The following is a 50,835-nucleotide window of genomic DNA, read 5'->3' as shown; positions in this document are numbered from 1 at the left end:
GAGGTCGGAAAACGAAAGTAGGAGGAAAACTACTTCGTTTTCCTCCTACTCGATTGATATTGTTCGATTATTCGAAATAGAATGTAAGAGCTATCATCTTGCTATGTGCTGACTTAGCTGATAGTGTATATGGAAGTGTACTCTTGTCTTTTATATTTTTGATGTGATTTTTATCGTATGTATCTGTTATTCCATACATAAACTTCAGTTCTGGGCGAAGTTTGAAATAAGGCAGATAGAAATCACACCCCAATCCCAGTTCTAGGAACAGATCTGTTTTCTTCAGTTTGATATAATCTTCGTTCTTGCTGTTCAGATTCATCATCGGGTTGATTCCTGCCATGATGTATGGGCGGTGGTTGTTGAATCTCTGTGCTGCAAATATCAGGTCGAGGGCACTGGAAATGTAAGCCGTCTTCATCTCCTGTTTCTGTTGGATCGGATTACCGACTCCATCTTTTTCCAGCATGTTGTAGAAGGAGAGATGTCGGGTACCGAAATACATGGCTGGTGCTATGCGTAGCTGGAAGTGGGTGTTGAGGCGGAATTCTCCTAGTACACCTACTGTAAATCCAGTATCCCATCTGTCCTGGTCTACTGTTACACAGCTTTGCTGCTCAATGCCGTCAGCATCAAGATAAGTCACCGGTCCTGCATTCTGGAATTCTATATCCTGGAAGTGGGTGCCTACTAATACACCGAAGTGGAATGGGCGCAAATCGGTATAAGGACGGTTTTCTACCGTTCTTTCCTGTGCGCCAGCCTGGATTGTGATGGCAAGGCTTATGATGAATGTCAATAGTTTCTGTTTCATATATTTATAACGGAATATTCCTCTTCATATTGCTTTCCGTTTTATTTCGATTATGTATAAATTAATCTAATTCTTGAAAATTCTCATACCTAATTGTAGGTATTTCAGAAATTATTATTATCTTTGCACCATAATTATTAGGTAATATACCTGATGTTATGAAGTAAGACAAATTAAAAGCATATTATACAAAAACATTATAAACATTTAAACATTAATAATTATGGCATACGTAATTGGTGACGATTGTATCGCTTGCGGTACATGTATTGATGAGTGTCCATCAGGTGCAATCTCTGAGGGCGAGAAGTATTCTATCAACCCAGACGTCTGCACAGAGTGTGGTACTTGTGCTGATGTTTGCCCTAACGAGGCAATCAGTCTTCCTTAATCTATAAGGATAGATACTTTTAGTTACATAAAACATTGAGAGCGGTTCCCATGGGAATCGCTCTTTTCTTTTTCTATTGTTTAAAGATTTTGTTTTATCGTTATATCCTTTTATTTGCTTATTGTACAAATCATATAAACTAAAAGGGGATTGTATCAATATCTGATGCAATCCCCAATATGTTGTAGTTAATAATGTTATGCTTATTCGCCTGGCTTGAGACCTGCCTTCTCGTAAGCATCGTTAGCCAACTTGTTCTGTGGATCAAGCTTCAGAAGCTTATCCCAGTATGGCTTAGCTGTATTGAAGTCCTGCTTGTCGTAGGTATAGATGAAGCCCATATACTGGTAAGATGTCTTCAGGTAGCTGAGCTCATCTTCATCACACTGCTTTGCTTCCAGCTCATTGATTACTTCTGTATAAGCAGCAATAGCCTTGTCGTCCAACTCGTTCTGGAAAGCTGTATTACCCTCCTGAAGCTTAGCAAATGGCTTCAATGTAGGATACTTCTCTGCCAACTTAGCGTATACGCCGATAGCCTTGTCGATATTCTCAACCTTCTTGGCTGGATCTTTCTTAGCCTTGTTTATATAGATTTCAGCAAGCTTCATGAAGTCTGTAGGAGCAGCATTTGGATTCTTGTCCATGTACTGCTGGTTGTACTCCAAAGCCTTGTCTTCATCGCCCAACTCCTTGTAAGCCTCAGAGATATACTGCAATGGCTTAGGATCGTCAGCCTTCATCTCCAATGCCTTCTGGTACTGAGCAATAGCCTCATTATACTGCTTGTTGCCAGCCAAAGCCAAACCATAATAAGCAACGATACTAGCATTTTTCTTGATAGAATCTGTGTTCATTACGATGTTTGAATGCTTGAGAGCAGATTCAAAGTTCTTTACGTCAACAGCTGCGCGCATAGCCAAAACCTGCATAGCTGCATCCTTAGGGAACTTCTGGATACCACTTTCGCAAAGGCTCAAACTTTCTTCCTTCTTTCCAACGATATAAGCTGTGAAAGCATATTCGTACTGAGTATACTCTTCAAGTGTGTTTGGCTTAGCCTTTGAGAAATACTCATAAGCCTTCTCGTAGTTGCCGGCGCTGAAGAAGTTATGACCAGCTTCTGCCTCGATAGGGTAGTTAGGGTTGATTTCTCTCAGTTTGTTCAAAGCTTCAGCACTAGCCTGTGGGTCAATCTTACGGTAAACGTTAGAATAGCTGATGTATCCCTGAGGATTCTTAGGATCCATTGTCATACACTGACCATACCATGTAGCAGCCTCACCACCATTGTCCTGCATTGCATAGATGTCGCCTTTCAGAATGTAAGCGTCACCATAGTTCTTGAACTTAGCGATGACAGCATCAGCAACGGCATTAGCTTGATCATAGCTCTTGTTCATTGCAAGAAGGTTACCCAAAGCTACCAATGCCTTAGGATCCTTTTTGAACTCCTTCTGGTATTCCTTGATTTCCTTGGCAAAAGCCTTAGGGTCTGCATTACCAGCCTTCAATGTAGTCTCTATAGGTTTCAGCATGTCCTTATAGTTGACATCCTGTGCCATTGCAGGTGCTGCCAAACCCATGACGAGCAAACCTGCTACTAAATATTTAATTGCTTTCATAATTCTACTTTTTTATATGCGTCTCTTTCTCAGCGTTTTCTTTAGCGTTTTACATTAACGGTCTTTATAGTGATGTCACCTCTGTATGGAAGTAAACCGGTCTTGAACAGGATGAGCTGTCCTCTTGGACCTGAAATGTAGTTTGCGAAGCTCCAAGGCAATGCTTTGTGAGGGTCAACTACAATAGCATATAATGTTCTGACGAACGGATATCTTCCATCCAGCAAGTATGCCTGATATGGTTGCCAGCTGTTATATGGTGTTGCCACATCTTTGATAGATACTCGCATGACATGAATATTCTTCTTAAATGTAGTGTTGGTTGAATCACGGCGGTCGTTGAGCCAGTTAGATCCAATTACACCGATTGAGCCTGGGTTCTGATCCACATAGTCGATAACCTCTTTACTAGTTTTTGCGGCCATGATTTTTGCACCCATTTTAGCTCCGTGCAGCACAGAGTCTACTACATAATTGGTTGTTGCAGAGCGGGTATTATCGAAAATGACTTCGATGTCGCCTCTCTTTGAACCTTTTACAATATCACTCCATTTAGTTGCCTTACCTGTAAGGATACGTTTGATATCTTTTACCGTAATACAAGTATCATTGTTTTGCTTGTTTACAATAAAGGCCAATCCATCGTAACCGATAGGGAAAACAGAAGGAATTACATTGCTTTTAGACTTCAAGTAGGCTATTTCACTATCTTTCAAATTACGTGTAGTGAATAAAAGCGCTGTTTTGAAATCTTTAATCATCTGAAGTCCGGTGACTTCATCTGTATACTTCGGCTTGAGTTTAGCTTTCGGGAACTCATACTCAAACTGACTTCTTTCTTCGTCAATGATAGGACTCAAACTCTCGTCAGCCACAAATTCAATTGTGCCTGAAGTAGGAGTATCAGTTCTACCATCTTTGGCTTTCTTCTCGCCACATGACGAGAAGAAAGCCATTGATAGTACTGTTAATCCTATACCTAAAAAAATATAAGATGTTCTTTTCATTCTATTACTGCAATCTAAATACAACTGGTACAGTATATTTAACACGTACAGCAGAACCGTTTTGCTTACCTGGTTTCCACCTAGGCATGCTCTTAACGACACGCTGTGCTTCACGGTCAAGTGAAGGGTCAACTGAACGAGCTACCCTAACATCAGAGATAGAACCATCACGCTCTACCACGAATGAAACGATAACACGACCCTGTACACCATTCTCCTGTGCAACGACAGGATACTTGATGTTGCTTGCAAGGTAAGACATCAAAGCTCCATTTCCACCAGGGAATGAAGGCATCTCCTCTACAACATCGAAGACCTTAGTTGAAACTTCAGGTTTTGGTGCTGGTGGTGGAGGTGGAGCTACCGTTGCAATATCATTTCTCACAGCTTCCACTGTACGGTCCTTCACACCTTCCTTGTTTTCAGTACCGACTGCAACTTTGTCATCCAGTTTATCCATCTGCTTAACCTGGTTTTCCTCTTTTACGAGTTCATCCTTCTTAATGACAGGTGCGGTAAACTTCTGAGTTTCGCGAGCCACAGGTATCTCCTTCTTTGGTTCAATCTTTGGCTTCACTGGCTCTTTCTTCTTTTCTTCCTTCTTAGCCTGCTGCTGGAGTTTAGCCAACTCCATAGCTTCCATATATGCCTGCTGTTCTTCGGCCTGTTTCTGTTCGATGACTTTCCAAGCCAAGAATCCACCCACGAGAGCTGCAGCAATGACCAAGATCAGAAGAGCCTTGATGTTTCGGCCAGAAGTACCCTTACGGAGCTGGTATGCACCATACTCCTTGTTCTTTCCGGCGAAAACCATATCGACCCATTTAGGATCGTAAAGATCTATTTTTGCCATTTCTTTCTTGTTTAAAATTGTTTGTTACTCATCTTACATCTTAACGTTTCTAGACTTGAGAAGTTTCTCGTCGTCTGCGTTAATCTTATCGATGACGTAAGTACCAATGTTTGAAATCTGCATTTCGTCGAGAGCGTCAACCATATTCTTGTAAGAAGCGTTGTCGGTAGGTTTGATGACGATGGTAAGAGTAGGAATCTTTCCGTCCTTCAAGTTACCAGCCTTCAAATCGCTCAACTTCTTCTGATAGATGCTATCAGGATACTGCTTAGGATTCTTCTGACGGTCCATGTTCAACTCCTTGACAGCAAGTGCGATTCTTTCTACAGGGCGTGTGCCGTTTTCTGTAGCGTGTTCTCTCAAGACCTTACGGATGCCCTGACTGCCCCATGTAGTCTCCTTGATCCATGATGGGTCATCGTACTTAGGAATACCTGCACCATAATAAATCTTGTTGTCTGCTGTTACGTAGAGTGTCACAGTCTCAGAAGCCTTTGCTTCGTTCTTCTGATTTTCTTGAGTATTCTCATCATTACTTGGCATAGTCAGCTCCATAGTCTGAGGTTTGCTCAAAGATGTACACAGCATGAAGAACGTGATAAGCAGCATGAGCATATCCACCATAGGCGTAAAGTCTACGCGGACATTCATTTTCTTTTGTTTGCTTTCTTTCTTTGCCATTTATTCGTCCCCCTGTTTTTTTAACTGTGTAATCATATAGTAATGACTCTCGTCCATATCCTGGAGTTCGTTCATCACTCTCTTAACGGTCTTGTAAGGTGTAGAAGCATCTGCCTTGAGGGCAATCTTGATGTCTTCGTTTACGTTACGAGCTGCGTCAACCCACTGCTGGAACTCGCTCATACCGCCCTTAATACTGTCGAGAGGAATACCTTTAGTCTGGAGATACTGTGGACGCTTAGAAGCGTTCATTGTCAGATAAGTACTCAAGTCGTTCATTGGTACACCAAATGTACCTTCGCTCTTGAATGTCTCAATCTGCTTTGGATTCAATGACACGCCGAATGCTCCTGTCATTGTGCTCAGTGTAGCTCCCAACTGATCAGTATTATCAATACTCATAAATACTTGGCCCTCGCCGGTAGGATTACCAGCCTTGTCCTTTTCAGGACTTACCAAGATAGTCAAGACGCCGTTCTCTGGCACCTTAATCTCAGACACAGATCCTGGTGTGTTAACCTTTACAGGCTCATTCTTTACGAATGTAGAGGTGAGCATGAAGAAGGTAAGCAACAGGGTCATAACGTCTGACATAGGCGTCATATCGATCCAGACGTCACTCTTCTTAATTTTTACTTTACCCATAGCGATAAAATTTTAAAGGGTTAGCAAAAATTAAGCCTCTTCTGCGTGGTTAGCTTCGTATGTCTGAGCAATTGAGTAACCTACCTCGTCGAGTGCGTATGTCAACTTATCTACCTTGTTGGTGAATGTGTTGTAAGATACAACGGCACACCATGATGTCAAGATACCGAATGCGGTGTTGATCAACGCCTCAGAAATACCTACAGAAAGTGCTGCTGAGTCAGCGCCACCACCTTCACCCATGGCCTGGAATGACTTGATCATACCGGTTACAGTACCGAGAAGACCTGTCAAAGTACCAAGTGTTACGATTGTAGCGATGATAGGCAAGTTCATTGTCAAAGTTGGCATCTCCAACTGAGTTGCCTCTTCGTGAGCCTGCTGAATCTTAGCTACCTTCTGAGCCTTCTTCAAAGATGCGTTAGCACCAGACTCCATAGACTTGTAAGCGTTCAAAGAAGCCATAACAACGTTAGCTACTGTACCGCGCTGCTTGTTGCAGAGCTGCTCAGCCTTAGCGAAGTCATTTGCGTTCAAAGCTGCCTTGATGTTTGCAACGAACTTAGGAAGAGCACCTGTACCTGTAGCGGTCTTAAGAGCCAACCAACGCTCGATTGTCATAGCCAACACTGTGAGCAACAATGTGTGGATAACTGGTACGATTACACCACCTTTGTAGATAGTACCCCAAATGTCTGCTGGGTGATCCTGTACACCTGGATCCTGGAAGTGCATGTCATTACCGAACCATGTGAAGAACAATGTGAATGCGATGATAGCACATACCACGATGATCCAGAATGCGCCTCTTACTCCCTGAAAGCCCTCAGACTTCTTAGCTGGGGCTGCTTGTTTTGTAGTTGCCATAATTTTACTTTTTTTAAATTATTAGTTAATAAATTATTAATATTTTCTTTTTTTTCTTTCTCGCTTCGTAGACCTTGAATGTGTCGTTTGTCAATAAACACAGTTGGGTTATCTATTTTGCATTGGCAAAGATAATAAATTAAAGTTTACTATCAGCCTAATTAAGAAGTTTTAACGAGATATTGGCTTATTTTATACCAATATCTCGCTTTTTTCTTACATTTTGACCCTTGAAAATGGTCTTTGAGCCATTTTTATTTCAACTTACCCAAAGCTTCCTTGATGCGCTTGATAGCTTCAACGATGTTCTCGTCGCTTGTTGCATAGCTCATGCGGAAACAGTCTGGATCACCGAATGCGTCACCACCTACGGTGGCTACATGTGCTTCCTCGAGAAGGTACATGGCAAAGTCGGTTGAATTGTTGATGGTCTTCTCACCATTGCTCTTGCCAAAGTAGCTGTTGCACTTAGGGAAGAGATAGAAGGCACCCTGTGGCATGTTTACCTCAAGGCCTGGAACCTCTTTAGCCAACTTTACAATCAGGTTGCGTCGGCGCTCGAAAGCTACGCGCATTTCCTCTACTGCACTCTGGTCGAGTGTGTAGGCTGCTTCTGCTGCCTTCTGGCTGACAGAACATGTACCGCTGGTATACTGTCCCTGGAGTTTGTTGCAGCCCTTGATGATCCATTCCGGACCAGCCAGGAAACCGATTCTCCATCCTGTCATGGCGTAAGCCTTAGATACACCATTGGCAATGATAACCTGCTCCTTCATGCCCGGTTCCTGAGCAATGCTGTGGTGCTTGCCGATATAATTGATGTGCTCGTAGATTTCATCTGCCAACACAAATACTTCAGGATGCTTCTTGAGTACTTCTGCCAGTGCAGCCAGTTCTTCCTTAGAGTATACGCTACCGGTAGGGTTGCTTGGAGAACAGAGAATGAGCATCTTGGTCTTCTCTGTAATGGCATTCTCCAACTGCTCTGCTGTCATCTTAAAGTCCTGGTCGAAACCGGCATTTACAATGACCGGAGTACCCCCTGCCAATTTCACCATCTGTGGGTAGCTTACCCAATATGGTGCAGGAATGATAACCTCGTCGCCTGGATTTACGAGTGCCAATACAGCGTTGCAGACGCACTGCTTACCACCAGTACCAACGATTACTTCATTGGTAGTGTACTCCAAACCATTCTCGTTCTTTAATTTGGCTACAATTGCTTTTCGCAAGTCAGGATAACCTGGTACTGGTGAATAACGGGAGTAATTCTCGTCAATAGCCTTCTTTGCTGCCTGTTTGATATTGTCAGGAGTGTTGAAGTCTGGTTCACCTACGCTCATGTTGATTACATCAATACCTTGAGCTTTCATTTCACTACTCTTCTGTGACATCGCCAGCGTTGCTGAAGGTGCCAATCTGTTTAAACGATCAGATAATTGTGCCATAATTTTATTCTTATATTTGTTTATCGTGTGCAAAAGTAAGCAAATTATTTCTTTTTCGGAAGAAAATTGAGCATTATTTCATGTTTTGTATTGAAATAATAACATAATTTTATTATCCGAGGTGCAAAGTGTGCCCCATGCGGTCTCTCTTGGTCTTGAGATAACGCTCATTGTACTTGTTTGGTACAACTTCGATAGGTACATTTTCTACGATTTCCAAACCGTATGCTTCGAGACCTACGCGCTTTACCGGATTGTTGGTGAGCAGACGCATTTTGTGTACACCGAGATGACGGAGCATCTGTGCACCGCAACCATAGTCGCGCTCGTCTGGCTTGAAACCGAGATGGGTATTGGCGTCAACGGTATCGTAGCCTTCTTCCTGAAGCTTGTAGGCTGCAATCTTGTTCATCAGACCGATGCCGCGTCCTTCCTGCTGCATGTAGACAACAACTCCCTTTCCTGCCTCATCTATCATCTGCATGGCCTTGTGGAGCTGCTGACCGCAGTCACAACGCTTGCTGCCCAGAATGTCGCCAGTAGCGCAAGAAGAGTGAACACGGACCAGGATAGGTTCGTCTTCTTTCCATTCTCCCTTGATGAGTGCCATGTGTTCCAGACCATTGCTAGACTGGCGGAACGGAATGAGGCGGAAGTGGCCGTATTCTGTAGGCATGTCAACCTCTTCGCCCACTTCGATGAGTGATTCTTTCTTGAGTCGGTATTCTATCATGTCTTTAATAGAAATAACCTTGAGGTTCCATTCCTGTGCCATCTTCATCAGTTCTGGCAGACGTGCCATGGTGCCGTCTTCATTCATGATTTCCATAAGTGCGCCTGCTGGATAGAGGCCTGCCATTTTACAAAGATCGATGGCTGCTTCTGTGTGTCCGCTTCTTCTTAATACTCCGTTATCTTGTGCGTAGAGCGGATTGATGTGACCCGGTCTGCCGAAAGTCTGTGGGGTAGAATTCGGGTCGGCAAGTGCTTTGATGGTTTCGGCACGGTCGTGTGCAGAAACACCGGTAGAGCAGCCTTCCAGTTTATCTACGGTTATGGTGAATGGTGTTCCCAATACAGAGGTGTTCTCTGAAACCTGATGAGGCAAGTCGAGCTCATCGCAGCGGCTCAGGGTGATAGGGGCACAGAGTACACCTCTTGCGTGTTTCAGCATGAAGTTTACTTTTTCTGCGTCTATCTTCTCTGCGGCAATGATGAGGTCGCCTTCGTTTTCGCGGTCTTCGTCATCAACAACAATGACGAACTTTCCTTCCTTGAAGTCTTTTACTGCATCTTCGATGCTATTTAATTTGATTTCTGACATGTTTGATACCTTATTATATAGTTACATTTTTCTTTTTCTGTTCTCTAATCCGTTGGATGATGTCCGTATTGGTCTGACTGATGACCTTGAGGTCACGGAACAGTCGCAGTCGGAATCGCCACATTCTCAAGTACAACAGTGTGCCCACAGGGAAGATGATGGCTGCAATGATGTTGAGCCATTTCCGCTCGAATGGGCGTGTATGTGCCTTGACAGAAAGAACCGGATATTGGTTCATGTCGTGCAGGATATACTTGTTGGCGGTGTTGGTCAAATCTTCTATAACCTCTTCCAATTCTGCATTGATTCTTTCTATCTCATGATCAGGCTCGTATTTGAAGAATACATTGATGACGTTTGGAAGATGAACCAGTTTGTGTTCCTTATTATATAAGGTGATGTCTTGGTTTATTCTTTCCAGTTTCTCTGCATCCGTCTGATAATCCGGATCGGTGATGATAACTTCCTTGCCGAAGTAATGGCGTTTCTGTCGTAAACCGAGCAGTTTCATGAAGAACTCTTTGTAAACATCCATGTTGAATACGGAAGAGTCGTTGGTTGCCTTGTAGGTTACGAAGATAGCCAAAGGCGTCAATACTGCCGGTGCAAGACCTTTACCGAACCAGATGGCCCACATTCCGCTTCTCGACATTCTGTATCCTGTGTTGTCGAGGATAAAGAAAACGATGAATACAAGTACGGAGATGACGACAGGGAAACCCAGACCTCCCTTTCGGATGATGGCTCCTAATGGTGCTCCGATAAAGAAGAATATGAGACACGAAAGGGCTAGGGTGAACTTGTTGATAGCCTCAATCTTGTGCTGTCTTATCATGTAGTCTGCATCGCTCGTTGACATCGATTTGAAATCAAGGTCAGAAAGCTCCTGTTGTACGGTAGACTGTGCCTGGTTTACCGCCATGAGTTTCTTGTCCTGTGGCAACTTATTATATAAGGTGTCGAAATTGAGTTTTTCGCCCTTCTTGATTTCTTTGAGTGAATCATTTTTGTTGATGCGCTGTGCACTTCCATAGAATCTCGCATTGGCTTCGTTCAGGTAGATTCTTCCGATTGAATCATATAATTGGTTGAGCGAATCGATGTCGTGGTTGATTTTCTCCAGACTTTTACCCTTCGCATTTCCTGAAAGCGAAGCTGCATCGGTCATACTGAAGTCTCCATCAAAGTCGAGAATGATTTTTTTTGAAACGAAAGTCTCTCGTCTGTATGGTACGGCAGCAGTATTGGCAAGTGCACTGCTTTGCATGTTCTCAAACCATTCTCCGCTGTAGAGACTCAGAACAAGATGCTTCTTTTCTGCTGTACTCTGGAGCATGCCGGAATCTGCCAATATGATGGCGGCATCTTCATAGCTGTCGGTCATGCGGTAAATCATGATGCCGTAAAGTTTTCCGGTTTTCAAATCCTTCTTCTGCACATAAAGGTTGCAGTTTGGAATACCATCATAGAAGATTCCTTCAGGAATTTCCAGTTCCGGGCTTTTCTGTTTCATGGAAATCAGAAGTTGTGCCAGTTTCATGTTCGACTTAGGTCCCACATTGTTCTGGAAATAGAATGAGCCAAACATGATGATGACGGTGATGACGATAAGTGAGCGGAAAGCCTGCATCAGTGAAATGCCGGCAGCCTTGATGGCTGTAAGTTCCGAACTCTCGCCGAGATTACCGAACGTCATGAGTGAAGACAGGAGAATAGCCAATGGCAGAGCCTGCGGTACGAGCATCAGGCCCATGTACCAGAAGAATTGAGCCATCACATCCATCGTGAGTCCCTTACCGATGAGATCATCAATATATCTCCACAAGAACTGCATCATCAGCACAAACTGGCAGATGAAGAAAGTTCCCATGAAAAGGAGACCAAACTGCTTGGCAATAAATATGTCTAATTTCTTAATTCTAAGCATTTCAATATTCTGTTGTTTCAGACCTTTTCTTTATTTAAAATAATAGCAGGTCTGTTATTCAGCGTGCAAAGGTAATATAAAAAAATAAGAAAACCTTTATTTTTCGTTTTTTTTATATATATAATTAGGTGAAAGTGGGGCTGGAATGTGAGAAAAATGAGAAAATAAAACTTTTTTTGAAAATTTCTGCCGAAAAATTTGTTCAATTCAAATAAATGTATTACCTTTGCACCCGCAAATGAGAAATCAATTGCTTGGATGGCGGGATAGCTCAGCTGGTTAGAGCGTCGGATTCATAATCCGGAGGTCGAGGGATCGTGGCCCCCTCCCGCTACAAGATGAGAGACATCAACTTTTTAGTTGATGTCTTTTTTATGCTCTAAACTTTTCCACACTTATTCACTTCTCATAGATAAGTTATCCACATATGTGTTGATAACTATGTTATTTCGTTGGTTATCAGATGTTTTTCCTGTTGGTAACTGATGTGGAAAAGATAAATATGAAAGATTTTCCTATGTTTTTCTTGGTGTTTTCAGAATAAAATATTTGCAAAAAACTGACCAATGGGGCTAAAATACAAAAAAAAAGTTGTATATTTGCAGCGGTAAAGTTTTATTTTTAGGCATTTGTTGAATGCCTCTTCTTTATAAACATAGAAATTGTATAAGCTGTATGAAACGAAAATTACACCTTATTATATATGTAGCGATTATCGTGTTGATGACCGGTTGTGCTCAGCAGCCTAGGAAGTATGTCATTGGCGTATCCCAGTGTTCGGAAGATATCTGGCGCGATAAACTGAATGATGAACTGAAGATGGGCGAGTATCTCAACGATTCGCTTATCGTGAAACTGGCTTCTTCCAACGATGATAATGTGTTGCAGAATAAGCAGGTTAACCAGTTTATCGATGAGGGCGTAGATCTGCTTATCGTATCTCCTAATCAGCTGAGTGCTATATCCAAGTCGGTAGAGCGTGCTTACGATAAAGGTATTCCTGTGATTCTCTATGACAGGAAGACCAATTCTGATAAGTATACGGCATTTATCGGCTGCGATAACTATACGATAGGTAAATCGATGGGAACTTTTATCGCCCAGCAGCTTCAGGGAAAGGGCCGCATCGTTGAAATCAGAGGCTTAGAGGGGTCTTCGCCTGCTTTGGAGCGTCATCGTGGTTTTATGGATGCTATCAAGCCTTATCCTGGGTTACAGGTTGTAGCCTCTGAGGGAGGAAACTGGAAAGAAGAGGGTGGAATCCAGGCGATGAAACGCATATTGAAACAGACACAGGACTTTGATTATGTCTTTGCCCATAATGACTGTCTTGCCTGGGGAGCTTATGTGGCTGCCCGCCAGATGAGGGTAAAGCGTAACTATAAGTATACCGGAGTAGACGGCATGGCTACCGAAGGTGGTGGTTTGGAACTTGTGCGCGATGGTATTTTCGAAGCCTCTTATCTTTATCCTACCAAGGGTGACGAGGTCATAGCGCTTGCCATGAAGATATTGAAGCATCAGCCTTATGAACGCGACAATTATCTGAGCACTTCTATCATAACCCAGGCAAATGCTGCCCTTACATTGATGGAGGCTAGAGATGCCGAGCGCCAGGCGCACAATCTGAAGACTTTGCATAAGCAGGTAAATCAGTATCTGTCTGATTATAACTCACAGAAAGTCATGCTCATAGGTCTGTGTCTGTTCCTGCTAGTTTGCCTTGCAGCTGCGGCTTTAATTTTCAGAGGTTATCTGATAAAGGTGAAACTGAACGAAACATTGGCTAAGACAAATGGCGAACTGAAGCGACTGAATGTAGAATTGGGTGAAAAGAATGGAGAATTGAAACGATTGAATGAGGAGGTCTTGGAACTCACTCATTCCCGTCTGGTATTCTTTACCAATATCAGTCATGAACTTCGCACGCCTTTAACCCTGATAGCCGACCCGGTAGAGATGCTGCTCGAAGATACCGGCCTCAAGGGCAAGAGCCGCGAACTCTTGAAAATGGTGCAGCGTAATGCCCTTGCCCTCCAACAGTTGGTAAGTAACATTCTTGATTTCCGTAAGATTCAGAATGGCAAGATGGAACTGAAACTCTATCGCTTCGACATTGTGAAGACCTTGACGATGTGGGTGGGCGACTTCCAGCTTGCTGCCGAGCGCAAGCAGATCAGATTGCATCTGGATGTTGATGACTTGAAAGGCAGCCATGAAATGATTGCCGATCAGGAGAAGATTTCCCGTATCGTGTTCAATCTGTTGAGCAATGCCTTGAAATATACGCCTGCTGGTGGCGAAATCTTTGTTTCGCTGAAAGATGAAGGTGCCAATCTCCGTCTTGATGTGAAAGATACGGGCAAGGGTATCTCGCAGGATGAGGCTGATAAGATCTTTGAACGCTTCTTCCAGGCCAAGGGTGCTGCCAGCGGTACGGGTATCGGTCTGGCTCTGGTGAAATCATTTGTAGAGTTGCATCATGGTGAGGCTAGGGTAGAAAGTGAACTGGGAAAGGGCTCTGATTTTATCGTTGTCATTCCTCGTGAGCAGGAGGGTGATTCACAAGTTATCCACAATGATGTGGATATTGTGGATAACTCTGTAAATACTTCTGCGTCAACTGGTAAGAATATTGTAGATGAATCTGTTTTGCAATATATTGACGATGGAGACAGAAGTCGTGGAAAAGTTCAGCGGTTGGTAAGCGAGAATACCAATCGTCCTACTGTTCTGGTTATTGATGATAATACTGATATCCGTCAGTATGAGCGTACTCTTTTGCAGGATGAGTATATTGTTCTTGAGGCCGCCGATGGTAAAGAGGGTCTGGCTGTCGCCTTGAAAGAGGTGCCTGACCTGGTGATTTGCGATGTGATGATGCCTGTTATGGACGGATTGGAGTTGACAGAACAGCTGAAGACGAATACGGCTACCTCCCATATTCCTGTTATTATGCTTACGGCGAAGAACCTGGAGGAGCATCGCGCAGAGGGTTATGAGCATGGAGCTGATTCCTATATTACCAAACCATTCCACAGCAAGGTGCTTCTCGCCCGTATTGAGAATCTCTTGCGACAGCGTCAGCTCCTGAAGAATCTTTATCAAGGTTCTAAAGAGGCTGAGAAGGAGATTTCTGAGGCTCATCTGGAAGACCGTGACAGGCAGTTCCTCAAGCAGCTTCAAGCTATTATCCAGAAGAATCTTTCTGATAGCGAGTTTGGAGTTGAGGATATGGGACAGCAGATTGGCTTAAGCCGTGTGCAGCTCTATCGCAAGGTGAAGGCGATGACAGGCTCTTCTGTTGTTGACTTACTCCGTAAGGCTCGCCTTGCCAAAGCTAGGCGTTTGCTCGAAACCCGGAGCATGAGTGTCTCTGAAGTAGCCTATGAAGTGGGCTTCTCAGCGCCGTCTTACTTCACAAAATGTTTCAAGGAAGAGTATGGAATGTTACCTGGTGATGTCGGTAATGTGATGAAATAGAGAGAAATACGCTATACCTGAAGTGTAAAATCTGTGAATATATGGATAAAAATCGTTCATTTCCTAGCATAAAAGGTACATTGTATCATTTTTGTCACTATTTGAACGATAATTATACCTGAGTTTCGCCGAAACTTACTACCTTTGCACCAGAATTTAGAAGTTTATAAATTGTTTCATGCAGAAATAGTTGCATTTTCATAGGTTTAGGTTTTATGTTTTAAGGTTATAGGATTGAGTATTCATTAAGGTAAGTAGTTTTCTTTAAGGTAAAAAGTTTTGTTTTGGGAAATAAGTAGTAATGAGAGAAAGCAGCTGTATAGACGGGATGTCTGACAGCTGCTTTTCGCGTATTATCTGGTTTGTTACTTTTTAAGCGGGCATACTATAGCTTTTTAAAGGAGGCTTATTCCCAATCTTCGAATTCCAGTTCCAGTTCTTTGTATTCGGGTTTGAAACTGCTGTTCTCCTTATCTTGCTTCCTGGCTTCTTCTGATGAGGCGTTGCTTACGGACAGACCAAGCAGGCGGATGGGATGAGCAGAGGAGTAATCTATCAGTTTCAGTAGCCGTTTGGCAAGAGGTAGAATATCATCCTTCTTTTTCAGAACCTTTTCTTGTGAGATGCTTCGTGTTATCTGGGTGAAATCGGCAAACTTCACCTTCAGCGTCAGGGTTCTTCCTTCGAAACCGCTTTTGGCGATGCGCTCCAGCAGTTCGAGTACAGTATGGTACAGTTCGATAATCACAGCCGTTTTTAGATAGATATCTTCCAGAAAAGTCTGTTCGCAGCCTACCGATTTCCGTTCCCGGTAGGTGATGACAGGTCGTTCATCTATCCCCCTTGCGAAATCATAGAAGATGTGTCCGGCTTTTCCGAACACTTCTACCAGATGTTCTTCGGATACTTTCCTCAGGTCAGCTCCGTTGAAGATACCCATAAAATGCATCTTTTGCAGTGTTTTCTTGCCCACACCCCAAAAATCCTCTACAGGCAGCTGGGCAATGAAATCGAGCGCCTTGTCGGGATGAATGGTGCAGATGCCGTCGGGCTTGCGGTAATCAGAAGCCACTTTGGCGAGAAACTTGCAGTAGCTGATGCCAGCCGAGGCGGTGAGTCCGGTTGCCTCCTTGATACGGTTTTTGATTTCTTTGGCAATATCCACCGCCAGTTCTATCCCTTTCTTATTCTGCGTTACATCAAGAAAGGCTTCATCTATGGAGATGGGTTCGATGAGGTCGGTATATTCCTGGAATATCTGATGTATCTGATGGGATATTTTAGCGTAATAATCATGCCGGCAGGGCACGATGATGAGGTTAGGGCAGCGCTGCTTGGCTTGAGCGATGGATTGCGCCGAGTGAACGCCATACTTCCTAGCCTCGTAGCTGGCTGTAGAAACAACACCACGAGGTCCGTCGAAGCCAACCGCTACCGGTTTGCCCCGAAGTTCCGGATTGTCTCTTTGCTCTACCGCAGCAAAGAAGGCATCCATGTCGATATGTATGATCTTTCGCTCAGTCATTCCTGCCTTATTTTTCCCAAAAGTACAAAAAAGATGCGTTTCCACAAAATCTAAGCTGTTTTTTATTGTTCGTTAACGTTTTCGGGTATTAGCCTACATGGCCCATCGAAACAGGCTGCGTTGAGCATCTCAAGTACTTGCGTTAGCCAACTCAAGTACTTGCGTTAGTCAACGAAGCTATCTGCGTCTGCTTCCGGAGTCGTCTCCGATAGCTTACGGAACCACTTGGGTAAGCTGAACCAAACACTTGACCTCACTGATTCAAGCACTTGACCTCACTGATTCAAGCACTTGACCTCACTGATTCAAGCACTTGAACTTATTAACTCAAGTACATCATGACACGCTCTTAATAGTCTGTAGTGATCTATATGACTCCCTTTGTCTGAAATAGAAAAGAGTTAGTTAAGAAGTAGAAACTAGCAGAAAAGTGTGAAATTCCGTTCATGTAATAGCAATTATGTTACAATGAACGGAATTTTTTATTCGATGAAATGATTTTTTAAGCCGCTGTTCAGACCTTTATGTATTTTTGCAGCAGAAATCAAAACATTAACGCTAACAAATTAAACATTTAAAGTATGAACAACTTATTAAATGGAAAGAGCGCAGCTATGATGCTTGCACTTTCATTGGTAAATGTTACAGCAGCTTTTGCACAGGATGATAATTCAAGTGCTAAGGAAGAGGGTAATCGTAATGTGATGCTCAATGCAGCCAGTGCGAATGGTCCTCGTGAGATTCAGATAGGCTTGCCTTCTGCCGATGTCAACGTTTTGGAGAATGGTTTGCCTGTTACTTACGCTACCAATCCTCATTCTGTCAATACCATCTGGCGTGGTGATGCAAGTTTGAGCCATCAGGGATTGCTCAAGATTGCCGAGACTGCCATCACTACCGGTAATATCGGTTATGCCGTGAACTCTTTCACCCAGAAGGGACAGAAAGGATTCAATGGTACGCTGAACTATAAGAGCAATCATTTCGGATTGCAGGAATTCTCTCTGAATATGAATGGTGATTTGGGTAAGGACTGGTACTACAGCTTTAATATGTATCAGGATTTCGACCCGGGAACCTTCAAGATCAAGTCAACTCCTTATCAGGACCGTACTCAGATTTACAAGGCTCTCCTCACCAAGAAGTATAACGGCAACCGTGGTGAGTTCACTGCCATGTATAAGTATGCCAACAGCCACAACGTGTATAACTACGCTACCCAGAGTGCTCCATTCATCTATGTAGGCGATGGAAGCGTAAAGGAATATGGCGACTTCAAGCTCGGTACCACCTCTTATCTTCCTATCGATAACGAGATGACTTACCGCAATATGCGTACCGGTAAGGTGGAGCAGACTTCTCTCTACGATGCCTGTCTGAACAAGGCAAGCGAGGTAACTCTGATGAATAACTACCGTTTTGACAATGGCTTGAACTGGAAGGCTACCTTGAAGTACGACCATTCACGTGGTGCGATGGTCTACCAGACTCCAATGTCTATCATCGATTTGAAGAGCGCTGCTAATCAGGGCGTATATAATTATATGTATCGCGACATCGAAGGAAAGACCAAGGCTTACGATGGTCAGTACATTCAGACCCGTATGTCATGTCTCAATGCCGGTAAGATAGATGAGGCTCTCTTCACCACCGAGCTTAGCAAGAAATTCAGTACATCCACCTTCCGCCTCGGCGTGAATGAGTGGTTCTATCATATTGATTATTGCTCAAATACAACCATGTATGATCAGAGTGTACCTGCTGATGGAAGTTATGCCCTGCGAGTTTGGGATGCAAAACAGCGCGACAGCTACTTCTACGATTTCAACAAGAATGCCTCTGAGTATTACAAGGGAAGCGAAAACAAGCTGGCTCTCTACTTCACCCACGATTGGGACATCACCAAGAAGTTCAATCTCTACTATGGTGCCCGTCTGGAGTGGCAGAAGCTGAAGGGTGAAAACGCAGCAGTGAAGAATGCAAAGGGTGAATTCGTAGGCCGTTTTGCCGATTACCATCTCGGTGCTAAGGCAGCAGATGGAACCGTGATTGCTCCGGCAGACTTGAGTTACAACTGGTTGAACTACGATTTCTCTGTAGCAGCAACTTATAAGTTGACCGATAACTTCGGCTTCACTGGCGATTTCACTTACATCGTTCAGCATCCTAAGTTCGAGGCTTTTGCCCCAGCTACATTGCCAAATACGGATAAGATTTCTGTACCACTCGGTCGTGCAGGTATCTACTACAATAATTCATGGTTGAGTTTGACATCGTTGTTCTCTTACATCTCAAAGACCAACAACAATGCAACATTGAATCTTCAGCATGGCAGTGAGATCAAGGCTGCGCCAATGGCTTTCGATATTCAGACATGGGGTTGGACAACTGATGCAGTGGCTCATCCTTTCAAGGGATTCGATTTCCACTTTCTCTTCACTTATCAGAAGCCAACTTACAAGAAATATGAGACATCGGTTACCTTCAGTGATGGTACCCTTGGCAACATCAATGCCACTGGCAATATCGTAGCAGAGATTCCTCAGATTCTCATCGAGTTGGACCCAAGCTACATGATTACCAAGGACATCAAGCTCTGGACCAGCTTCCGTTACTTCAGTAAGACATACGCCAACATCAACGAGGCATATTACTTCAACGGTCACTGGGAGACTTTCGGAGGTTTGAACTGGCAGGCAACCAAGCGTCTGGCTCTCGGCTGCACCGTAGTCAACTTCCTCAACCAGACTGGTGCCAAGGGTAGTATCGCAGGTGCCGAGCTGATTACTAAGGATGAGGCTAAGGGAATCAAGAATCAGATTATGACGGGTAGCTATCTTCGTCCATTCACTGTAGAATTCACAGCTTCGCTGAAGTTCTAATTAGTTCAAACATAATAAGATAAGGCAGTACTATATGATAATGTATAGTGCTGCCTTTTTCTTGTTTGGGTTTTGAACTTTGGAGAAAACGCTGTTTTCCATAATAAAATAGGTGAAAAGAGTGTTTTTATCAGTCATGATTAATAAAATAGAGGAGTTTTAGTGTTTGTCTTCCTAAAAGCGTCCGCAAAAGAAAAGTTTTAGGAATCAATTCCTAAAACTTTCTAAATAATCGTACTTTTAGTATGTAGATTCCTAAAAAATATGTATATTTGCAGCATGACATGTAAAAATACAAAAATGAAGAGAATAGAACGACATAACTATCTGCAAAAGCTGATAGCTTTCAAGGATAAAAAGCTTATCAAGGTGATAACAGGCATCCGCCGTTGTGGTAAATCGACCATTATGGAGATTTATCGTGACTGGCTGATAGCTCATGGAGTAATGCAAGAGCAAATCATCTATCTCAATTTTGAGGACTATGACTATTTTGAATTGCGAGACCCAAGAAAACTGTATTCTTATGTCAAACCTTTGATACAGGAAGATAAGATGACTTACATCTTTTTTGATGAGATACAGCATGTCACGGATTTTCCGGATATCATCAATAGTCTTAATTTGAAGCCAACAGTTGATTTATATGTGACGGGTTCGAATGCCTACATGCTTTCTAGCGAGATAGCTACACTCTTGTCTGGCAGGTATGTAGAGATTGCGATGCTTCCGTTGTCTTTCAAGGAGTATGCGGAAGGTATCGGTGGTACGGATCATCTTCCGCAGACATATATAGAATATGTGAGCAAGAGCAGTTTCCCATATACATTGGAGTTGGATACGGCGAATGAGATTAGCGATTACTTGAATGCTGTTTACAATACGATAGTGGTAAAGGACATCATGAGTCGAAATAAACTTTCCGATGTAATGATGTTGGAGAGCGTGATACGTTTCACGGCAGATAATATCGGCAATATTCTCTCGACGAAACGTATTGCAGACTTGATGTCGGCTGATGGGCGAAAGATTGACCAAAAGACCGTGGAGAAATACCTGTCAACCCTTTGCGAGTCTTTCTTCTTGTATGAAGTGAAGCGATATAACATCAAGGGTAAGCAACTCCTCAAAACTTTGGGAAAATACTATCTGGTGGATATTGGTTTGCGACGTATGTTGCTTGGCTCTCGCTCTTTTGATGCAGGGCGTATTTTGGAAAATATCGTTTTTCTGGAACTCTTGCGTCGGCAGAAGAAAGTGTATATAGGCAAGATGGATAACTTGGAGGTTGATTTTGTTGCTATCGACGAGAATGACATCACCTATTATCAGGTAGCTGCAACGGTAAGGGATGAAAAGACCTTGAAGCGTGAACTCGCTTCGCTTCAACAAATCAAGGACCAATATCCCAAGTATATCTTGACGCTCGATGAAGACCCGACGGCAGATTATGATGGTATCAAGCGAATCAATGCGTTGAAATGGCTGATGGGGGAAGTATAGTCTTGTTGTCTCCAAGGAAGTGTGAGGAAAAGAATCGTTCATGCACTGCAAAAGATGTTGCATGAACGATTTTTTGTATCGGATGAAACGAGATTTATATGATAATTCCTGCTTTATTCTTATCTTTGCAGCAGATTTAAACAATAATGCTAACAATTTAAAAAAGAAACGATCATGAAATCCAATTCAATGATTACCAAGGCTGCCTGCCTCATGTTGATGGCATCAGCTACAACTTCTGCCTTTGCACAGAAGATGAACATCGAACACAAGGGTGATACTACTATCATCAAGGTGGAGAATCCTACCAAGTATCTTCTTCTCCCTATCCAGGAAGAGAAGGATGAGGCCCAGGTTTTGCTCGATACAGGTTCTAAGGATGATACCTGGATGGACGTTCGCCTGGCTCAGAATGGTTCTGATTACTTCGTGCCATTTGCATTGGGCAAGGGTAAGACCGCTACCGTCAAGATTCTCGGTTTGAAGAAGGATGCCTTGGCACTCAGCTTGCTCAAGCTCAGCGATACATTCGATACTACCAACACCGATTACTATCGCCCATCTTATCACTTCACTCCGCTCTACGGCTGGATGAACGACCCTAATGGTATGGTGTATAAGGATGGTGAGTATCATCTCTATTTCCAGTATAACCCATACGGAAGCAAGTGGGGCAATATGCACTGGGGTCATGCTGTAAGCAAGGACCTAGTTCATTGGGAGCATCTCGACCCGGCCATCGCCCGCGACCCAGTAGGTCATATCTTCTCAGGTAGTTCTGTGGTAGATAAGAAGAATACTGCCGGTTTTGGCAAGAATGCCATCATCGCCATCTATACCAACAACAGTGTAAATCACGATGAGGTACAGTGCATCGCCTACAGCAACGATAATGGTCGTACCTTTACCAAGTACGAGGGCAATCCAGTGTTGACTCCATTCGACGGTTTGAAGGACTTCCGCGACCCTAAGGTGTTCTGGTATGAGAAGGGAAAGTGCTGGTACATGATAGTTTCTGCCGATAAGGAGACCCGTTTCTATAAGTCAAAGAACTTGAAAAAGTGGACTTATGTAAGCGCTTTCGGCAAAGGATTGGGTCAGCAGCCATGCCAGTATGAGTGCCCAGACTTCTTCCAGTTGCCTGTAAATGGTGATAAGAAGAAGATGAAGTGGGTGATGACGATGAATATCAACCCAGGCTGCTGGTTTGGTGGCAGTGCTACCGAGTATTTCGTAGGCGATTTCGACGGCAAGAACTTCACCTGTCCTGATGCCCACGATGTGAAGTGGCTCGATTGGGGTAAGGATCATTACGCTACCGTTACCTTCTCCAACACAGGCGACCGAGTATTGGGAATCACCTGGATGAGCAACTGGCAGTATGCCAACCTCACTCCGTTTAAGCAGAATCGTGGTGCCAATGGTTTGCCAAGAGAGTTGAAGCTCTACGAGAAGAATGGCAAGTACTATATTTCAGAGGATGTAGCTCCTGAGGTATATGCCTTGAGAAAGGATACCAAGAATCTGGCAGATGCTTCTGTAGCCGATGCCAAGGATCTGAAGGGTGTTGCAGCCAATATGAATGGTGCCTTCGAGATCGAGGCTGATGTAACTCCAGATGCCAACGGTATTGCCGGTATTGAGATTTCAAACAACAAGCGTGAGCGCACCATGATCTACTTCGATATGAAGCAGGGCAAGGTAGTGATGGATAGAACAGAGAGCGGTCTCTCTGACTTTGGTAAGCAGTCAGTTCCTCACGATATCGAGCTGGCTTGGGACAAGCAGCGTGCAGCAGAAGGCAAGGAGCCTGCCCGCATCGCCAACTCCATCAACTACAAGAACGATTTTGCGCTGGCTACCTGGGCTCCATTGAGCCTTTGCGAGGATGGCAAGAAGACCTATCATGTTGATATTTTCGTAGATAAGTCATCTGTAGAGCTCTTCGTAGATGGCGGCCGTATCGCCATGACCAACCTCGTCTTCCCTGTAGCTCCATACGAGAATGTGAAGCTCTACACCCAGGATGGCAAGGCTGAATTCAAAAATCTGAAGGTTCATAAACTTGGTTTGTAATCACGTAGATATTGTATGGTCGAATTGTAGGTTTAAATGTAAATAGTAATGAGTCGCAACCTGATAATATTTTAGGTTGCGACTCTTTTTTTCGGCTCAGGGGAGATTGTCCGTGGATAAAACAACCTCTGTTTCTTATTTACCGGTTTGCTGTTTCATTCCCTCAAAAAACTTTTGTTGCAATTGTTTGGCCAGTTGATTATCAGGGTTGAGTTTGAGAGCTTTCTCGTAATCCTGCATCACTTCCAGATAATAGCGTTGACCGTTTTGCCCAGGATTCTGTACGATGCGTACCATATAGAGAAAACCGCGCAGGGTACAGATGTCAGACGGGTCAGCATGCTTTATATTCTCCATCTTGGCAATAGTTTCTTCTGTCTCTTTTAGAAGATTTTCTGTTTGTGGAGCATGCGGATTCATCACGGAATAATTGAGACTTTGCAAAGCTATCTGAAACTTGGGCTGGATGCTATCAGGAAACATATCATCAATACGCTTCATCTCTGCAATACAATTAAGTATGCTCTCTGATGTCGGTTGCTGAAGTTTAGCAAGCGACTGTCCGATAAGTCCCTGCATTGTGAATTGCTGGGCATAGATAACTACAGATGTTGTCATGAAGAAGACTGACATCAATACGAATCGTTTAAAAGTTTGAAATGTCATATGCTTTATTATTTTTAAGTGAAACAAATATGCCTATATATAAAAATCTGTCTCTAGATGGAACTATCGAACGTCCGTTAGTATTATATCCGAAAATGTTTGTACGGCCGAGGATGTTGTTCAGAGAAGAATAGATAATGACCTTGGGACTTAGCAGATAAGTAAGGTTTATATCTACGCTATTATAATGTGGTGTCTTGCCAATAAGAAAATGACGTCCGCTTGCATACGATTCAGTCAGCCCGATGATTGCTTTGCCGAATGAATATTTTGCTGTCAATCTCAGATTATGCCTTGAGGCGTAGTCAGGTATTCGCTCTTCTGTGTATTCGTGATAGAATCGCTTGGAATCGTTGTAGGAATATGAAAATGCTGTGGTCAGATGTTTGAAAAGCGAATGCTCTTCTACAAAAATGTCTATACCTTTACTCTTTCCATATCCTTTCGGTTGGTAAATACCCTTTTTCCATAAAGGCAATCGCTGATATTTTTTCCAGTAGGGTTCTATTCGTATGAGTGTACCAGGCGACTTATATTGTATGGATAGGATAGCATGATCTGCCGTACTTTGTCCAAGAGATTTCTTGTTTGTTGCAAGATAGTCATCTTCTGGAGTCTGGCTATATCGACCGGTAGCAAATGAAAGCTGAAAATTCTTGTTAGGAATATAACATAGTGTAGCCCTTGGCATAAACAGCCAGTTGGCATGAGCCATATATTCTGTCCTTGTCGAAATATTCAGGAACAAATGGGGCATCATCCTCCATTGGGCATCAATATGAGCAGCAAGAATATTATAATCCAACTTGTAGCAATCGTTTTCGTACTCCATGAGGCTGTTTCGCTGATAGTCCTCCATTCCTGCCGATATTTTTAGTGCATCCGAGCAAATTTTGCGTATTTCTGTTTTCAGATGTATCTCATTCCTGAAGTTGTAATATCGGTCACCAGCAATCTTCGCATCTTCTATATCGTTGAATACCGATGAGCTTGCCATACCGCAAAAGAGCGTGTAGCCAGCACCCCACTGTGCCTTATAGGTTGTGTTGGCATAGATATTATTCTCTTTGAGCGAAAGGTTTTGGTTGTCTATATGCTGTCCTACAGATGTATAATCATAGCCAACGTATGTTTTCAATATTCCGGCATTTCGGAACTCATTCTTGTATTGTGATTCGCCAGATAGTTTTAGATAAGGCTTGTTGAAATCAAGCCTTTCTGAAAATAACTGATTGTAGATTCCCAAACTTGTCAGTGCGGCATTAAAGGATAAGCTGCTGTGGGAATATGCCTTGGTGCCACCGATGTTCCAGTCAACCAATGATGCGCTGACTCCATATTTGTCACTAGTTGCAGCATCTGATGTTTCCATAGGGAGAACGGAGGAAAGTGCTTGTCCATATTCTCCGCTATATCCACCAAGAGAAAAGTTGATACCTTTAAATATAAAAGGAGAGAATCGTCCACGTACAGCAGTATTTTCTGTGTTTGTACTATATGGAACAAGGACGTGCATTCCGTTAATGAAAGTCTGGCATTCTTCGCTTTCTCCACCACGGACATAGAGCTTTCCGTTTTCTCCCACTTTTTGAGTGCCGGGTAAAGTTTGCAGGGCTGCAACAATGTCCCCGCATGAATTACCTGCCATCACAACATCTAAGGCATCCATAGTCTTGAAGTTGTCACTTTTCCCGAAACTGTAAGTGCTGGCAGATATTACAACTTCTTGGATTGCCGTAGCTTTTTCTTTCATTTGGATAGAAAGATTATGTAACTTGCAGGCATCTGTAGTCTGCATATATTCTTCAAAACCAATCATGGTAATCTTGATAGACGCTTCTCCGGTTTTTGATGTGGAAAAGGAAAACCTGCCCAGAGAATCTGTCAGGCATCCATCAATTGTGCCCATGATGAAAACATTGGCACCAGCAAGCGGTTCCTGACCGCTTTTTACCATGCCTGATATGATGGTCTGTGCAGCCAGGTTGCAGACTGAAGTCAGCAGCAATGCGATATGTATTATTCGATGTTTCATGCCGCAAAGATACTGCATGAAACTGGAGTTACCAAATTCTTAGGATATACAACTAAAACTTATGATAGAAAGCTAGTTAAGATGCCGAATAACTAAGTTGAAGGACAAATAACTATGTAAGATAAGTCTTTAACTTGGGCACAAATCTTCGGGAAACGGGTATGATGTTTGTGCAATTTCCGAGAGTCAGTTGATAACCATTTGAGTTGCCTCGTGCCGAAGTGATATTATTCACATTGACTGCAAAAGAACGGTGACATTGGAAAATGTTCTCAAACTCTTTCAACTCTTCAAGAGCATGGGTTAGTGTTGTATGGATATCAACAGCAACAACATTACCTTCTTTTAGAAAACAGACGGATACATTGTTTTTCTGTGCTTCCATATAAAGTAGATCGTTGATGGCAATCGACAGATTGTTTCCTCTTACGTTAGTATCATGGATGGTAATAGATACGTCTTCCTGTTCCTTTGTTGTATTGCGCAACAACTCTTCCATTCTCTCTCGTAATGTTCTGTTGTATTGCATTCCGATAGATAATGTCGTAAGAAATATGCCTATGATAATAGTCCAATTTAGAAACAAGAGAAACAGACTGAATGTAATCGTATAATGAAACAAGTATGAGAATAGAAGGAAATTACCGAAGGCAATGATGAAAATCAGTCCGAGTATAGCTACTCCTTCATGCCAGATACGCCAGGGCTTGATAGTTTGATGCAAATACTTCAATATCGTTGCAGCGTATGTTATGTGGCATCCAAAAGTTACCAGTCCGAATAATGTAGCAACAAAGCATTTGTTACCTTGATATAAGCAGAGTCCAAATGGCTGCAGAAAATATAAAATTACCCAAATGATGAAGCCAAAGATGCTACTATCTTTTAGCAAGTGTTTACTCTGTTTAAAAGGATATGTTCGAGTTAGAAACGACATGTTGAATCTGATTTATTTAATTAACGCAGCACTATCATTTATCTTCTTTATCAGGGTGTACCTAAGCTACTCTGTTGGTGCACCGGGATGCTTGCCATATCCAGACATTTTGTTTATTATCGTGCTGTAAAAATAAAACAAAGTTCTGAATGACACTGCAAAAGTACAAATAAAATTTGAGAAACGCACTTTTGGAGACGTTTATTTTGGTAATGAAGCATTTATCCTACTCTGTTCGACCTCTCGGGAAGAAAAGTCCTTGTGCCACAAAAAGGACACATTTATATTATGGGCAACAAGAAAGTCGTATGGTAGGAACGTGTGTTTCGGATAAAATATAATAAAAGCCGCAGTTTGTAAACGCAAACTGTGGCTTTTTCGTTTTTTTATGCTATCTTTGCACACAGATAGTGTTTTTAAGGATAGATCATGATGGAACAGCAAGTTAAACAAGTACCTTATGGGGTGGCAGATTTTGCTAAGGTAATAGAGCAGAATCTATATTATGTGGATAAGACGATGTTTATCCCGGAGCTGGAGAAGCAGCCTCGCAATCTCTTCTTCATCCGCCCTCGTCGTTTTGGTAAGAGCATATTCTTGAGTATGCTCTATTCTTACTATGACTGTACGCAGAGCCATAAGTTCCAGAGTCTTTTTGGAAATCTGTGGATAGGCCAGCATCCTACTCCTTTGCAGGGAAAGTATCAGGTGCTGTTCCTTGATTTCTCCCAGATTACGGGTAATATCGACAAGCTTGAGACGAAGTTTAATTCTTATCTCAGCATCAACCTCGATGCTTTTGTCCGTCAATACTCAGAATATTATCAGGCAGAGATGGAAGAAATCCTGGCGCAGGAAGATTTCGAGGAAAAGATGGAACTGATATTCAAGGCTGCCAAGGCGCACCAGTATCATCTGTATCTCATCATCGATGAGTATGACAACTTCACGAATGTCATACTCAACGAACGTGGTGAGAATGTGTATCATGCGATTACCCATGCCGACGGCTTTTATCGTGATGTCTTCAAAAAGTTCAAGGGTAATTTTGAGCGTATCTTCATGATGGGTGTGAGCCCTGTAACCCTGGATGATGTGACGAGTGGATTCAATATAGGTTGGAATATTTCTATCAAGCCGGAGTTTGATGAGATGCTGGGCTTCTCTACCACTGATGTGGTGGAGATGTTTACCTATTATAAAGAACATGGTAGTATTCCTGCCGATAGTGATATTGATGCCATCGTCAATGATATGAAGCCATGGTATGATAACTATTGCTTTGCTAAACAGGCATTGAAGAAGAAAACTCGTATGTTTAATTGTGATATGGTTCTTTATTACCTTCGCAATTATATGGATGCCGGATGTCCGCCTGAAGAGATGATTGACCCGAATACCCGTACCGATTACGGCAAGATGAAGAAACTCTTGCAGTTTGACAAGCTGGATGGAGAGCGTAAGGGCATTATCCGCAAGATAGCAGAAGAGGAGCTGATTGTTACGCAGCTTTATGAGTCGTTTTCTGCGTATCAGATTCCAAAGGCAGAGATATTCCCAAGTCTTCTGTTCTATTATGGCATGTTGACCATCAAGGGAACTCGTGGCTCCAAGCTCATTCTGGGCATTCCAAACAATAATGTCCGCAAGCAGTATTATGGTTATCTGGAAGAGGAGTATCAGGCAAAGGCTTATGTGGATGTCAACCAGCTCACCGATTACTATTATGATATGGCATATGATGGTAAGTGGGAAGAAGGATTGCGCTTTATGGCGGATGCCTATGCCAAGGTTTCTTCGGTGCGTGATGGCATTGAGGCTGAGCGAAACCTGCAGGGATTCTTTATGGCTTATCTGAATCTGAATGATTATTATATCACGGCTCCAGAGTTGGAGTTGAATCATGGCTATTGTGATTTCTTCCTTTTGCCAGACCTTACCCATTATGCCAGTCAGCATAGCTACATTCTGGAGTTGAAGGTTCTTTCGAAGAAAGATTTCTCTGCGATAGTTGAAGGTGAGTTCACGGAAGATGGCAAGCCTATGACCAAGGCAGAGAAACAGTGGCGTGAGGCTCTAGATCAGATTCATCGATATGCCGAGGCTCCAAGGGTTGAGGCTTTGCGCCAAGGTACAAAACTCCATCTCATCATCATGCAGTTTGAGGGGTGGGAACTTAAACGGATGGAAGAAGTATAATCCTATGATGTCTTAGGACTTTTTATTTTGATGATATCTATAACACTATTGTTTCTTAGCGTGTTACTGATGTAACAATGCAACATAAATGGTAGCCGATGAACGATATTTTATGATATATTGTATCGTTTATCGCTACCTTTGCACCAGCAAAATAGAAACAATAACGCTAACAATTATGAATAAATCATCAAAGTTATCAATCATCCCGGTGATGCTCTGTTTCTTCGCCATGGGATTTGTAGATTTGGTAGGTATTGCCTCCAACTACGTAAAGGAAGATCTCAACCTCAATGATGCAACAGCTAATCTGTTCCCATCGCTGGTATTCTTCTGGTTTCTCATCTTCTCGGTTCCTACGGGAATCCTGATGAATAAGATAGGTAGAAAGAAGACTGTACTTCTGTCTTTGCTCGTTACCGTTATCTCCCTCCTTTTGCCCATTTTCGGCGAAAACTTTGAGCTGATGCTCGTGTCGTTCTCATTGCTCGGCATCGGAAATGCCTTGATGCAGACCTCCCTGAACCCACTGGTTTCTGTGGTGACATCAGGTCAGAACCTTGCATCCACATTGACCTTCGGTCAGTTTGTCAAGGCGATAGCTTCCTTCCTGGCTCCATACATCGCTATGTGGGGCGCCATGGCAAGCATTCCTTCCTTCGGTTTGGGCTGGAGAGTTCTCTTCCCAATCTATATGGTTATCGGAATCGCAGCTACCTTCTTCTTGGCAGGTACACCTATTGAGGAGGAGAAGAACGAGGGTAAGGCGTCTGGTTTTGGTGAGTGCTTCAAGTTGCTCGGCAAACCTATCGTGCTGCTTTCCTTCATCGGTATCATGTGTCATGTAGGCATTGATGTGGGTACCAATACCACAGCTCCTAAAATTCTGATGGAGCGTCTGGGATGGACGCTGAACGAGGCTGCCTTCGCTACATCGCTCTACTTCATCTTCCGTACCATCGGATGCTTCACCGGTACCGTTTTCCTCCGCATGATGAAGACCCGCACTTTCTTCGTCATCAGCGTAGTGATGATGGCTCTGAGTATGATAGGCATGTGGGTAGGCGAGAGCAAGATGATGCTTTATATCGCCATCGCCCTGGTGGGATATGGCAACTCTAACGTGTTCTCCATGATTTTCTCTCAGGCACTTCTTGCTATGCCTGATAAGAAGAACGAGGTGAGTGGACTGATGATCATGGGTCTTTTCGGTGGTACCGTCTTCCCTTTGATTATGGGCTTTGCCAGCGATGCTATGGGTCAGGTGGGTGCTGTGGCTGTCATGGCTGTGGGAGTCGCTTATCTCTTCACTTATATCCGCAAGTTGTAATAAACAATCATATATTTAAGACGTAGTTATGGAAACAAAGAATTTGAATACAAAATATTGTGTAGGTTTGGGCGAAATCCTCTTTGACGTTCTCCCTAGTGGTTCTCAACTCGGCGGTGCTCCTGCCAACTTCGCTTATCATGCCGGTCAGCATGGTCTGCATTCTGTAGCCGTCAGTGCGATTGGTAAGGATGTCTTGGGCGAAACAGCCCTTCGCATTCTCGATGAGAAGAAGTTGAAGTATGTGATGCCAGTGGTAGATTATCCTACCGGTACCGTTCAGGTGCAGCTCGACAAGGAGGGTGTTCCTACATACGATATCAAGAAGGGTGTGGCTTGGGACAATATCCCATTCACCGATGATATCAAGGAGATTGCTGCCAATGCTGGAGCCGTATGCTGGGGCTCTCTGGCTCAGCGCAGTGAGGTTAGCCGCAAGAGCATCTATCAGTTCCTCGACCATACTCCAGAGGATTGTCTGAAGATTTTCGACATCAATCTCCGTCAGAATTTCTATACTCCTGAGGTGATTACCGAGAGTCTGAAGCGCTGCAATGTGTTGAAGATAAACGATGAGGAGTTGATTACCATCGGCCGTCTCTTTGGTTATCCAGGTTTGGATATCGAGAACAAGTGCTGGTTGATTCTCGGCAAGTACAATCTCGATATGCTCGTGCTGACCTGCGGTGTAAACGGCAGCTATGTCTTTGCTCCGGGTGTGAAGTCATTCCAGGAGACTCCAAAGGTTGAGGTGGCTGATACAGTAGGTGCAGGCGACAGCTTTACCGGTACATTCTGTGCCAGCATCCTGAAGGGCAAGAGCATTCAAGAGGCTCACGAACTTGCCGTAAAGGTAAGTGCCTACGTTTGTACCCAGAATGGAGCGATGCCTCAGATTCCTGAGGAATACATCCGTTAACCCCGCTTCCCCTATTGGTTATATAACAATATAAGATGATAGGTTTAAAGAATAGTTGATTTAAAGTTAATGTTAGTTAGTAAGCTGCATCCTGTTCGCGAAGAATGGGTGCAGCTTTTTCATTTTCAGAAATACAATCTCTCAATTAGAATAAAAGAACCCCCTAAAATGGTAAAATGATGCCCCAAAATGGCAGAAATGAATAAAAAGATAACGTTTTCATTAAAAATATTATAAAAGAGTTGCAGATTAATAGATTATTTTGTACTTTTGCATCTAAAATATTAGTAGAACATTAAAAATATAGATGTTATGAAAGACTTAGATTGGTCTAATTTGTCATTTGGCTATCGCCAGACTGACTACAATGTTCGCTGTTACTATCGCGACGGCAAATGGGGCGAAATAGAAGTTTGCTCTGATGAGTATTTGAAATTGCACATGGCTGCAACCTGTCTGCACTATGGTCAGGAGGCATTCGAGGGCTTGAAGGCTTATCGTTGCCCAGACGGTAAGGTGCGCGTGTTCCGTATGGACGAGAACGCTAAGCGCTTGCAGAGCACATGTCGCGGCATTCTGATGCCAGAGGTGCCTACAGAAATGTTCGAGGAAATGGTGAAGAAGGTGGTTCGCCTCAACCAAGAGTGGATTCCTACCTACGAGAGTGGTGCTACGCTCTATATCCGTCCGCTGCTCATCGGTACAAGTGCTCAGGTGGGTGTTCATCCTTCTAAGGAGTATTGCTTCCTTATCTTCGTAACTCCAGTAGGTCCATACTTCAAGGGTGGTTTCTCTACCAACCCATACGTCATCATCCGTGATTTCGACCGCTCTGCTCCTCTCGGAACAGGTATCTATAAGGTAGGTGGAAACTATGCTGCTTCTCTCAGAGCCAACAATATCGCTCACGAGAAGGGTTACGCCTGCGAGTTCTATCTCGATGCTAAGGAGAAGAAATACATGGATGAGTGTGGTGCTGCCAACTTCTTCGGAATCAAGAACAATACATACGTTACTCCTAAGAGTACATCTATCCTCCCATCTATCACCAACAAGAGTTTGATGCAGTTGGCTGAGGACCTCGGTATGAAGGTGGAGCGCCGTCAGATTCCTGAGGATGAGCTGGATACTTTCGAGGAGGCTGGTGCTTGCGGTACTGCTGCCGTAATCAGTCCTATCAGCTACATTGATGACTTGGATACAGGCAAGCGCTACAACTTCGGTGAGAAGCCAGGTCCTATCTCTAAGCACCTGTATGATACCCTCCGTGGAATCCAGTATGGTACCATCGAGGATAAGCATGGTTGGACAACCGTAGTTATTGAGTAATCAATGACTTCTTTATTGCGTAAAAACCAATATTAGAAATATAATTATGATCAGGGCACTTTGAGGAGTTCACGCTCCTTGGAGTGCTTTTTTTATGTCTTTTTATGCCTGGGGGTTAACAGAGTTAACAGTTAACAGCTGTTTTTTCGATACTCCCCCTCGCGCGTACCTTATTATAATATAATATATATATACTTATTTTTATATGTGTATGGGGGGAACCATGCATTTTTGGGGTGTTAACTGTTAACCTGTTAACCCCTCGCTCTTTTTTCCCGTTTATGTGCTTTGCGGGGCATAAGTCATAGAGTTGCAGGGGAAGAAGCTATGAGTTAGGATTCTTAACACATTTCAGCATCATAAAAGCCTCATGAAAAGCTACGTGAAAACCTCATGACAGCCCTCATTTAAGCCTCTGCCCCGGCATCATTTATGCCACAGCCCCGTCTTCATTTATGCCACAGCCCGGTCTTCATTTAAGCCTCAGCCCAGTCTTCATTTAAGCCTGAAAAACTGCAGAAAAGCCTCTTATTTTGCAACTGGGAATACGTAATATTCTCTGTCTACATCGTAATCCAGAACCCACTGGTCAATCATCACATTATCGTCTAAAGCCTTGATGGTTACGTTGTGACTGCCGCCAGGCAGCGTAACGTAGAAGCTCTTCAGCGTCTGTCCGCGCCACAGGTCAAACTTCCAGTCCTTAGAGTTGTAAACCTCCTTCAGCTGGCAGATTACCGGTTCGCCACGGTCTATGCTCACACTCACCCTCATGTTCTTTACAGCGTTGAGGAAGCAAGGAATAACGGCGATGGTGAAACGCGCATCACCGCTCTTGTCGCAGTAGAAATCATAGCTCAGACTGGCTCCCTTCGGCAATTTCACAGCCTTGCTGCTGTGGCCTAACAGCGGACGGACGGTAATCTTCTCGGCTCCTTTTACGGCAGCCTGGGCAAGCGGCGATTCGGTAGCCTTGCTCCATTCGTAGGCATTCTTGGCAATGATGTCGCCGGTAACTACAGAGAGCGGCTTGAGATCGTTGCTGCGGTCGAAGGCATCTGCTTTCAGCCGCTTGATGTCGGCAGCAGGCAGTGTGCCCGGAATCTGCGGAGCCTGCATTTCTGCACCGTTGGTAAGGATGAAATCCTTCCATTTGCCGTTTCTGATGCGACTGTAGTAGGCATTGAGCTGCTTCAGTTTGTTGTAAGCATCGATGCTCACAGCCGCTGCAGCCTTCGCCTCATCGTCTTTATTAAACAGTCCCGGACGGGCGATGTGTCTTGCTTCCTGTGCCTCCAGCTCCTTTTCAGCTACGAAGGCAGCCAGGAATATCGGATATTTCACTACCTCGAAGAAACCGTCTTTCTGGTTCTGAGGCAGCATGCGTTCGATGGATTCTGTCTTCGCCTTCAACAGGTCGTAGCGGTAGAGAAAACGCTCCAGTTCGTTGCCGAATTCGCCTGAATGAAACTCAGTATCGCCGTAAGGCATCGCCATATAAGCGGAATGGCGGATGCTGGTAAGACGGTAATATTCTTCCATCAGAGGCATGATTTTCTTGCCCGTAATGGCGCCAAAGAATGCGTTGAGAGTGTTCTGGATATACGTCTTGCAACCTGCTTTCAGGGCGTTTTTATTCCACGCCAGGTTCATCATCATGGCTAGCTGGAAGGTTGACTGCTTCGGATTGGTAATGTTGGCTATCCAGGCACAGTCTTCGTCGTTGTGAGCGGCAGAGCGGTGCGATTTGCCGTGCTGGGCATTCTTGCTCTCCAGATAATCCTTGCTGTTGAGCATTTCGAGCAGCAGGCCCGGCGAGAGATTGCTCATTTCCATCTGTGCATCCGAGCATACCAGCTTCACATTCTCGATGGTTTTGCGGTGTTTCTTCTTGTGCTTCTTGCCCACGAACTCCGTCACCTTGTAGTTTTCCGCCACGCAGATGTCGAAACTGTCTACCACAGCCTTGTTGTAAGCAGCCTCGTGCCTGCCGTCTACCTGCCACAGCGTATTGGCTCTCAGGCGCAGCATCAATCGGGCGATGCGGCTGTAGTTCTGCGGCTTCATCCACTGGCTGTTGTTCAGGGCAAGTCCTCTGAATTCTATTCTCGGAACCTCTATCCACTGCTGGTCTACGGGGGTATAGAGGCTCTTGCGCTGAGCAGGCTGTAGGTCGTTCCATGCCGCCAGAGGCGAAACGCCAGCCAGCTCAGAGAGTTTCATGATGGCGTAAGCCGTTCCGCGGGCGTTGCTTCCGATAACGATGAGTTTCCCTTTCCTCGTACCGATGTAGAAAGCATCCTTTGCGGTGATAATAAGATGCAGCGGCGCACCGAGTTTTTCTACTGCCGAAAACTCCTTGTTGGTGAGCTGGTCGAGCTGGTAAATCTGTATCGGAGCACCTGATTTTTCTTTCGCATCGAATCCGGTTACGGCTTTCATATCGCCCGCAAACTCCTTGAGGGCAATCTTCACTACAGGCGAAATGATAGAGTTGGTGGTATAAGATACTCTTCCGTAGCCGTCTGTCCAGTAAACGTTGGGTGCTGCGGTCTGAGTTTCCGTCTTCTTCACTTTGGTTTCGGTCAGCGCGTTGGCATTCAGGCTAGAGAAGCAGGCCAGAGCCAAGGCTACGCCTAATATAATCTTTTTATATTTCATTTTTCTTACGTTTTTGTCTGTTCAGTTGTAGATTCGCTTTTGCTGAAACTACACATTTCTGCAATTTGCAAAGATACATAAAAGTGTTTAATATCTGAAATTATTTAGTTTTTATTTGCTTATTACATTATTTATTGTTACTTTTGCACCAAATAAATAAAAAGAAATGATGACATTATATCCAAAATTGATTGAAGAGGCGCTTGCTACGGTGATTTATCCAGGCACCAAGAAGAACCTCATAGAGAGCGAGATGCTGGCAGATACGCCTAGCATCAATGGTATGAAGGTGAAGGTGGTTCTTCTCTTTCCTCGCGATACGGATCCTTTCCTCAAGAGTACGGTAAAGGCGGCTGAGGCTGCCATCCATTATCATATTTCGAAAGATGTAGAGGTGGAAATCGTTACTGAGTTCAAGTCGGCTCCTCGTCCTGAGGTGGGAAAGATGCTGCCACAGGTGAAGAACGTCATCGCTGTGAGCTCTGGTAAGGGTGGAGTAGGCAAGAGCACCGTTTCTGCCAATCTCGCTATCGCCCTGGCTAAGTTGGGCTACAAGGTGGGCTTGCTCGATACGGATATCTTCGGTCCTTCCATGCCTAAGATGTTCGGTGTGGAGGAGGAGCGTCCTTATTCTGTTCACAAGGACGGCAGAGACCTCATCGAACCTGTCGAGAAATATGGCGTGAAGCTCCTGAGTATCGGTTTCTTCGTAAGTCCTACTACGGCTACTCTGTGGCGCGGCGGAATGGCTTGTTCTGCCCTGAAGCAGCTGATTGCTGATGCTGACTGGGGTGAGTTGGATTACTTTATCCTCGATACGCCTCCTGGCACAAGCGATATTCATCTTACGCTGCTCCAGACGCTTTCCATTACGGGTGCAGTTATCGTAAGTACGCCTCAGCAGGTGGCGCTTGCCGATGCGAGAAAGGGTATTGACATGTATCAGAATGATAAGGTGAATGTGCCTATCCTCGGTCTTATCGAGAACATGGCTTATTTTACGCCTGCCGAGCTGCCTGAGAACAAGTATTATATCTTTGGTAAGGAGGGCTGCAAGAATCTCGCCAAGGAGATGAATGTGCCTCTGCTCGCCCAGATTCCTATCGTTCAGAGCATCTGCGAGGGTGGTGATGATGGTGCGCCTGCTGCTACCAAGGTTGATTCCATTACCGGTCAGGCTTTCCTCAGCCTTGCCCAAAGCGTAGTAACGGTGGTGAACCGCAGAAATGCCGAGAAGGCTCCAACCAAGATTGTTAGTACTCATAAGTAAATGACCTGTTTGGAAAGGTCATATAAAATAAAAAGCTAGGATTGCCCTCAAGCAGTCCTAGCTTTTTTTATCAGAGGAGTTAACAGGTTAACAGTTAACAGCCCATTTTTTATAGTTTATAGTTGAAAGTTTATAATTTATAGGGCTTAGCCGTTAGCAAGATTGCTATAAACTTTTAACTCTAAACTCTTAACTATCAACTATTTCTTCCGCCTCATCCTCTTCTTCTGCTACTTCGGCAGTAAGGTTTGCCTTGAGTCTGGCTGAGCGCAGTTGTTGTCTGAAAACCAGGCAGGTAGCGAGGAAATAGACACCGGTCTGAATCCAGAGTGCTCTGAATTCCGGCAGAATATCTGAAAGAGAAGCACCCATACTGCTGATTCTGAGGAACCCGCGGATGCCGAAAGTGGATGGGAAAACCCACGAAAATCCTTGCCAAAAGCCCGGAATATTGCTCAATGGCCATGAAACTCCCGTCATAAAAAGCAACGGAACGGAGGTAAATACCACCAGAAGCATCACATTTTCACGATATCTTACCAGACACGACAGCATCAGACCGAAGAAAACACATGAAAGAATGTAAGGAAGGAGGAAACCGAGAATGGTGGTCCACGTTACCATACTTACAAAACTGAACAGCTTGGGAACCACCAGCGTAAGATACATTCCCATCACGGCATAAACCATGAAATAAACCAATGCCTTGCCGAAAACAATGCGGAAAATACCGCCATAATGCTCGCTTACCGGTATGAGTTCGCGGTTTCTGTTGAGTTCTCTTGATGTTCCCGCTGACATTCCTATGCCCAGCAGCATCGTCTGCTGCAGGATAAGAACCAGCACAGCTGGCAGAATGGCATTTCCGTAACCTCCTGTCGTGTTGAATATCGGAACCTCATCAAAGGCGAGCGGCTCGGTGGTAATTTCGTCGTCTCTATCCGTAAATCCTCCAGCCTGTGTTATCTGAATGCCCGAGTTGATGTGGCTGGCTACGGCCTGCGAGGTCTGATAAATCGCCTTATAGGTCAGCATCAGACTCATATCGCAGTAAACTCCCACATGCGCCTGTTCGCCCCGGTTCAGCTTCGTATCGAAGTCGGCAGGGAAGTAAAGGATTCCGTGAACCGCCTGTCTGCGCACCAGTTCCTTCGCCTCGTCCAGACTGTTGCAGTAATAGGTAGCCTTGGCATCTGGTGAAGCATCATAATCGCGGATAAACTCGCGAGAACTGTGACTGTGGCTCAGGTCCACAATCGCCGTATCCACTTCTCTCACCACCTCGTTGTTGTAGATCCAAGAGTAGAGCAGCGGATAACCCAGCGGCACCAGAATGCAGAAAATGAGCACACCCTCATCGCGGAAAACATTGCGCATTTCCGTCTTCCAGATGTAGCACATGTCCCAGATGCCATTGATAATCTTATATAATAAACTACTTTTCTTCATTACGGTAAGTATTTATATACCAGCATTGCCTTCTTGATGTTCCAGATAGTGAGCATCGGCAGGGCACAGAACAGCACCATTGCGCCCCAGTGGAGCACAGCATCGCCCATCGGGAAACCATTGAAGATGTTCATCTGGTAAATCATATAATAGTGGCGCATCGGGAAGAGCTGACCGATAGACTGGATCGGTGAATCCATCGAGAAGAGCGGATAGGTGGCTCCGCAGATGGAGAAACTCACCACGCCCCACAACGAACAGATACTCATCGACATGCGCAATGAAGGCATCAGCCCGAAGGCAAAGATGCCGAAACACTGGCAGGAGAGTACGCTCAGAACGCCTAACAGGATGATAGGCAGCGCGCCGCCCGGATGTGGAAACTGCAATACATAATAGATGTAGAATTCGAACAGCAGGAAGATACTCAGGAAGATGAGCGTCTGTGGCAACATCTTACCCGCAATGGCGAGATAAGGATTGTTGCCTGCCATCCGCATCCAGTCTCTTGCCCGGTTGAACTTCAGTTCCGTACCTATAGAATAAGGTGTAATCAGGAAGATGAACAGCATGATGAGTCCCGGCACCATTACGCTCGAAAGATAATAGTTGTAGTTGGCGTATGGGTTGCCTATCATGTGCAGATCTACGGCGATAGGCTGCAGGAAGGTCATGATTTCATCGTTCGTCTTTCCCAGCGCCGACAGCTTCGCCATTCCTGCCGCCGCACCTCCCAGGGTAGAGATGGTTTTCAGATCGCGGAAGAGCAGGGAGCCGGCTGCCAGCGATACGCTGCTGTAATAGAATGAAATCTTAGGCTGCTTCTGTGCCATCAGTCCTGCCTCCGTTCCGCTAGGAATCACCATAAAGGCATAGATTTCGTTCTTCTGGATAGCATGTCTTGCCTCTGCCATGTTCTCGTAATGGGCCACTACCTTGGTGGTCTGGAAGGCATCGAGCTTATGCACCAGCTGGCGCGATGTGGCGGAGTTGTCCTGATCTACTATGCCCACAGGCATGTCGGTAGGCACTCCTCCCTTCATCAGCGTGGTGAAGAAAATTACCACCACGATGGGGAAGATGACCATGCAGAAGAGATAAATGGGATTCTTCCACATGATGCCGCATTCTCTGAGGGCTATATGATATAATTTCTTAAACATAGATGTTATTTAATGATGAGTGACATTCCCGGGCGCAATCCCTCCAGCTTGGTGACAGGACGTGCCTTCACCTCGAATGTCTTGCGGTCGTAGTCGCCATTATCCTTGGTTGCCTTCCAGGTAGCGTAAGAGCCCTGGTCTTTCAGGTAGTAAACCTTCATCTTGATGTCCTTGTTGAAGGCAGGAACGTAAGCGGTGAACTCATCGCCCTTGTTCAGACCCTTGAGATGATCTTCGCGAACATTGAAGGTTCCCCACATATCGCTCATGATAGAGATGCTCATGATAGGAGAGCCGAGACCTACCAGCTCGCCTACCTTAGGATAGACATTGCTTACCTCGCCCTCGCACTGGGCAATCTGAACGGTTTCTTTCAGAAGATTCTTCACTACATCCACAGCGCTCTTCGAAGCCTGGGTGTTGTTGGCAGCCATGCGCTTCTCCTGTTCGCGGGCTCCATTCTTCGCCATATCGTACTGACTTCTGGCAGCAGCCACCTGAGCCTCTGTAGCCTTGTAGGCTGCGTAAGCCTCATCGCGCTTCTGACCGCTGATTACACCCTCGTTGAAGAGGTTCTGCATGCGGTTGTAGGTCTTCTTGGCGATGGTTGCGGCAGCTTCAGCCTGCTGAACCAACTGGTAAGCGCCCTGAATCTGCTCCTTGCGTGCACCTGCATCCGTCAGGTCCTTCATCGCCTCGGCTGCAGCGTTGGTAGCCTGGAGCATCTGTTCCTGCGATTTCATTTCCGGCACTTCGAGGATGGCGAGTGTATCGCCCACATGAACGTAATCGCCTTCCTGAACGCGGAGTTCTACTACGCGCCCCGGCAGTTTGCAGGATACTCTGTATTCTGATACTTCTACCTCGCCCTGAATGGTGTCATCCTTCTGTTCCAAAGTGAAGAAACCGATGACGCCTACGAGAATGACTACTGCTGTAAAACCGATTACAGCGAGCAATATGTTGTTATGCTGTGATTTCTTAGACATTTCCTTAATCTGAATTTAAATTTGTTATTATTATTACTGCAGGATACCGAGCGCCTTGTTCAGTCCAACCTGAGTCTGCTTCACGTCGATTTCTGCATCAATCTTCTGGCTCTGTGCTTTCTGCCAGGCAGTCTGTGCAGCCATCACGTCGGTAACCTCCATCACGCCTTCCTTGAAACCGAGGTTGGCGCATCTCAGGTTCTCTTCGGCACTGGCGATATTCTTCATTGCCATGTTGAGCTTCTTTTGGGCTTCCTTTACCTTAAACTGGCTTTGGGTAATCTGCAGATGAATCTTCTCTCTTGTATCATCCAGGTTCATCTGGGCGATATTGCTGGCAGCCTTGGCGGCTCTCACCTTGTAGGCGCCGTCAAACCAGTTCCATACCGGAACATGAACCATCACGCCTACGTTCCAGACACCGGTAAACTTCTTTTGGAAACCATTGAATACGTTCGGGTTCGAAATCATGTAGCCGCCTGTCAGCATGACGTGAGGCAGATTGATGGCGCGAACCATATTGGTAGCTTCTTTAGAGATGTCGAGTGCATTCTGCAGCATGCGGAGTTCCGGACGGGTGTTCATCGCCGAATCCTGTGCTGCCACTTTCTGCTGCTCGGTGTCAACAGGAGTTCCTGATAAAGCCAGGGTTTCCTTATCTTCATCGGCAAGTGTGATTTCCTGGTTCATCGGAATGCCGCAGAGCTGGCAGAGCAGCATCTTCGACAGGGCGAGCCCGTCTTCTGCCTGGGTAATCTGCATCTCAGCCTCGTTCACTTTCACGTCTACCTTCAGTCCGTCTGCCTTGGTGGCTACTCCCTGCTGAATCATCTTATGAACATCCTCGTTCAGTTTCTTTACGAGGTCGCGGTAGCTGATGGCGAGTTTCTGCTTCTGCTTCAGCGAAACGGCGAGCCAGTAAGCCTGGTCTATGCTGTAGAGCGTGCTCTGGGTCTGCTGGTCGAGATCATTCTCGGCAATCTGCTCTCCGATGTCGGCAATCTTGTTGGCTGCAATGATGGCTCCACCCATATAGATAGGTTGGCGAACCATCACGCTTCCTGCCCAGATATTGCGTGTGTCGGTGCGGAAAGCATCTACCAGTTTCTCTCCCAGCGCATTGCCTTGCTGCTGCAGGGGTCCCAGTTTCTCATTCATCAGTCCGCCTATCTGCTGCGCTATCTCCGGGGTAATCATTCCCTGACTTACAAGTTGGCTCATCAGATTGCTGGCTCCTCCCGATATTCCTCCGGTAACGGTAGAGCCGATATTGCTGAATGTTGATTTCTGACCGTCGTTCAGCAGCGAAATCTCCCTGCTGAACCATTCGTAACCGCCTAAAGCATCTACTTTAGGAAGATATTTGGTACGTGCCGATTTCTTCATGTTGTACGCCACGTCTTTCTTGAGCTTCGAGGCATTGAGCTGCTTGTTATTGCGCAGCGCCATGGCACGGCAACTGTCAAGGCTCAGCGTTTGTGCCTGAGCCCCGGCAGGAATCAATGCTCCCATCAGCATGATAAGAGTTATATATTTTTTCATCCTTTGTTTATAATATTATATAATATTGGATGCAAAATTATGGAATTATTCTTAAATGACAAAGAAATTTTGTTTATCAAATCTTTAAGAATCAAAAAATATATTGCATTGTGGAAAAATAGAACATACCTTCTGGTTTTCCGTAATCCCTTAATCGTCTGTTTCTTAGAAATTCACCCGTTCTGTCTCGCCCCAGGTAGGGTCTACGGTAATGCCTATTCCACCACCCGTACTGTCGTCTCCGCCACCGAATCCGTCAGCAATGGAAATCTCGGTATAGGCTGCCTTGTTCTGATGGATTTTCAAATCGGCTTTTTCAAAACTCTTTACCACCTTTGCATCGGCATCCAGAAAGCTGATACTCATCTTGATGTTCTTCTCTTCTTCATGTGGAAAGGTGTAGACGGTAAAGTCTCTGCCGCCATCTTTCATACTGAAATTCTCGGTCTGACGGCTGTTCACGCAGCCGAATCCGGTGGTTGCATCCAGGGTGCTGCTGCCGCCGGTATAATAGAACTTGATGCTCCTGATTTCTTCGGGAATGGTTTCGTCGGTAATATGTACCTTGAAGGCGCCAACTGCTCGCCTCAGGTTGATGTCTGTGGTGGCGCCCTCTTCGTTTACGCTCAACCTGCCGTAATAATAAAAGGTGTCGGTAAGTTTGTTGCTCGCAAACTTTACTTTCTCGGGTGCGCTGATAGAGCAGTTTCCCTTTCCGTTATGGGCAATTACCACGAGGCGGTATTCTCCTTCGTCCAGACTCACATGGGCAGTTCCGAACCCGTTGTCGGTAGAAAGCTGGTTCGCCGACTCCAGTTTCTCCTCTCCGTCAAAGATGGCAAACGTCAGTCTGGTGCACACATCGCTCAGAGCCATCTGCTTGTCGGCAGCTTTGGTCGTCAACAGATTGGTGTTTTCTACTTTCTGCACATGGATAGTTACATTGGCGTTTGCCTCACGTGATTTTCCGGTTGTTTCGTCAATCGAAAACTTCTCGCATGAAGTAAGCGTCGCTACGAGCATCAGCAACAGGGATGCCAGTAACCGATAGGGCTTCTTACTCATAACCGTTCTTATTTACTAGTTGCTCTATGCGTTATCTCGGAGTTTCCTCGGGCATAAAGATGTGGCAAATATACGTTTTTTCTCTTTTCGATGCAAGTAAAATCTAATAAATCTTTATATTTTTTGTCATTTATCTGTTTTTTCGTATTTTTGCATCGGTTTTTCTGTACTTACAGAGCCGATTTTGCATTATATTTATAATAAGGTATAGAAGATATTGGTATGGATAAGAAGATAAAAGCATTGTTTTTCGATATTGACGGCACCCTGGTGAGTTTCAAGACCCACAAGATTCCGCAGAGCACGGTAGATGCCTTGGAGCAGGCTAAGAAGAATGGGGTAGAGGTGTATATTTCTACCGGTCGTCCGCAACTCATCATCAACAACCTCGGTCAGATAGAACATCTCATCGACGGTTACATCACCACCAATGGAGCCCGCTGTTTTGTAGGCGATAAGGTGGTGAGCCAGCACGCCATCCTTCCTGAAGATGTAAAGAAGATTATCGAGGCAGCCGACCGTGATGATTATCCGGCAATCGTCGTAGGAGAGCATCATCTCGCTATCCATCATTATACTGACGAGGTTTATGAAATCTTTGCCAAGGGACTGGGAGTGGATTGCGAAATCTTCCTGACCGATGTGAATGAACTGGGAGATGAGCAGGTTCTGCAGGTTACTCCTTTCTGTTCGGTAGAGCAGGAGGCGCTCCTGATGCCTACGCTCCGCAACTGCACCTCGGGCAGATGGCATCCTGCCTTTACGGATATTACGGCTGCTGATGCTGATAAAGGCAAGGGCTTGCATGCAATGGCTGATTATCTGGGTTTGAACATAGAGGAAACCATGGCTTTCGGCGATGGCGGCAATGATATTTCCATTGTCCGGGAGGCAGGCACCGGTGTTGCGATGGGCAATGCGGGAGATAATCTCAAGCAGGTAGCCGATTACATTACGACTCATGTGGATGAAGATGGTGTTAAGAATGCGCTCCTCCATTTTGGCGTGATTTAAATTCCCAGCGTTATTGACTTTTTTTTCATAACTCCCTATATATAATAAGGTGTAATCCTGATGAAGCCTTTTTGATAGGCGAGTTTCATTTTGATAAAATAATAAAGGCAAACGTGTCATTTGTTGTAATAAATGGCGTGTTTGCCTTTCTGTTTTTAAACCTCCCTTTTGTATTCAGTTTTTTCTCGTTATTTACGTTTTGGGATAATAGTCGCTATAAATGCTTACGAAAAGTAATAAAATATACGAAAAATATACATAAAGTACCATAAAGTTGGTATTTTACATCAAATTGTTTACTAAAAATTTGTTTAATTAGCAAAAAGTATGTATCTTTGCACCCGATATTTGTAAGTTGTTTAATTTTTAAGAGAGAGAATTATGGTAAAAAGATTGACCATGCTCATGGGGGGGGCTTATTCTTTCAACAGGAATAGCCCTCGCTCAAACTACTGTTACAGGTAAGGTTGTTTCTCAGGAAGACGGTGAACCGGTTATTGGTGCATCAGTTAGAATTGTAGGAACTAAAACTGGAACGGCGACTGATGTCGATGGTAATTTTACGCTTCCTAATGCCAGCAAGGATGCTGTCTTGGAAATCAGTTACCTCGGCATGCAGACTAAAACAATGAAAGCATCTGCTAAGATGAAGATCATTTTGGCTTCTGATGCAAGAAATCTTGACGAGGTAGTTGTTACTGCCTTGGGTATGAAACGTTCAGAGAAAACTTTGGGTTATGCTGCCAGTACAGCCAACGCTTCTGAGTTGACTGTTGCTAAGTCTGGTTCCCTGATGAGTGGTCTTCAGGGTAAGATGGCTGGTGTGCAGATTTCTGGTGGTGGTGTTACAGGTACCTCTCAGAAAGTCGTAATTCGTGGTATTTCTTCTGTTTCTAGCAACAACCCATTGTATATTGTTGATGGTGTGCCTATCAACAATGACCGTTTGGGTGATAACTCTGTTGACTTTGGTAGTGGTGCAGGCGACATCAACCCAGAGGATATTGAATCGGTAACTGTATTGAAGGGTGCTTCTGCTACCGCTCTTTATGGTTCCCGTGCAGCCAATGGTGTTATCATGATTACTACAAAGAAGCCACAGGGTGACAAGAAGGCTTCTATCACTTACGATGGTTCTTTGACATTTACTGATGTGCTCCGTGTGCCAATGACTCAGAATCTCTTTGGTCAAGGTTGGGGTTCCTGGTCTAATGAGGAGAACGGTTCTTGGGGACCTCGTCTCGATGGTCGTGAGCACTGGTATGGTTCTACCGGTCTTTCTAACGGCGAGACTTTAACCAAGCCTTTTTCTTATGTTAAGAACAATATCCGTGACTTCTATCAGGTAGGTAAGGAATGGAACAACAACGTATCTCTCCGCTATGGTGATGAAAAAGTAGGTATTGTTGCATCTTACGGTAATGTAAGTTCTAATGGTATTACTCCTAATGATGGTGATACATATCATCGTAATACCTTCTCACTCCGTGGTTACGCCAATATCGACAGATTCCATCTGGACATGTCCCTGAACTATGTTCGCAAGGATATGCGCCGTTCTCGTGATATGTATATGGAGTTGCTTCAGGGTGCTTCTGATGTTCGTTTCACAGATATGAAGGATTACAACCTTGAGCGAAACAATGTAGATAACTACTATACATTGTATGCTACCAACCCATATTATATGGTAGATAACTACTATTCTACTTACCAGGACGACCGTATTTATGGTAAGCTGGAGTTGTCATACGATATTACCAAGGATATCAAAGTAATTGGCCGTTTCGGTGGTGATTATACCAATTATAAGACCGAGCGCATCGAACCACGTATTATTTATACCGAGGGTTCTTATCAGGCAACTGGTAATGGTACAACTGTAGGTAACCAGGGTTACTATTCTAAGTATCGTTCTCAGCGCGGACAGATTGACGCCAGCCTCTTGCTGACCGGCAATCATACTTTCGGTGATTTCTCGGTAGGTGCAACCTTAGGTTGGAACTTGAATCAGAGAAACTATGATAATGTAGGTGGTTATAATGAGCAGTTGGATATTCCAGGTTGGAATTCCTTGAGTAATACATCTTCCTATTCGATTACTGATACTGACTCATGGAATAGAAGATTGTTGGGTCTCTTGGGACAGGTTGAATTGGGTTATAAGGATTGGGCTTTCCTGAACCTTTCTGCCCGTAACGACTGGTCTTCTACTCTTCCTATGGGTGATAACAGCTTCTTCTATGGCGGTGCCAATGTGTCTGTGCTTCTGAATCAGGCTATTCCTGCTTTGAAGAATGTCAAGCAAATCGACTTGTTGAAGGTTCGTGCAGCTATAGGTCAGACAGGTAATGATGCTGATGTATATATGACTAATTCATATTATCGTCCATTCCAGTCTTATTATACATATTTGCCAATTTCCGGTGTTTCTGGTTTGACAGAGTATAACCGTTTGCCAAATAAGTCATTGAAGCCTGAGATTACAACTGAGTATGAGCTTGGTTTGAGCGGTACATTCTTTGGCAACCGTTTGAGCTTCGATGTGGCTTACTATGATCGTACAACCAAAAATCAGATTATCTCTGCTACTTTGGCTCCTGAGACAGGCTATACTTCTAACACCCGTAATGTAGGTAAACTTCAGAACAAGGGTATTGAGGCGATGGTTAATTTTACTCCTATCCGTACTAAGGATTGGGAGTGGAGTGTAGGTGCTACATACGCTAAGAACTGGAGTAAGGTGAAGGAACTTTGGGATGGTCTTGATGAATATACCATTCCTGTAGGTACTACAAGTACTGGTTTGTATTCTTCTATGCGTGGTGTATCTTACGTATTGAAGGTTGGTGAGCCTATCGGTATCTTCAAGTTGCCAGCAACACAGAAGGTAACAGATAAAAACAGTCCATATTATGGTTATAGAATCGTAAATGGTAATGGTTTCTTGCAGTCTAGTACTACAGATTATGATTATCTCGGTTCTTCTCAGCCAGATTTCGTAATGGGCTTCACCACACATCTGAAGTGGAAGAACTTGAGTCTTGCTGCAACGGGCGACTGGCATAAGGGTGGATTGATGTATTCTGAGACATCTTATATTACTCACTTCAATGGTAACTCTACAGAGACCGTATTCAATGAGCGTGATGCTTTTGTTTATCCTCATTCTGTAAAGATTGTTGGTGGAGAGTATGTTGAGAATAATATTCCTGTAACTTCCAATTATATGAATTATGTTCAGGGTAACTATAGCTACAACCCGGAGGTGCGTCGTGATTTCGTTGTAAGCCGTTCTTACTTCAAACTCCGTGAGTTGGCTTTGACATACGATTTTCCTAAGACAATCACAAGTGCATTGAAGATGCAGAAGTTGTCTTTGAGTCTCGTTGGTCACAACTTGTTGCTCATCACTCCAAAGCATCAGAATTATATCGACCCTGAGTCTTCTAACTTTGGTAATGATATCAGTTCTGAGTTTGGTGAGACTATGGGTTCTGTGTCAACTCGCAACTATGGTATTAACTTGAAGGTTGTATTTTAATTAAAGGAGATTTCTTATATGAAAAGATATAAATTTTTAAGCGCAGCATTGCTGGGAGCTGTCTTGACAATGGGTACTGTTACTTCTTGTAGCGATTCTGGCTATTTGGATATCAACTACAACCCAAACTATCCTTCTACAGCTTCCTACAAGCAGTTGCTTCCGGCTGCCGAAGGTTCTATCGTAGCTGTCAGTGGTCTTTATCAGCAAATTACTGGTGACTTTTGGTGCCAGTATGTAACACAGGGTAATAGTACAAACCAGTATAATACATTGTCTAATTATGCTGTAACAACATCAGGTTCAATTCCTCCTGTTACTACGATTTGGCAGAATACATATGCCAACAGTCTGGAAGATTTAAAGCTGGCTTTGGCTTCTGCTGAAGAAAGTAAGGCTTGGAACTATTGGATGGTTGCCAAGGTTCTTCAGGCCTATAATTTCTTGGTATTGACTGATACTTATGGTGATATTCCGTTTACAGGTGCTCTTGATGTCGAAAACAATCCACATGCTGCATTTGATGATAGCAAAAACGTAGTATATCCGGGTATTCTGGAGATGCTGGATGCTGCCATTGCCAAACTCGATGATGCTAAAGCTGCAGAAAAAGCTTCACCTTTAGGAACTGCTGACTGTTTCTTGGGAGGCAGTATGGATAGCTGGGCAGGCTTTGCAAAGAGTTTGAAGTTGAAGATGTATCTCAAAGACTTCGACGCTCATAAATCTGATATTCAGGCTTTACTTAGTTCAGGTGGTCTTTTGGAGCAGGATTGTGCTTGGGTAAATTGGGAAGATGGTACTAATAAGGGCAATCCTCTTTATGAGTTTAATATCCGTCAGTTGAATACTACTGAGAATATTCGTGCTTGCCATACTTTCTTAGAGTATCTATTGGATAAGAAGGATCCTCGTATCATCAAGTTATATGAGGTAACTGCTAATGCCAAAAATACTCTCGGCTATTCTTCTGATGAGGAACTGATAGCTCACATGGATGAATGCTACGAGGGCCTTCCTTGCGGAGATAAGCCAACTACTGATGAAACTACAGATGGTGGTATTGGAATCTCTAAGTCTTCTCGTATGAAACAGGCTTATGATGATGCTGTCTATCTGATGAACGAGGCTGAATGCGAATTGATGATTGCTGAGGCTTATGCTCGTCTGGGTAATACTGAAAAGGCAGAGGAATATTATAATAAGGGTGTTCTTGCTGGCTTCAGCCGTTGGGGATTTGATGGTACAGCATTCGTTGATGGTGCTTACAAGTTTGATAAGGCCGATATGCTTCATAGTATCGCCATGCAGTATTGGGTAACTTATGCTGGTGCGAATGCTTATGATGGTTGGATGACCCGTAACCGTTTGGGTATTCCTGAGGTTCAGGCTAATATTACTGTTCGTAAATCAACAACTGCTTTGCAGCGTGAATTGTCTGATGGTTATGTTTTAGGTAATTTGGTTGATCCAGGTGCTAGCAATATGAATGCCGGTGAGTATCCTATGCGATTGCTTTATCCTACAGCTACTACATTGTATAACTCTGCTGCTGCCAAGTATGTAGAAGAGAATGGAAACTCGCTGACCAAGAAACTTTGGTGGGAGAAGTAATGATTATTAATGTAATAAACGAAAAGTCATGAAGAAAATATTATATTTTTTGAGCTTTGTTTTCGTAGCATTGTTTACTGCATGCTCTGAGGGAGACGATTTCGATATCGATTATACTCCTATTGCTCCTGTTGGTGGTGAGTATAGAATCAATGTGGAGAGAGGTTATGATGCTTCTAAGACAGATGCAGAGTATTGGGCTTCTAATCCAACAGATGCTGAATTCATCTTTAAGACTGATGGTACAGGAACCAATGAGGGCGTTCTCTATGCCTATCTCAGCAATACTACCGATTATGATAAGGATAAGGCGTGGATTCGTGTAGGCTCAGCTGCCTCTAAGGCAGCTTACGCCATCAATGCTAAGGTATCTATTGATATGAGTTCTTATACTTTCGGTGGTGAGAATGTGGATGATTTCATTGGTAACTCTGCTACAGCTACCGACAAGGTAACTGTTAGCGGTAAGTGTGGTCATAATACTTATACTACTGTATCTGGTACTGTGACAGATGCGATCAGTTTCACCTATTCCCGTTCTGACCAGCCTGGATATCATTATAGAGTAACAGGATTTAAGTCTACTGGTTGGGCTGAGGATAATAAGTAATATACTTTTGCTATACATGAATTATTCCTAGATGATGTTTCTAATGGTATTGTCTAGGAATAATATTAAAGATATAAGGCAAAGTGATTTGCCTCGTTGTTGACAAAGTCAACACTTATATCTCTCTCGTCTTGGGGACTGGCGGTGGCCAGTCCCCTTTTTGAATTTATAAGAGAGATTTCTTGGTTAATGAGGGTGTGTCATAAGTCTGGATAATAGTTGGTGTATAACAGTTGACTACCGCATGCACAACAGGTGTTGTGCATGCGCATATCAGCTGTTATGCAAGCGCACAACAGCTGTTGTGCGATCGAAGATACTGACTGTCTCAACAACATATCCTATCTCTTCCAGCAATATGACCTATCTCTTCCAACAACATATCCTATCTCTTTCAGCAACATATCCTATCTCTTCCAGCAACATAACCCATATTTACCAACGACAAGAAGAGGGTGAATCATAAACTTATGACACATCCTCTTTATTTGTAGATGAAGTAGCTGCCTCCATCACTCTGGCAATATTTCTTCAGAAGCTGGATAATGTATTCGGCATTCTCGCGAACGTGCTGTTCGTCTCCGTCATATCCGTTGATGAGAACCACTAGATGGGTGGTGTCAATACTCATTTTGGTTCGCTCGTTGTCGCTGGTCGGGGTTCCTACGCCACCTGTCTTGTCTCTGTAAACAGGTAGACCTTCTATATTAATCATGCCTCTGCCGATGCCTTCGTATGGTTCGCCGGCTTTGCCTACGCCCAGGGTCAGGGTGTCGCCTTCAAACTTGTCTGCATCAAATCCGCCGATGCTGTAGCCGTAGGCTATGCTCGCCAGATTCACCAGATCCACCAGCGTATCTCTCTGGTAGAGTTCCTTGACCTGCAGCATTCTGCGGATAAGGGCTTCTGATGCAGGACGGTAGCGAGATGGATCCTTGCCGCAGGCACGGTACACCTTTCGGGTGGCGGCAATTCCACTCATCTCTTTCAGCGATTCCGTGTTCAGTGTCTGTCTGTATTTCTCACCGAGGGCATTGATTTCATCCCAAAGTTCCTGACAATAAGGGGTGTTTACCACATTGGCTTCCACGCATGCTCCCACAAAGGTGGGACATACCGATTCGATTTCTTCTGATACAATAATTTTCATGATGAATTTCCGTTTTCTGTTAAACCTAACTGATTGATAGGGCAAAAGTACGAAGAAATATTGGAATAGCCAAAAGTTCAGTCTATTTATATATATAATAAGGTGTAAAAATAGCTTAAATGTTTACGACTGTTAAATATTTGACTAAAAAGCAACTTTTTTGCGAAAAGATTTGGTGGAATGGAAAATAGTTAGTACTTTTGCACTCGCTTTTGAGAAATACGGTTTCTCTTAGCAACTAAAGAAAGAGTTCTTTGAAAGATTTTACATAAACAGACAAGTAGTACAAGAAGCGGTT

35 protein-coding genes and 1 tRNA gene are annotated in these 50,835 nt (G+C 44.1%); 15 read left to right on the top strand and 21 right to left on the bottom strand.

Going from position 1 to position 50,835, the window contains the following annotated elements; translation table 11 throughout:
• Positions 1-67: 67 nt before the first annotated feature.
• Positions 68-814, bottom strand: a complete 747-nt coding sequence (locus tag F7D47_RS03785; RefSeq protein WP_153084824.1) for a porin family protein — start codon at positions 812-814, stop codon at positions 68-70.
• A 223-nt stretch (positions 815-1,037) separates the two neighbouring features.
• On the opposite strand from F7D47_RS03785, the gene F7D47_RS03780 reads away from it, so the two are divergent.
• A complete protein-coding gene (locus tag F7D47_RS03780; protein WP_022327039.1) occupies positions 1,038-1,205 on the top strand; it encodes a 4Fe-4S binding protein in 168 nt (55 codons plus the stop codon).
• A gap of 203 nt (positions 1,206-1,408) precedes the next feature.
• Here the strand turns inward: F7D47_RS03780 and F7D47_RS03775 are convergent, their stop codons facing one another.
• From F7D47_RS03775 to F7D47_RS03735, 9 genes are all read right to left on the bottom strand, one after another.
• On the bottom strand, positions 1,409-2,830 hold the full coding sequence (locus tag F7D47_RS03775; RefSeq protein WP_153082284.1) for a tetratricopeptide repeat protein: 1,422 nt from the start codon (positions 2,828-2,830) through the stop codon (positions 1,409-1,411).
• Between the two features lie 41 nt (positions 2,831-2,871).
• Entirely contained in the window at positions 2,872-3,837 is a 966-nt protein-coding gene (locus tag F7D47_RS03770) for a PstS family phosphate ABC transporter substrate-binding protein (protein WP_040553745.1), read from the bottom strand.
• Positions 3,838-3,841: 4 nt separating this feature from the next.
• Positions 3,842-4,690 (bottom strand): energy transducer TonB, encoded by an 849-nt coding sequence (locus F7D47_RS03765; RefSeq protein ID WP_153082285.1) that lies wholly within the window; start codon positions 4,688-4,690, stop codon positions 3,842-3,844.
• Positions 4,691-4,723: 33 nt separating this feature from the next.
• Positions 4,724-5,371 (bottom strand): ExbD/TolR family protein, encoded by a 648-nt coding sequence (locus tag F7D47_RS03760; RefSeq protein ID WP_153082286.1) that lies wholly within the window; start codon positions 5,369-5,371, stop codon positions 4,724-4,726.
• The gene (locus tag F7D47_RS03755; RefSeq protein ID WP_022120094.1) at positions 5,372-6,016 is read right to left on the bottom strand and encodes an ExbD/TolR family protein; all 645 of its coding nucleotides are present in this window, start codon (positions 6,014-6,016) and stop codon (positions 5,372-5,374) included. It lies immediately after the preceding gene.
• A 30-nt stretch (positions 6,017-6,046) separates the two neighbouring features.
• Positions 6,047-6,883 carry a MotA/TolQ/ExbB proton channel family protein gene (locus tag F7D47_RS03750; protein ID WP_006849145.1) on the bottom strand — a complete coding sequence of 279 codons (837 nt, stop codon included), beginning with the start codon at positions 6,881-6,883 and terminating at the stop codon, positions 6,047-6,049.
• Between the two features lie 254 nt (positions 6,884-7,137).
• Positions 7,138-8,331 (bottom strand): pyridoxal phosphate-dependent aminotransferase, encoded by a 1,194-nt coding sequence (locus F7D47_RS03745; protein WP_006849146.1) that lies wholly within the window; start codon positions 8,329-8,331, stop codon positions 7,138-7,140.
• A gap of 112 nt (positions 8,332-8,443) precedes the next feature.
• A complete protein-coding gene (locus tag F7D47_RS03740) occupies positions 8,444-9,655 on the bottom strand; it encodes a bifunctional 3,4-dihydroxy-2-butanone-4-phosphate synthase/GTP cyclohydrolase II (RefSeq protein WP_022120097.1) in 1,212 nt (403 codons plus the stop codon).
• Between the two features lie 13 nt (positions 9,656-9,668).
• The gene (locus F7D47_RS03735) at positions 9,669-11,582 is read right to left on the bottom strand and encodes an LptF/LptG family permease (RefSeq protein WP_153084823.1); all 1,914 of its coding nucleotides are present in this window, start codon (positions 11,580-11,582) and stop codon (positions 9,669-9,671) included.
• 260 nt (positions 11,583-11,842) lie between these two features.
• Here F7D47_RS03735 and F7D47_RS03730 point away from each other — a divergent pair.
• Both F7D47_RS03730 and F7D47_RS03725 read left to right on the top strand, forming a co-directional pair.
• A tRNA-Met gene (locus F7D47_RS03730) sits at positions 11,843-11,916 on the top strand.
• Between the two features lie 341 nt (positions 11,917-12,257).
• Positions 12,258-15,065: a hybrid sensor histidine kinase/response regulator transcription factor gene (locus tag F7D47_RS03725; protein ID WP_153084822.1), complete on the top strand. Its 2,808-nt coding sequence runs from the start codon at positions 12,258-12,260 to the stop codon at positions 15,063-15,065.
• Positions 15,066-15,471: 406 nt separating this feature from the next.
• On the opposite strand, the gene dinB is transcribed toward F7D47_RS03725, so the two are convergent.
• Positions 15,472-16,590, bottom strand: coding sequence for a DNA polymerase IV (gene dinB, locus F7D47_RS03720; protein WP_153084821.1), 1,119 nt, complete (start codon positions 16,588-16,590; stop codon positions 15,472-15,474).
• Positions 16,591-17,204: 614 nt separating this feature from the next.
• Here dinB and F7D47_RS03715 point away from each other — a divergent pair.
• The 3 genes from F7D47_RS03715 (at position 17,205) to F7D47_RS03705 (ending at position 23,051) form a co-directional block, all read left to right on the top strand.
• Entirely contained in the window at positions 17,205-19,472 is a 2,268-nt protein-coding gene (locus tag F7D47_RS03715; RefSeq protein ID WP_437181639.1) for a TonB-dependent receptor, read from the top strand.
• 300 nt (positions 19,473-19,772) lie between these two features.
• Positions 19,773-20,975, top strand: a complete 1,203-nt coding sequence (locus F7D47_RS03710) for an ATP-binding protein (protein ID WP_022120103.1) — start codon at positions 19,773-19,775, stop codon at positions 20,973-20,975.
• 174 nt (positions 20,976-21,149) lie between these two features.
• Positions 21,150-23,051 carry a GH32 C-terminal domain-containing protein gene (locus F7D47_RS03705; protein ID WP_153084819.1) on the top strand — a complete coding sequence of 634 codons (1,902 nt, stop codon included), beginning with the start codon at positions 21,150-21,152 and terminating at the stop codon, positions 23,049-23,051.
• Positions 23,052-23,186: 135 nt separating this feature from the next.
• On the opposite strand, the gene F7D47_RS03700 is transcribed toward F7D47_RS03705, so the two are convergent.
• From F7D47_RS03700 to F7D47_RS14700, 3 genes are all read right to left on the bottom strand, one after another.
• On the bottom strand, positions 23,187-23,717 hold the full coding sequence (locus F7D47_RS03700; protein WP_153084818.1) for a hypothetical protein: 531 nt from the start codon (positions 23,715-23,717) through the stop codon (positions 23,187-23,189).
• Complete coding sequence (locus F7D47_RS03695; RefSeq protein ID WP_194252665.1) at positions 23,698-25,752, bottom strand: TonB-dependent receptor; 2,055 nt, start codon at positions 25,750-25,752, stop codon at positions 23,698-23,700. The genes F7D47_RS03700 and F7D47_RS03695 overlap by 20 nt, the downstream gene beginning before the upstream one ends.
• A 112-nt stretch (positions 25,753-25,864) precedes the next feature.
• The gene (locus F7D47_RS14700; RefSeq protein ID WP_194252664.1) at positions 25,865-26,251 is read right to left on the bottom strand and encodes a LytTR family DNA-binding domain-containing protein; all 387 of its coding nucleotides are present in this window, start codon (positions 26,249-26,251) and stop codon (positions 25,865-25,867) included.
• Positions 26,252-27,121: 870 nt separating this feature from the next.
• Between F7D47_RS14700 and F7D47_RS03685 the strand changes: the two genes are divergently transcribed.
• The 4 genes from F7D47_RS03685 (at position 27,122) to F7D47_RS03670 (ending at position 32,466) form a co-directional block, all read left to right on the top strand.
• Positions 27,122-28,888, top strand: coding sequence for an ATP-binding protein (locus tag F7D47_RS03685; protein ID WP_194252666.1), 1,767 nt, complete (start codon positions 27,122-27,124; stop codon positions 28,886-28,888).
• A 178-nt stretch (positions 28,889-29,066) separates the two neighbouring features.
• Positions 29,067-30,218 carry an MFS transporter gene (locus tag F7D47_RS03680; protein ID WP_153095742.1) on the top strand — a complete coding sequence of 384 codons (1,152 nt, stop codon included), beginning with the start codon at positions 29,067-29,069 and terminating at the stop codon, positions 30,216-30,218.
• Positions 30,219-30,246: 28 nt separating this feature from the next.
• Positions 30,247-31,137: a carbohydrate kinase family protein gene (locus tag F7D47_RS03675; RefSeq protein WP_153084813.1), complete on the top strand. Its 891-nt coding sequence runs from the start codon at positions 30,247-30,249 to the stop codon at positions 31,135-31,137.
• A 312-nt stretch (positions 31,138-31,449) separates the two neighbouring features.
• A complete protein-coding gene (locus tag F7D47_RS03670) occupies positions 31,450-32,466 on the top strand; it encodes a branched-chain amino acid aminotransferase (RefSeq protein WP_153079366.1) in 1,017 nt (338 codons plus the stop codon).
• Positions 32,467-32,994: 528 nt separating this feature from the next.
• Here the strand turns inward: F7D47_RS03670 and F7D47_RS03665 are convergent.
• Positions 32,995-35,127: a glycosyl hydrolase 115 family protein gene (locus F7D47_RS03665; RefSeq protein WP_153084812.1), complete on the bottom strand. Its 2,133-nt coding sequence runs from the start codon at positions 35,125-35,127 to the stop codon at positions 32,995-32,997.
• 169 nt (positions 35,128-35,296) lie between these two features.
• Here F7D47_RS03665 and F7D47_RS03660 point away from each other — a divergent pair, with 169 nt between their 5' ends.
• Positions 35,297-36,397 carry an Mrp/NBP35 family ATP-binding protein gene (locus tag F7D47_RS03660; protein ID WP_022120906.1) on the top strand — a complete coding sequence of 367 codons (1,101 nt, stop codon included), beginning with the start codon at positions 35,297-35,299 and terminating at the stop codon, positions 36,395-36,397.
• 189 nt (positions 36,398-36,586) lie between these two features.
• Here the strand turns inward: F7D47_RS03660 and F7D47_RS03655 are convergent, their stop codons facing one another.
• The 5 genes from F7D47_RS03655 to F7D47_RS03635 form a co-directional block, all read right to left on the bottom strand.
• Complete coding sequence (locus F7D47_RS03655; RefSeq protein WP_153084811.1) at positions 36,587-37,846, bottom strand: ABC transporter permease; 1,260 nt, start codon at positions 37,844-37,846, stop codon at positions 36,587-36,589.
• Positions 37,846-39,009 carry an ABC transporter permease gene (locus F7D47_RS03650; protein WP_153084810.1) on the bottom strand — a complete coding sequence of 388 codons (1,164 nt, stop codon included), beginning with the start codon at positions 39,007-39,009 and terminating at the stop codon, positions 37,846-37,848. The genes F7D47_RS03655 and F7D47_RS03650 overlap by 1 nt, the downstream gene beginning before the upstream one ends.
• Positions 39,010-39,014: 5 nt before the next feature.
• Positions 39,015-39,998, bottom strand: a complete 984-nt coding sequence (locus F7D47_RS03645; RefSeq protein ID WP_153084809.1) for an HlyD family secretion protein — start codon at positions 39,996-39,998, stop codon at positions 39,015-39,017.
• A 33-nt stretch (positions 39,999-40,031) separates the two neighbouring features.
• Positions 40,032-41,540: a TolC family protein gene (locus F7D47_RS03640; RefSeq protein WP_153084808.1), complete on the bottom strand. Its 1,509-nt coding sequence runs from the start codon at positions 41,538-41,540 to the stop codon at positions 40,032-40,034.
• Positions 41,541-41,705: 165 nt separating this feature from the next.
• A complete protein-coding gene (locus tag F7D47_RS03635) occupies positions 41,706-42,605 on the bottom strand; it encodes a FimB/Mfa2 family fimbrial subunit (RefSeq protein ID WP_153084807.1) in 900 nt (299 codons plus the stop codon).
• A gap of 222 nt (positions 42,606-42,827) precedes the next feature.
• Here F7D47_RS03635 and F7D47_RS03630 point away from each other — a divergent pair, with 222 nt between their 5' ends.
• The 4 genes from F7D47_RS03630 (at position 42,828) to F7D47_RS03615 (ending at position 49,387) form a co-directional block, all read left to right on the top strand.
• Complete coding sequence (locus F7D47_RS03630; RefSeq protein ID WP_153072854.1) at positions 42,828-43,619, top strand: Cof-type HAD-IIB family hydrolase; 792 nt, start codon at positions 42,828-42,830, stop codon at positions 43,617-43,619.
• A 418-nt stretch (positions 43,620-44,037) separates the two neighbouring features.
• Entirely contained in the window at positions 44,038-47,163 is a 3,126-nt protein-coding gene (locus tag F7D47_RS03625) for a SusC/RagA family TonB-linked outer membrane protein (protein ID WP_367383166.1), read from the top strand.
• Positions 47,164-47,181: 18 nt separating this feature from the next.
• A complete protein-coding gene (locus F7D47_RS03620; RefSeq protein WP_153084806.1) occupies positions 47,182-48,777 on the top strand; it encodes a SusD/RagB family nutrient-binding outer membrane lipoprotein in 1,596 nt (531 codons plus the stop codon).
• A 28-nt stretch (positions 48,778-48,805) separates the two neighbouring features.
• Positions 48,806-49,387: a lipid-binding protein gene (locus F7D47_RS03615; protein ID WP_153084805.1), complete on the top strand. Its 582-nt coding sequence runs from the start codon at positions 48,806-48,808 to the stop codon at positions 49,385-49,387.
• A 484-nt stretch (positions 49,388-49,871) separates the two neighbouring features.
• Here F7D47_RS03615 and F7D47_RS03610 read toward each other — a convergent pair whose 3' ends face one another.
• Complete coding sequence (locus F7D47_RS03610) at positions 49,872-50,537, bottom strand: B3/B4 domain-containing protein (RefSeq protein WP_153084804.1); 666 nt, start codon at positions 50,535-50,537, stop codon at positions 49,872-49,874.
• Positions 50,538-50,835: the final 298 nt, after the last annotated feature.

Source organism: Segatella copri (assembly GCF_009494835.1).
GTDB classification, from domain to species: Bacteria; Bacteroidota; Bacteroidia; order Bacteroidales; family Bacteroidaceae; genus Prevotella; species Prevotella copri_F.
Note: the sequence above shows the minus strand (reverse complement) of the source record. Positions and strands in the feature narration are given on the sequence as shown.

What these genes read in the sequence shown, in the direction of transcription:
- F7D47_RS03785 (WP_153084824.1), bottom strand. Translation starts at nt 814, where the DNA reads ATGAAACAGAAACTATTGACATTCATCATAAGCCTTGCCATCACAATC.
- F7D47_RS03780 (WP_022327039.1), top strand. Translation starts at nt 1,038, where the DNA reads ATGGCATACGTAATTGGTGACGATTGTATCGCTTGCGGTACATGTATT.
- F7D47_RS03775 (WP_153082284.1), bottom strand. Translation starts at nt 2,830, where the DNA reads ATGAAAGCAATTAAATATTTAGTAGCAGGTTTGCTCGTCATGGGTTTG.
- F7D47_RS03770 (WP_040553745.1), bottom strand. Translation starts at nt 3,837, where the DNA reads ATGAAAAGAACATCTTATATTTTTTTAGGTATAGGATTAACAGTACTA.
- F7D47_RS03765 (WP_153082285.1), bottom strand. Translation starts at nt 4,690, where the DNA reads ATGGCAAAAATAGATCTTTACGATCCTAAATGGGTCGATATGGTTTTC.
- F7D47_RS03760 (WP_153082286.1), bottom strand. Translation starts at nt 5,371, where the DNA reads ATGGCAAAGAAAGAAAGCAAACAAAAGAAAATGAATGTCCGCGTAGAC.
- F7D47_RS03755 (WP_022120094.1), bottom strand. Translation starts at nt 6,016, where the DNA reads ATGGGTAAAGTAAAAATTAAGAAGAGTGACGTCTGGATCGATATGACG.
- F7D47_RS03750 (WP_006849145.1), bottom strand. Translation starts at nt 6,883, where the DNA reads ATGGCAACTACAAAACAAGCAGCCCCAGCTAAGAAGTCTGAGGGCTTT.
- F7D47_RS03745 (WP_006849146.1), bottom strand. Translation starts at nt 8,331, where the DNA reads ATGGCACAATTATCTGATCGTTTAAACAGATTGGCACCTTCAGCAACG.
- F7D47_RS03740 (WP_022120097.1), bottom strand. Translation starts at nt 9,655, where the DNA reads ATGTCAGAAATCAAATTAAATAGCATCGAAGATGCAGTAAAAGACTTC.
- F7D47_RS03735 (WP_153084823.1), bottom strand. Translation starts at nt 11,582, where the DNA reads ATGCTTAGAATTAAGAAATTAGACATATTTATTGCCAAGCAGTTTGGT.
- F7D47_RS03725 (WP_153084822.1), top strand. Translation starts at nt 12,258, where the DNA reads ATGAAACGAAAATTACACCTTATTATATATGTAGCGATTATCGTGTTG.
- dinB (WP_153084821.1), bottom strand. Translation starts at nt 16,590, where the DNA reads ATGACTGAGCGAAAGATCATACATATCGACATGGATGCCTTCTTTGCT.
- F7D47_RS03715 (WP_437181639.1), top strand. Translation starts at nt 17,205, where the DNA reads ATGATGCTTGCACTTTCATTGGTAAATGTTACAGCAGCTTTTGCACAG.
- F7D47_RS03710 (WP_022120103.1), top strand. Translation starts at nt 19,773, where the DNA reads ATGAAGAGAATAGAACGACATAACTATCTGCAAAAGCTGATAGCTTTC.
- F7D47_RS03705 (WP_153084819.1), top strand. Translation starts at nt 21,150, where the DNA reads ATGAAATCCAATTCAATGATTACCAAGGCTGCCTGCCTCATGTTGATG.
- F7D47_RS03700 (WP_153084818.1), bottom strand. Translation starts at nt 23,717, where the DNA reads ATGACATTTCAAACTTTTAAACGATTCGTATTGATGTCAGTCTTCTTC.
- F7D47_RS03695 (WP_194252665.1), bottom strand. Translation starts at nt 25,752, where the DNA reads ATGAAACATCGAATAATACATATCGCATTGCTGCTGACTTCAGTCTGC.
- F7D47_RS14700 (WP_194252664.1), bottom strand. Translation starts at nt 26,251, where the DNA reads ATGGAAGAGTTGTTGCGCAATACAACAAAGGAACAGGAAGACGTATCT.
- F7D47_RS03685 (WP_194252666.1), top strand. Translation starts at nt 27,122, where the DNA reads ATGGAACAGCAAGTTAAACAAGTACCTTATGGGGTGGCAGATTTTGCT.
- F7D47_RS03680 (WP_153095742.1), top strand. Translation starts at nt 29,067, where the DNA reads ATGAATAAATCATCAAAGTTATCAATCATCCCGGTGATGCTCTGTTTC.
- F7D47_RS03675 (WP_153084813.1), top strand. Translation starts at nt 30,247, where the DNA reads ATGGAAACAAAGAATTTGAATACAAAATATTGTGTAGGTTTGGGCGAA.
- F7D47_RS03670 (WP_153079366.1), top strand. Translation starts at nt 31,450, where the DNA reads ATGAAAGACTTAGATTGGTCTAATTTGTCATTTGGCTATCGCCAGACT.
- F7D47_RS03665 (WP_153084812.1), bottom strand. Translation starts at nt 35,127, where the DNA reads ATGAAATATAAAAAGATTATATTAGGCGTAGCCTTGGCTCTGGCCTGC.
- F7D47_RS03660 (WP_022120906.1), top strand. Translation starts at nt 35,297, where the DNA reads ATGACATTATATCCAAAATTGATTGAAGAGGCGCTTGCTACGGTGATT.
- F7D47_RS03655 (WP_153084811.1), bottom strand. Translation starts at nt 37,846, where the DNA reads ATGAAGAAAAGTAGTTTATTATATAAGATTATCAATGGCATCTGGGAC.
- F7D47_RS03650 (WP_153084810.1), bottom strand. Translation starts at nt 39,009, where the DNA reads ATGTTTAAGAAATTATATCATATAGCCCTCAGAGAATGCGGCATCATG.
- F7D47_RS03645 (WP_153084809.1), bottom strand. Translation starts at nt 39,998, where the DNA reads ATGTCTAAGAAATCACAGCATAACAACATATTGCTCGCTGTAATCGGT.
- F7D47_RS03640 (WP_153084808.1), bottom strand. Translation starts at nt 41,540, where the DNA reads ATGAAAAAATATATAACTCTTATCATGCTGATGGGAGCATTGATTCCT.
- F7D47_RS03635 (WP_153084807.1), bottom strand. Translation starts at nt 42,605, where the DNA reads ATGAGTAAGAAGCCCTATCGGTTACTGGCATCCCTGTTGCTGATGCTC.
- F7D47_RS03630 (WP_153072854.1), top strand. Translation starts at nt 42,828, where the DNA reads ATGGATAAGAAGATAAAAGCATTGTTTTTCGATATTGACGGCACCCTG.
- F7D47_RS03620 (WP_153084806.1), top strand. Translation starts at nt 47,182, where the DNA reads ATGAAAAGATATAAATTTTTAAGCGCAGCATTGCTGGGAGCTGTCTTG.
- F7D47_RS03615 (WP_153084805.1), top strand. Translation starts at nt 48,806, where the DNA reads ATGAAGAAAATATTATATTTTTTGAGCTTTGTTTTCGTAGCATTGTTT.
- F7D47_RS03610 (WP_153084804.1), bottom strand. Translation starts at nt 50,537, where the DNA reads ATGAAAATTATTGTATCAGAAGAAATCGAATCGGTATGTCCCACCTTT.